The following is a 56,881-nucleotide window of genomic DNA, read 5'->3' as shown; positions in this document are numbered from 1 at the left end:
GAGGCCGACATATCCCGGTAAGGACCCGGAGTCAGTCAGGCGTCGGGTCAGACCCCGCCGGGAGGTGCTCCCCAACATCATCTCTGTCAGGCGTCCATGGCGTCGGCCAGGGACTTGGGGCGCATGTCGGTCCAGTTCGCTTCCACGTGGTCCAGGCAGGCCTGACGCGAGTCCGGGCCGAAGGTGACCGTCCAGCCGGGCGGGACGTCGGCGAACTCCGGCCACAGGCTGTGCTGGTTCTCGGTGTTGACCAGGACGAGGTACGTGCCGTCGGGGTCTTCGAACGGGTTGGTCATCGCGGGCCTCCTCAGGCGGTGATGTCCGTGCGGGCACCCTTCACCAGCGCGGTCAGCTGCTGGATGACCGGCGTGGCGAGCAGGTGGTTGAAGCGCGGCTCGGCCGACCAGTCGCCGAGCTGGCCCGCCTTGACCGCGGGCAGCTGGTTCCAGGTCGGGAACTGCGTCATCTGGGCACGCGGCAGCGCGTACGTCCGCGTGTCGGTGAGGATCAGGTCGGCCGGGTACTTGGCCGCCTGCTCCCAGCTCAGCTGCTCCCAGTAGTCCTCGCTGCCGCCGCCGGAGACGATGTCGAGCCCGAGCTCGCGGTAGTAGGCCAGGTCGGCGAAGAACTCCGGCTTCGCGATGTACAGGCCGTCCTTGTCGCCGTAGAGCACGAGGACTTTCAGCCCGGCCTTCTCCTTCGCCGCCGCGCGCAGGTCCTCGGACGCCTGGTCGAAGTCGGCCTTGGCCTTCTTCATGCTGTCGGAGTTCGCGTCGCCGCCGAGCGCGACGGCCAGCTGCGCGTACCGCTCGATCACCTTGGGGAGCGTGACCTTGTACTCCGACAACGCGACGACCGGGGCGACCTGCTGCACCTTCGGGCCGAGGTCGTCGGTCAGCACCCACATGTCCGTCGGCTTGGTGCCGGTCAGGCCGGTGATGACCAGGTCGGGCTTCAGCGCGGCGAACTTCTCCATGCTGAAGTCGTCCCAGGCGTTGCCGATCGACGTGACGGCGCCGAGGTCGATGTTGCCGGCCTGGAGCTCCTTGCCGCCGGACGCGGTCTTCTGCGGGCCGAAGACGCCGGCCGGGCGGACGCCGTAGTCCCACAGCGCCGCGGCCGAGCTGACGTAGGCCACCACGCGGGCCGGACGCTGGTCGCGGGCCGCCTTCTGGCCGCGGTCGTCGGTGAACTCCCACGGGCCGGAGGCGCCCGCCGCCGGCTTGTCGCCGCTGCCGCACGCGGTGAGGGCCGCGGCGGCGGCGACGCCACCCGCCCCGATCAGGAAGCCACGCCGGCTGAGCCCGGCAGCGCCTTGGAACACGGACATGAGCACCTTTCGAGAGCTTTCGGGGTTCCGGGCGGCCGAAGACCCGGATGTCACTGCAACTTTAGGATAGGCACACCTTATTTAGGGCCGCCTGCCGAAAGCAACCGCCGGGACTGCGCTGTGTCAACGCCCACCTCGGCCGGACAGCTGCGCCGGCGCGCCGGGCACCGGCTCGGCCGGGTCGTGTCCCAGGTGGACCTGCCGGTTGTCCCCGTCCACGTGCACCACCCGCGGCCGGTGCGCGGCGCGCTCGGACTCGTGGACCTGGGCGTAGGTGATGATGATGACGAGGTCGCCGGGGTGCACCAGGTGCGCGGCCGCGCCGTTCACGCCGATCACGCCGGAACCCGGCTCGCCGGTGATGGCGTAGGTCTCCAGCCGGGCGCCGTTGGTGATGTCGACGACCTGGACCCGTTCGCCCTCGACGATGTCCGCGGCGGCCATCAGGTCCGCGTCGATGGTCAGCGAGCCGACGTAGTGCAGGTCGGCCTGCGTCACGGTGGCGCGGTGGATCTTGGCGTTCATCAGGGTGCGGTGCACGGCTACCTCGTGTCTCGGGTCAACAGCGCGGCGAGTCCGGCCGCGGTGGGGGTACGGAAGAACTCGGCGATGGCCAGCTCGGTCCCGAGCCGTTCGGTGATCCGGTTGCGCAGGACCACGAGCAGCATCGAATGGCCGCCGAGGGTGAACAGGTCGTCGTCGGCGCCGACGGCGGCGACGTCCAAAACCTCCGCGAAGATCTCGCAAAGGGCCTTCTCCACCGGAGTTTCCGGCGCCCGGCCGCGCGCCTCGAACCCGGGCACCGGCAGGGCCGCCTTGTCGAGCTTCCCGTTGGGGGTCACGGGGAAGGCGTCCAGGGGAACGATCGCCGCGGGCACCATGTACTCCGGCAGCGACCGCGCCAGGAACTCCCGCAGCCGCACGGGGTCCGCGGTCGCCGGGGTCGTGTACGCGACCAGCCGCTTGTCCCGGTCTTCGCGGACGACCACCAGGGCCTGGGTGACGTCGTCGTGCCGGGCCAAAGCCGTCTCGATCTCGCCCGGTTCGATCCGGAAGCCGCGGATCTTGACCTGGTCGTCGGTGCGGCCGAGGTACTCCAGCTGCCCGTCGGGCCGCCACCGCACCAGGTCACCGGTGCGGTACATCCGCTCCCCCGCCAGCCCGAACGGGTCGGCGACGAACCGGTCGGCGGTGAGCGCGGGACGCTCGTGGTAGCCGCGGGCCAGGCCGGCGCCGGCCAGGTACAGCTCGCCCGGCACCCCGGCCGGCACCGGCGAAAGGCCACCGTCGAGGACGTACGCGCGCGTGTTGTGCACCGGGCGGCCGACCACCGGCCGGTCGGCGTCGCCGAAGCGGCCGACCAGAGCGTCCACGGTGGCCTCGGTCGGACCGTAGAGGTTGTACGCCGCCGTTTCCGGCATCGAACCCAGCGTCTCCCACAGCGTCTGGGACACGGCTTCACCACCGACGCCCACGACGCTCAGCACGCACTTCCCGTCCGAAATCACCCCGGCCGCGGCCAGCTGGGCGAAGTGCGACGGCGTGAGTTCGAGGAAGTCGAGCCCGCGTTCGCGCACGACCGCCGCCAGCCGGTCCGGGTCGCGGCGGGTGTCGTCGTCGACGACGTGCACCTCGTGCCCGTCGAGCAGCCACAGCTGCGGCTGCCACGACGCGTCGAAGAAGAACGCCCACGCGTGCCCGACCCGCAGCCGCCGCCCGCCCGCCGCGGCCACCGCCGGGCGGTAGAGCGTCTCCCGGTGGCTGTGGAACAGGTTCACCAGCCCGGAATGCGGAATGACGACGCCCTTGGGCTTGCCGGTGGAGCCGGACGTGTAGAGCACGTACGCCGGGTTGGCGGGTGACGGCGGAGTCAGCGCGGCGCCGGTGTCGACGACGTCTTCGACGAAGAGCGCCCCGGGGACCGGCGAAGCCAGCGAACGGCTGGTGAGCACGAGCGCGGCACCGGAGTCGGCGAGGATCGCCGCGATCCGGTCCACCGGCTGGTCCGGATCCACCGGCAGGTACGCCGCTCCCGTCTTGAACACGCCGAAGATCGCCTCGACGACCGCCGCCGACCGCGGCAGGACCAGCGCCACGACCTTTTCCGGGCCCGCACCCCGGGCCGCGAGCCACCGGGCGAGGCGGTCGGTGCGCGCGGCGAACTCCGCGAACGTGACGCTCGAAGCCGCGTCGCTGAGCGCGGTCGCGGCCGGGGTCGCCGCCACCTGCGCGGCCAGCCGGTCGACCACCGTCGGCGCCGCGGTCGTCAGCGGCGCGCCGGCGCCCCATTCGCGCAGGATCCGGTGCCGCTCGGCCGCGTCGAGGACGTCGATCCGGCTCAGTGGCCGGTCCGGGTCCGCGACGACGGCCGCCATCAGCCGGACCAGGCGCTCGGTGAGCGTGCGGGCGGTCGGCTCGTCGAAGAGGTCGAGGCTGTATTCGAGGTCGCCGTCGATGCCCTCGGTCGTTTCGACCAGGTCGAACGACAGGTCGAACTTCGCCTGCCGCAGCCCGGTGTCCCGGTAGGACGCATCCAGCCCGAGCAGCCGTTCCGGTTCCGCGCCCGAGTGGTAGACCGCGAGCATGACCTGGAACAGCGGGTGGCGGGCCAGGGACCGGGCCGGGTTCAGCACTTCGACGAGGTGCTCGAACGGCAGGTCCTGGTGGGCGTACGCCGCCAGGTCGGCCTCGCGGACGCGGTCGAGGAGCTCCCGGAACGTCGGGTCGCCGCCGGTGTCGGTGCGCAACACGAGGGTGTTGACGAAGAACCCGGCGAGGTCCTCCAGTGCGTGGTCGGTGCGGCCGGCCACCGGTGTGCCCAGTGGGATGTCGGTGCCCGCGCCGAGCCGGGTCAGCAGGGCGGCCAGCGCCGCCTGCAGCACCATGAACGTACTGGTGTCGCTGCGGTGGGCCAGCGCGCGCAGGCCGCGGTGCACGGCGGCGGGCACGGTGAACGGCACGGCGGCGCCGCGGTTGGTCGACCGCGCCGGGCGCGGCCGGTCGGCCGGGAGCGCCAGCTCGTCGGGCATCCCGGCCAGGGTCTCCCGCCAGAACGCGGCCTGACGGCCGAGGACGCTGTCCGGATCGTCGGTGCGGCCGAACATCTCCCGCTGCCACAGCGTGTAGTCCGCGTACTGCACCGGCAATGGCGTCCATTGTGGACGCTCGCCGCGGAGCCGCGCGGCGTAGGCGGTGTCGAGGTCCCGTTTCAGCGGCGGGAGCGACCAGCCGTCGCCCGCGACGTGGTGCACCAGCAGCACGAACACGTGCCGTTCGGGTCCGGCGGACACGAGGGTGGCCCGCACCGGGATCTCGGCGTCGAGGGTGAAGCGGTACGACGCCGCGGCGGTGACGCGCTCGTCGAGGTCCGCGGCGGGCACGGACTCGGTGACCAGCACCGGGCGAGCCCCGTCGAGCACGACCTGGCGGGGCGTGCCGTGGTCCTCGGCCAGCAGCGTCCGGAGGATCTCGTGGCGGGCCACGACGTCGCCCAGCGCGGCCCGCAGCGCGTCGACGTCGACCGGTCCGGTCAGTTCCCACGCCCACGGGATGTTGTAGGTCGCGCTCGGCCCGTCGAGGCGGTCGAGGAACCACAGCCGCTGCTGCGCGAACGACAGCGGCAGGACGTCCGGCCGCTCGGCCGGGGCCAGCGCCGGCCGGCTCCGGCGAGCGGGGTCGAGGAGTTCGGCGAGGCGGGCCGGCGTCGGCGCGTCGAACACCGCCCGGATCGGCACTTCGACGCCGAGCAGCGCCCGGATCCGGCTGACCAGCCGCGTCGCCAGGAGCGAATGCCCGCCGAGGGCGAAGAACCCGTCGTCCGGGCCCACCGCCGCGACGCCGAGGACGTCGGCGAACAGCTCGCACAACGCCTGCGCGGCGGGGGTCAGGGCACCACGGCCGGAGGTCCGCACCTCCGGCGCGGGCAGAGCGGCGCGGTCGAGCTTGCCGTTGGCGTTCACCGGCAGGTCCGGCAGCACGACGACGGCCGAGGGCACCAGGTACTCCGGCAGCCGCGCCGCCAGCAGGGCCCGCAGCGCCGCCGGGTCCGCGGTCTCCCCCGCCGGCACGACGTAGGCGATGAGCCGGTGCTCGCGGGCGATGACGACCGCCCGCGCCACCGAGGCGTCCGTGGTCAGCACGGCTTCGACTTCGCCGGGCTCGACGCGGAACCCGCGGATCTTGATTTGCTGGTCGGCGCGGCCGAGGAACTCGAGGGCACCGTCGGCGCGGCGGCGAACCACGTCACCGGTGCGGTACATCCGCTCCCCCGGCGCCCCGGACGGGTCGGCCACGAACCGTTCCGCGCTCGACGCCGGACGCCCGAGGTAACCCCGGGCGAGCCCGGCGCCGGCCAGGTAGAGCTCGCCGCGCACGCCCGGCGGCACCGGCCGGAGAGCGGCGTCGAGGACGTACGCGCGGGTGTTCGCGATCGGCCGCCCGATGGCCACGGCGCCGTCGCAGACGTGGGCCAGGCTGTCGCCCGCGACCTCCGAACAGCCGTACAGGTTGACCAGCTTCGCCGACGGCCACCGCGCCGCGACCTTCCCGGCGAGGGCGTCGGAAAGCGGTTCGCCACTGGTGATCCACGTGGTCACAGCGGCGAACGCGTCGGCGGAGGCGTCCTCGGCGAAGGTGTCCTCGGCGAAGGTGTCGAGAAGGCTCGGCACGACGGTCAGCACCTGCGCGCCCGAGTTCCGCACGAGCTCGGCGAGGGCGAGCGGATCGGTGGCCGTCGCGTCGTCGGCGAGGACCACCGGATCGCCCGCGACGAGCCCGCCGAGCAGTTCGGTCGAGCCGTCGATGAACGTCAGCGCGCTCTTCGCCACGCGCACGCCCTGCGCCAGGTCACTTCCCCAGTGCAGCCGGTTGGCCAGCGCGCGCTGGGTTCCGGCGACCGCCTTCGGCCGGCCGGTGGAGCCGGACGTGAAGATCACGTACGCCGGGTTGTCCGCGCGGATCGACGGCCAGGCAGCCGGTTCCGGCCCGGTCTCGCCCGGCCGGACCAGCCGGTCGCCGAAGCCGTCCTCGGCGATGACCAGGTGCGGGTCGGCGTCGGTGAGCATCAGGTCGACGCGGTCCGCCGGGTGGTTGAGGTCCAACGGCAGGTAGGCGGCACCGGTCTTGAGCACCGCCAGGAGCGCGACCACCAGGCCGGCCGACCGCGGCAACGCGACGGCCACCACCCGTTCGGGGCCCGCGCCCCGCGCGAGCAGCGCCCGGGCGAGGGTCGTCGCTCGCTCGTCCAGCTCGGCATAGGTGAGCCGCTCGGCGCCGAACACCAAGGCCAGAGCGTCCGGAGTCCGCGTGACCCGGGCCGAGAACAGCCCGGCGGCCGTCTCGGCGGGTACCGGTGTCGCGGGGCCGGCGGCGAGCAGGTCGCGCTCGGCGCCGGTGAGCAGGTCGACGGCGCCGATCCGGGTGTCCGGGTCGGCGACCACGGCCTGCAGCAGCCTCCGCAGCCGGTCCAGGATCGTCTCGACGCTCGCGCGGTCGAAGACGTCGCTGTTGTACTCCGCGGTGCCGCGGATCCCCGCCTGGGGGCCGGGCCGCTCGCCGACGAAGAACGTCAGGTCGGCCCGGGCGGTGCCGGTGCGGACCGGCTCCTCCACCACGGTGAGGCCGGGCAGGGCGACGTCGGCGACGGCGTTGTTCTGCCAGGCGAGCATCGTCTGGAACAGCGGGTGGTGCGCGAGCGACCGGGCCGGGTTGAGGGCTTCCACGAGCCGTTCGAACGGCACGTCCTGGTGGGCGTAGGCGTCGAGGCTGCGGTTCCGCACCCGGGCGACGAGGTCGCGGAACGACGGGTCGCCGCCCGCGTCCACGCGCAGGACCAGCGTGTTGACGAAGAACCCGACGAGGTCGTCGAGTGCGGAGTCGGTGCGGCCGGCGATGGACGTGCCGAGCGGGATGTCGGTGCCCGCGCCGAGCCGGGTGAGCACCGCGGTGAGCCCGGCGTGCACGACCATGAACACGCTGGCGCCGCACGCACGGGCCAGCTCGACGAGGCCGCGGTGGAGCTCCGCGTCCCAGCCGAAGGCGAACTGCTCGCCGCGGTAGGACGCTTCCGCCGGGTGCGGCCGGTCGAGCGGCAGCTCGATCCGCTCCGGCAGGCCCGCCAGTGCGTCACGCCAGTAGGCCAGCTGCGGTTCGATCACCGGTTCGCCGAGGACGTCCCGCTGCCACAGCGTGTAGTCCGCGTACTGCACCGGCAACGGCGTCCACTGTGGAGCTTCCCCCGCCCGGCGGGCGGTGTAGGCCGCCGCCAGATCCCGCCACAGCGGCGCGGTCGACCAGCCGTCCGACGCGATGTGGTGGAACACCAGCACCAGGACGTGCTCCCGGGCACCCAGGCGGAGCAGCTCCGCCCGCACCGGGATCTCCGACTCCAGCTCGAACACCGTGCCCGCCGCTGCGGACACGGCATCGGCGAGCGTGGCCTCGGTGACCGTGCGCGTGGGCAGCGGGATCGTGACGTCGTCGAGGACGAGCTGCCGGGCTTCACCGTCGATCTCGGGGAAGACCGTGCGCAGCGCTTCGTGCCGCTCGACCACGTCCGTCAGCGCCGTGCGCAGCGCGTCGACGTCGAGGTCGCCGGTCAACCGGACGGCCGTCGGCATGTTGTACGTCGCCGACGGGCCCTCCAGCCGGTGCAGGAACCACAACCGCTGCTGGGCGAACGACAGCGGCAGCACCGCCGGTCGCGGCTCGGCGCGCACCAACGCGGGCCGGGCGGGCGAAGAGTCCGACGTGGCCAGCAGCGCGGCCAGGCCGGCCACCGTCGGGGTCTCGAACACCGACCGCACCTGCAGTTCGACGCCGAAGACCGCGCGCAGCCGCGCGACCAGCCGCGTCGCCATCAGCGAATGCCCGCCGAGGGCGAAGAAGTCGTCGTCGACGCCGATCGACGCGGTGTCGAGGACCTCGGCGAAGAGCCCGCAGAGGACTTCCTCGACCGGTGTGCGCGGGGCCCGGCCGGCCGGGCCGGCCTGCTGGTCCGGGCTCGGCAAGGCGCGCCGGTCCAGCTTGCCGGAGGCCAGCAGCGGGAGCCGGTCGAGGACCACGAACGCCGACGGCACCATGTACTGCGGCAGCCGGTCGCGGACGTGCGCTCGCAGAGCCGTCACCAGTGCGTTCGTGTCCCGCTGCCCGGCCGGGTGGTTGCCCAGCGCGGCCAGTGCGGCCCGGACCGGACGGCCGCGGTGGATCCGCGTGGGCTCGCCCGTGGTGAACACCGCTTCCAGCAGACCTTCCTGCGCGGTGAGCGTCGCGTACACGCGGTAGCCGTGGCGCTCACCGAGTTCGTGCAGGGTCTCGGGGTCCACTCCGGACGGTGCCGCGTCCAAAGCGGACAGCGCCGCGTCGGCGTCTCCCTCGGCCAGCGCGGTGACGGCGGCGAGTTCGCCGGACAACCGCGCGTCCGGCACACCGGTGACGCGCAGCCGGGCCGGGCCGGTCGCCAAGACCCGCTCCAGCTCGGCCGTCGAGGCGAACGCGACGACGTCTTCGGCCACCGGCGCCGGCCTCGGCGCCTTCCGCAGCACGACGTCGTAGCGGTGCCGGGTCAGCTCGTTGTGCGCCCGGCCGCGTTTGACCCACAGGTCGACGTCGTCGAAGCCATCGAGTTCCCGGGCCAGCGCCGGGAAGAAGTCCGGGTCGAGGACCAGCTCGCCTTCCCGCGCGATCGCCTGGTCCACGGCCGCCGCGTCCCGGCGCCCGTGCCGCAGTTCGGTCGCGGTCCGGAACGCCCGCAGCGACCGCAGGTTCCGGAGGTCGCCGAGGAAGAGCACGCCGCCGGGGCGGACCCGCGCCGCGGCCGTGCGGAGGACTTCGGCGAGGTAGCCGACGCTCGGGAAGTACTGGGCGACGGAGTTGACGATCACCGTGTCGAACTCCGGCAGCTCGCCCAAGTCGTGCGCCGGCCGGGCGGCCAGGTGCACCTTGTTCGCGAACGGCGTCGCGGCGAGTTCCCGCCGGAGGTTGGCGATGGCCTTCTCGGACAGGTCGACGCCCCAGTACTCCTCGGCGTCCGGCGCGATCCGCGAAAGGATCAGGCCGCTGCCGACGCCGATCTCCAGCACCCGCTTCGGCTTCAGCGCGCGGATCCGGTCGATCGTCGCCGCATGCCACTCCCGCATCTCCTCCAGCGGGATCTGGGTGCCGTCGTAGCTGGAGTTCCAGCCGGTGAAGTTCTCCTCCAGCCCGCCGGACGCCGCTTCGGTGAAGACGTTCTCGTGCAGCTCACGCCACTCGCCGACGTGCTCCAGTTCGGCTTCTTCGTCCCGGCCGGCCGCCGGCACGGCGTAGGCGACGAGCCGCCCGTCCTGGGCGAGCACGACGGACTGGCCGACGGCCGGGTGTTCGGCGAGCACGGACTCGATCTCGCCGAGCTCGATCCGGTAGCCGCGGATCTTGACCTGGTCGTCGGCCCGGCCCAGGAACACCAGCCGCCCGTCCGGCAGCCACTTCACCAAATCGCCGGTGCGGTAGAGCCGGCCACCCGAACCGAACGGATCCGCCACGAACCGCTCCGCCGTCAACCCCGGCCGCCCGAGATAACCGCGCGCCAAGCCGGATCCGGCGAGGTACAGCTCCCCCACCACGCCGGGCGGGACCGGCCGCAGCCCGGCGTCGAGCACGTACGCCCGGGTGCCGGGGTCCGGCACGCCGATCGGGACGACCGTGGCGTCCGCCAGCTCGGCCGGGTCGCTTTCCCCGAGCGTCGAGTTGGTGGTCGCCTCGGTGGGCCCGTAGGCGTTGAACATCCGCCGCTCCGGCGCCCACCGACGCACCAGCTCCGGCGACACCCGCTCGGTCCCCGCCAGCAGCACGCTGTCCCGCGGGAGATCGCAGTCCGCCGGCAGGGCGTCGAGCAGGGCCGGCGGCAGGATCATGAAGTCGACGCCGTGCCGGTGCGCGTACTCGGTCAGCGCCGGGCCCGCGACCCGCCGCTCGGCCGGGACCACGACCAGGCGGCCGCCCGAGAGCAGACCGAGGCACAGGTCCCAGAAAGCGACGTCGAAACTCGGCGACGCGAACTGCAGCACCCGGCTGTGCGGGCCGATGCCGAAGCGTTCGACCTGGGTGGCGACCAGTTTGGCGACGCCCGAGTGCTGGAGGACGACTCCCTTCGGCCGCCCGGACGAGCCGGACGTGTAGATCACGTACGCCGCGTTCTCGGGCGTGATCGCGACCGGCGGGTCCTCTGTGGACATCCCGGCGAGAGCCGCGTCGTCCAGGACCACCCGGGGCAGGGCCGCGGGCAGCTTCGCCTCGACGTCCCGGGTGGTCACCACGCAGACCGGGGCCGCGTCCTCGGTCATGTAGGCGATGCGGTCGCCCGGGTAGTCGACGTCGATCGGGAGGTAGGCGGCACCGGCCTTCAGGACGGCCAGCTCCGCGATGATCATGTCCACCGACCGCGGCACGGCCAGGGCGACGACGCGCTCCGGCCCGGCGCCGCGGCCGAGCAGCAGGTGCGCGAGCCGGTTGGCGCGGGCGTTCACCTCGGCGTAGGTGAGTTCGACGTCCTCGAACACGAGCGCCACCGCGTCGGGGGCCTCCGCGACGCGGCGGGCGAACATCCCGGGGAACGTCTCGGTGCCCGCCGGTTCGAGGGAGCCGGCCCACCGGGTGAGCACGCGTTCGCGCTCGTCCCCGGCCAGGAGGTCCAGGGACCCGACCGGGCGGTCGGGTTCGGCCAGCGCCGCGCGCAGCAGCACTTCGAGGCGGCGCAGGATCGCGTTCGCGCTCGCGTGGTCGAAGACGTCGGCGTTGAACTCCAGCACGCCGGCGATCCCGGCGTCGCGCTCGGTCAGCGAGATCGACAGGTCGAACTTCGACGTCCCGGTGGTCACCGGGATCTCGGTCACGGCCAGGCCGGGCAGGGTCACCTCGGCGCGGGCGTTGTTCTGCCCGGCGATCATGACCTGGAACAGCGGGTGGTAGGACAGCGACCGCGCCGGGTTGAGCACCTCCACCAGCCGCTCGAACGGCACGTCCTGGTGGGCGTACGCGTCGAGGTTGCGCTCGCGGACCCGGCCGAGGAGCTCGCGGAACGACGGTTCGCCGCCGGTGTCGACGCGCAGCACGAGGGTGTTGACGAAGAACCCGACGAGGTCGTCCAGGCCTGCGTCGGTGCGGCCGGCGATGGGCGAGCCGATCGGGACGTCGGTGCCCGCCCCCAGCCGCGTGAGCAGGGCGGCCAGCGCCGCGTGCACGACCATGAACACGCTGGCGCCGCATTCGCGGGCCAGCTCGGCCAGCCGGGCGTGGAGCCCGGCGTCCCAGGTGAAGGTGTGCAGTTCGCCGCGGAACGTCGCGGTCGCCGGGTGCGGCCGGTCGAGGGGCAGCTCGATCCGGTCCGGCAGGCCGTCCAGTGCCGCCCGCCAGTAGTCCAGCTGGGCGCTCAGCACGCTGTCCGGGTCGTCTTCGCCGCCGAGCAGTTCCTGCTGCCACAGCGTGTAGTCCGCGTACTGCACCGGCAGCGGCATCCACTGTGGAGTTTCCCCGGCGCGCCGGGCCGCATAGGCCGTGGCGATGTCGCGCCACAGCGGGGCCATCGACCAGCCGTCGGACGCGATGTGGTGGAACACCAGGGCCAGGACGTGCTCACCCGCGCCCGGCCGCAGCAACTCCACGCGCATCGGAGCTTCGTTCTCGAGGTCGAACGACGCGCGGACGAGGCCGGTCAGCGCCTCGTCGAGATCGGTGACCTCCCGCACGCGCAGGACGACCTCTTCCGCGGGGAGAACGTCCTGGTAGGGCACGCCGTCCCGTTGCGGGAACCGGGTGCGCAGCGCCTCGTGGCGGGCGACCACGTCCGACAGCGCCGTGCGCAGCGCCTCGACGTCGAGGTCGCCTTCGAGGCGCATGACCAGCGGGACGTTGTACGTGGCCGACGGTCCTTCGAGGTGGTGCAGGAACCACAGGCGCTGCTGGGCGCCGGACAGCGGCACCGGCTCCGGACGGCGCATCCGGGCCAGCGGCGGCCGCGCGGTCCCGCGAGCGGTGGCGAGCACCCCGGCCAGGCCCGCGGGCGTCGGCGTCTCGAAGACGGCCCGCACCTCGAGCTCGGCGTGCAGCGCGGTCCGGACGCGGGCGATCAGCCGGGTGGCCAGCAGCGAGTGGCCGCCGAGGGCGAAGAAGCTGTCGTCCGGGCCGACCCGCGGGAGGCCGAGGACGTCGGCGAACAGCTCGCACAGCTGCCGTTCGACCGGCGTGCGCGGCTCGCGGTCCGAGACCGGCGCGCTCCTGTCCGGCGCCGGCAGCGCACGGCGGTCGAGCTTGCCGTTCGCCGTCACCGGGAGCGCGTCGAGCACGACGATCGCCGACGGCACCATGTGCTCCGGCAGCCGTTCGGCGGCGAAGGCCCGCAGCTCCGCCGGCAGGGCGGTGCTGCGGCGCGACCGCCGGGGATTGCCGGTGTAGGACAGGATCGGGTCCGGGCCGGGCCGGAACGCACCGGCCGGGTCGCCGGTCGTGAACAGGACGTCGACCGAGCCGTCGCCGGCGGCGGACCAGGTGACGACCGTGCGGTGACCGCGGGTCTCGCCCAGTTCGTACCAGTCTTCGGGATTCACGCCGTCCGTGGTGCGTCCGTTCGGGACGCCTTCGATGCGCAGGCCGTCGTCCAGCCGCGCGGCCACCTCGTCCACAGTGGACACATCGGTGCCCCAGATCAGCGTCGTGACCGCCGGCGGCTCGGTGGCACCCGGCCGCAGGACCACGTCGTAGCGGTACCGCGTGAGCTCGTTGACCGCCCGGCCGCGCTTGACCCGGATGTCCGCGGTGACCCCGTCGAGACCCGCGAAGAACTCCGGCGCGACGAGCAGCTCCTTCTCCCGCAGAAGACGCTGCTCGACGTCGCCGCCGCGCGCCCGCGCCACGCCCGCGTGGAACGCCCGGACCTGACGCAGGTCCCGGACGTCGCCGACGAAGAGCGATCCGCCCGGCGCCAGCAGGGCCAGGGCCTGCCGCACGACGTCGAGGAGGTACGTCCCGCTCGGGAAGTACTGGACGACCGAGTTGAGCACGATGGTGTCGAAGAACCCCGCCGGCAGGCCGGTGAGGTCGGCGGCGTCGCCGGTGCGCAGTTCGACCCGCTCGGCGAGGGCCGGGTCGGCCGCGACCCGCTCGCCCAGCGAAGCGATGACCTCGGCGGAGAAGTCCGTGCCCCAGTACGCGGCGCAATGCGGGGCCAGCTCGGTCAGCAGCAGCCCGCTGCCGACGCCGATCTCGAGCACGCGCCGCGGCTCCAGCTCGCGGATCCGCGTGACGATGGCGGCACGCCACTCGCGCATCTCGGCCCGCGGGATCGGCTCGCCGGTGTAACTGGAGTTCCAGCCCGCGAACTCGTCCTCGGCGTCGGAGTACATCGAGTCGTACAGGGCCCGCCACTCGCCGACCTGCTCGGTCTCCTCCTCGGCGGAACCGGAGTGGTCGGCGGGGACGACGTACCCGGCCAAGCGGACGTCGCCGGGGCGGTCCTCGCGGGCGACGACGACGGCGTGGGCGACGTCGTCGTGGGCGGACAGGGTCGCGGCGATCTCACCGGGTTCGACGCGGAAGCCGCGGATCTTGAGCTGCTCGTCGCCGCGGCCGAGGAACTCGAGGACACCGTCGGCGCGGAAGCGGGCGAGGTCGCCGGTGCGGTACATCCGGGAGCCGGGCGCGCCGAACGGATCGGCGACGAACCGCTCGGCGGTCAGCCCGGCCCGGCCGAGGTAGCCGCGGGCGAGCTGGACGCCGGCCAGGTACAGCTCGCCGGGGGTGCCCGGCGGCACCGGGCGCAGGGCGGCGTCGAGGACGTAGGTGCGGGTGTTCCACACCGGACGGCCGATCGGGACCGAACTGTCCTCCGTGGACGTACGCCACGAGGTGACGTCGACCGACGCTTCCGTGGGCCCGTAGAGGTTGTGCAGTTCGGCGTCGAGCACCCGGCCGAACTGCGTGACCGCGTCCGGTGGCAGGGCTTCGCCACTGCACAGGACCCGGCGGAGGCTCGTGGCGTCCCCCGCCGCCGGTTCCTGCAGGAAGACCTGGAGCATCGAGGGGACGAAGTGGACGGTCGTGATCGCGCGGTCGCGGATCAGCCGGGCGAGGTAGGCGGGGTCCTTGTGCCCGTCCGGCCGGGCCAGTACCTCGGTGGCGCCGGTGATCAGCGGCCAGAGGAACTCCCACACCGAGACGTCGAAGCTGGACGGCGTCTTCTGCAGGACCCGGTCTTCGGCGGTGAGGCCGTACTCGGCCTGCATCCAGAGCAGCCGGTTGACGATCCCCGCGTGCGGGACGACGACGCCCTTCGGACGGCCCGTCGAACCGGACGTGTAGATGACGTACGCCGGGTTCTCCGGCCGGAGCACGACCTCGAGCGGCGCCTCCGGCACACCGGTCAGGGTGTCCGGGTCGTCCAGGAGCACCGCACCCGGGACGGCGGTGTCCTTGACGGCCAGCACCAGCGCCGGACCCGCGTCTTCGAGCATGAACGCGATGCGGTCGGCCGGGTAGCCGGGGTCGAGCGGCAGGTAGGCCGCGCCCGTCTTGAGCACGGCGACGATCGCCGTGACCAGGTGCGTCGAGCGCGGCAGCGCCAAGGCGACCACGCGCTCGGGCCCGGCGCCCCGCGCGGCGAGCACGCGGGCCAGGCGGTCGGAGACGGCGTCCAGCTCGGCGTAGGTGAGTTCTTCGTCCTCGAAGACCAGGGCCGGGTGATCGGGGGTCCGCGCGACCTGGGCGGCGAACAGCTCGGGCACGGTGACCGCGGGGACGTCCTCGACCGCGCCGGACCAGGTTTCTTCGAGCCGGTCGCGTTCGGCAGGCGTGAGCACGTCCAGGGAGCCCAGCCGCCGGTCCGGGGCCTGGACGACCTGCCGGAGCAGGGTTTCCAGGCGGTCGAGGATCCCGGTCACGGTGGCCCGGTCGAACACCTCGGCGTTGAACTCGGCCTGGCCGTGCAGCCCGTCGGCCCGCTCGGTGAAGGAGAACCAGAGGTCGAACTTGGCCGTGCCGGTGCCCACGGGCTGCTCGGTCACGGTCAGCCCGGGCAGCTCGACACCGGAGCCGGGGGTGTTCTGCCAGGCGAGCATCGTCTGGAACAGCGGGTGGTGGGCAAGCGACCGGGCCGGGTTCAGCGCCTCCACCAGCCGTTCGAACGGCACGTCCTGGTGGGCGTAGGCGTCGAGGCTGCGCTCCCGCACCCGCGCGACGAGGTCGCGGAACGACGGGTCACCCCCGGTGTCCACGCGCAGGACCAGCGTGTTGACGAAGAACCCGACGAGGTCGTCCAGCGCGGGATCGGTGCGGCCGGCGATCGGGGTGCCGATCGGGATGTCGGTGCCCGCGCCGAGGCGGGACAGCAACGCCGTCAGGCCCGCGTGCACGACCATGAACGGGCTGGCCCCGCAGGCGCGGGCGAGGTCGGTGAGCCCGGCTTGGAGCCCCGCGTCCCAGGTGAAGGTGAAGAAGCCGCCGCGGTAGGCGGAGACCGGCGGGTGCGGCCGGTCGAGCGGGAGCGGGATCCGCTCGGGCAGGCCGTCGAGCGCTTCGCGCCAGTAGCTGAGCTGGGCCGATTCCTCGGTCGCCAGGAGATCGCGTTGCCACAGCGTGTAGTCGGCGTACTGCACCGGCAGCGGCGTCCACTGTGGAGCTTCGCCGCGCAGGCGGGCGCGGTAGGCCGTGGCGATGTCCCACCACAGCGGGGACAGCGACCAGCCGTCGGCGGCGATGTGGTGCACGACCAGGACCAGCACGTGGCGCCGCGGGTCGACGGTCAGCAGTTCGGCGCGCACCGGCACCCCGGCAGCCAGGTCGAAGACGCCACGCACGAGCGCGTCCACTGCGGAGTCCACCTCGGTCACTTCGCGGACGGTCAGCTCCACCGTCCCCTCGGGCAGCACCTCCTGGTACGGCACGCCGTCGGCGACCGGGAAGACCGTGCGCAGTGCCTCGTGCCGGGCGAGCACGTCGGTCAGCGCCTCGCGCAGCGCGTCGACGTCCAGCTCACCGGCCAGCCGCATGACGAGCGGGACGTTGTAGGTCGCCGAGCCGCCTTCGAGCCCGTGCAGGAACCACAGCCGCTGCTGCGCGAACGACAGCGGCAGCCGCCCGGGCCGCTCGGTGACGCGGACGAGCGGGCGCCGCTCGGTGCCGTCGGCCGTCCCGGACACCAGGTCCGCGAGCGCGGCCGGCGTCGGCGCGTCGAACACCGCCCGCACCGGCACCTCGGCGCCGACGGCCGCGCGGATCCGCTGGATCAGCCGGGTCGCCAGCAGCGAGTGGCCGCCGAGCGCGAAGAAGTCGTCGTCGGGGCCGGCCTGCGGCACCCCCAGTACGTCGGCGAACATCTCGCACAGCAGCTGCTCGACCGGGGTGCGCGGCGCGCGGCCCGGTCCGGCGGTGAACCGCTCCGGGCTCGGCAGGGCCTTGCGGTCCAGCTTGCCCGAAGCGAGCACCGGCAGCTTGTCGAGCACGACGAACGCCGAGGGCACCATGTACTGCGGCAGCCGGTCCCGCACGTGCGCGCGCAGGGAGGCGACGAACGCACCGGTTTCGCGCCGGGCCGCCGGGTTGTTGGCGTACGACCCGGGCGTGCCCGTCCGGCGCACCGGGCGGTAGGCGGGGCCGTCCTCGCCCCTCGTGAAGACGGCTTCCAGCTCGCCGCCTGCGGCCGCCAACGTGACCGCCACGCGGTAGCCGGCGCGCTCACCCAGCCGGTACCAGGCTTCCGGGTCGACGCCGTCGCGGCGGTCGAGGGCGGCCAGTGCCGCCTCGGCGTCGCCGGTGTCCAGGGCCCGGACCGCGGCCAGCTCGCCGGCCAGCCGCGCGTCCGGGATCGCGGTGACCCGCAGCCGCTCCGGCGTTTCGGTGGACAGGAACCGTTCCACCGCACCGAGTTCACCGAAGGCGACGACCTGCTCCTCGGCCGCGTCCGGCCGGGGCGCCTTCCGCAGGACGACGTCGTAGCGGTGCCGGGTCAGCTCGTTGTGCGCCCGGCCGCGTTTGACCCACAGATCGACGTCGTCGAAGCCGTCGAGTTCCCGGGCCAGCGCCGGGAAGAAGTCCGGGTCGAGGACCAGCTCGCCCTCGCGCGCGATCGCCTGGTCCACCGCGGCGACGTCGGCCCGGCCGCGGTGCAGCTCGACGGCGGTCCGGAACGCCCGCAGCGAGCGGAGGTTGCGGAGGTCGCCGAGGAAGATCGTCCCGCCCGGGGCCAGGAGACCGGCGGCGGTTTTCACGACTTCGGCGAGGTAGTCCGCGCTCGGGAAGTACTGGGCGACGGAGTTGACGATCACGGTGTCGAACGGCTCGTCCGGCAACTCGCCCAGGTCGTGGGCCGGCCGCGCGGCCAGGTGCACCTTGCCCGCGAGCTCCGGCATCGCCGCGACCTCGCGCCGGACGTTCTCGATCGCGCTCTCGGAAAGGTCGACGCCCCAATAGGTTTCGGCGTCCGGGGCGATCCGCGAGAGGATCAGGCCGCTGCCGACCCCGATCTCCAGCACCCGCTTCGGCTCCAGGGCCCGGATCCGGTCGATCGTCGCCGCGTGCCACTCCCGCATCTCTTCCAACGGGAGCTCGGTGCCGTCGTAGCTGGAGTTCCAGCCCGCGAAGTTCTCCTCGATGCCGTGGGAACCGGCGAGCATTTCCTCGTGGACGTCGTGCCACTCGTCGACGTGGCCCTGCTCGGCCGCCTGGTCGCGGTCGGGCACCGGCACGGCGTAGGCGACCAGCCGCCCGTCCTGGGCGACGACGACCGACTGGCCGACGCGCGGGTGTTCGGCGAGGACGGACTCGAGCTCGCCGAGCTCGATCCGGTAGCCGCGGATCTTGACCTGGTCGTCGGCCCGGCCCAGGAACACCAGCCGCCCGTCCGGCAGCCACTTCACCAGGTCGCCGGTGCGGTAGAGCCGGCCACCCGATCCGAACGGATCCGCCACGAACCGCTCCGCCGTCAACCCCGGCCGCCCCAGGTACCCGCGCGCCAAGCCGCTTCCGGCGAGGTACAGTTCCCCGGCGACCCCGACCGGGACCGGCGCGAGGGAGGCGTCGAGCACGTACGCCCGGGTGCCGGGGTCCGGCACGCCGATCGGCACGGCCGAGCCGGGGGCGATGTCCGGGTCGCAGAGCCCGAGCGTCGAGTTGGTCGTGGCCTCGGTCGGGCCGTAGGCGTTGAACATCCGCCGTCCGGGCGCCCAGCGCCGCACCAGCTCCGGGGACACCCGCTCGGTCCCCGCCAGCAGCACGCTGTCCCGCGGCAGGTCGCAGTCCTCCGGGAACTCGGCGAGCAGAGCGGGCGGCAGGATCATGAAGTCCACGCCGTGCCGGTGCGCGTACTCGGCCAGTTCCGGCCCGGGCACCCGGCGTTCGGCCGGGACGATCACCAGGCGGCCGCCCGAGAGCAGGCCGAGGCACAGGTCCCAGAAAGCGACGTCGAAACTCGGCGACGCGAAATGCAGCACCCGGCTGTGCGGGCCCACGCCGAACCGCTCGGCCTGCGTCGCGACCAGCTTCGCGACGCCCGCGTGGGAGACCACGACCCCCTTGGGCCGGCCGGTGGAGCCGGACGTGTAGATCACGTACGCCGCGTTGGCCGGGACGATCGCGGCGGCCGGGTCCGTCGCCGGGACGTCGCCGTCGATCGGCTCGTCGAGGAGCAGGACGTCGCCGTCGAAGCGGCCCGCGAGGTCGCGAGTGGTCACCACGCACACCGGGCGCGCGTCGGCGACCATGAACGCGAGGCGTTCGGCCGGGTAGTCCGGGTCCAGCGGCAGGTACGCAGCGCCGGCCTTGAGCACGGCCAGTTCGGCGACGATCATTTCGAGCGAACGGGGCACGGCGAGCGCGACCACCCGCTCGGGACCGGCCCCGCGTCCGATGAGGACGTGGGCGAGGCGGTTCGCGCGGGCGTCGAGTTCGGCGTAGGTGAGTTCCTCGTCCTCGAAGACGAGGGCCACGGCGTCCGGCGCCTGCCGGACGCGGGCGGCGAACAGCTCCGGCAGCGTCGACAGCGACGCCGCGAGCTCCGTGTCGTTCCACTCCTCGAGAATGCGGTGGAGTTCCGGCGCGGTCATCAGGTCCAGCCGGGTCACCGGCCACTGTGGACGTTCCCGGGCCGCGGCGAGGAGGTGCTCGAGGTGGTCCAGCATGCGGTCCACAGTGGATTCGTCGAGGACGTCGGCGCGGTAGTGGACGCCGTCCGCGGTCAGGTTCAGGTCGAGCGGGAGGTCGGTTTCGGCGCCGAAGCCGACGTTGACGAGCACCGATCCCCCGCGACCGGGCTCGGGCTTCACCTCGGCGACCAAGTCGGCAAAGGGAACTTCGTGCGCCAGCGCGTCTTCCCGCGCCTCGCGCACGCGGGCGACGACGTCGGCGAAGCCAGGTGCGCCACCGAGATCCACCCGCAGCGGCACCAGCGACCCGATGCCGAGCACGACGTCCGCGGTGCCCGCATAGCGGGACAGCAGCACGGTGAAGGCCGCCAGGAGCGTCAGGTCGTCGACCGCAGGCAGGGGCCGGACCAGCTTCGCCCGCGCGCCGGGCTCCGCCGGGTACGGCCGATCGACCGGCAGCGGCAGCTCCTTCGGCGCCGAGGCGAGGCGGTCACGCCAGAAACCCAGCCTCGACACCTGCTGCACAGCGTCACCGTTGTTCACCGGTAGACCAGCCTCCCGCTGCTCACGGCGCCCCGATCAGGACGCTGACTTAGGTGACCCTAACAAACGGATGGTGAGGATGCACTCCTGTACCATCGGTTAGCCTTACCTAAATCAGTACCAGTCGGAGGTGCGGTGCGAACAGACCCCGGAGGGATCGCTCTCAAGCGACGCCCGCCACACACGGGCCGCGCGCTCGGTCTGCTGGCCGCTCTCGGTGTCCTGGTTTTCCTGTGCCTGCTGAGTGTCTGGCTGGGCTCGAAGGAGATTTCGTTCGGCGCCGTCTGGCAGGTGCTCTGGCACGACGACGGTTCGGCCGACGCGGTGATCATCCACAGTGTCCGGATGCCGCGGACCCTGCTGGCGGTGCTGGTGGGGGCCGGGCTCGGTCTGGCCGGCACCCTCATGCAGGCGCTGACCCGCAATCCGCTGGCCGACCCCGGACTGCTGGGCGTCAGCGCCGGAGCGGCGTTCGCCATCGTCTTCTCGATCACCGTGCTCGGCGTCGGCTCCCTCTACGGCTACATCTGGTTCGCCTTCGCCGGCGCGCTCGCCGCGACCGCGGTCGTCTACTTCCTGGGCACCCGCGGCCGCAGCGGGTCGAGCCCGGTCAAGCTCGCCCTCGCCGGGGCCGCCGTCACGGCGCTGCTCGGCTCGTTCACCAGCGCGATGGTGCTGTCGGACCCGGTGGCGCTCAACCGCTACCGGTTCTGGTCGGCCGGTTCCCTCGCCGGCGTCGACAGCGGTTCGCTGCTGCAGGTCCTGCCGTTCCTCCTCGCCGGCGTGGTGCTCGCGATCGCGAGCGGCCCGGCGTTGAACAGCCTCGCGCTCGGGGACGACGTCGCGGTCGCACTCGGACGGCGGCTGGGCCCGCTGCGGCTGCGCGGCGCGCTGGCCATCACGCTCCTCACCGGCGCTTCCGTCGCGGTCGCCGGGCCGATCGTGTTCCTCGGCCTGATCGTCCCGCACGCCGTGCGGTTCGTCATCGGGCCCGACCACCGGTGGCTGCTGCCCTACACCGCGGTCCTCGCGCCGTGCCTGCTGCTGGCCGCGGACATCCTCGGCCGGGTGATGGCGCGCCCCGGTGAGGTCCGCGCCGGCGTGATCGTCGCGTTCCTCGGCGCGCCGTTCTTCATCTACCTCGTCCGCCGCCGCAAGCTCGTGGAGTCCTGATGAGCCTGCTGCAGGTGCGGCGCGACCGCGTCACCTTCCGCCTCGCGAAACCCGCGATCTCCGGCCGGATCCGGCCCCGGCTGATCGTCGTCTCGCTCGTGCTCGCCGTGCTCGCGTTCGCGTTGTTCTGCGTGGGCATGACGATCGGGGACGTCCCGCTCAGCGTGTCCGACGTCCTTTCCGCGGTGTTCGGCGGTGGGGACAGCGGCACCGGCTACATCGTGCAGGAGCTGCGGCTGCCCCGGGCGCTGACCGGACTGCTGGCGGGGCTCGCGTTCGGCGCGTCCGGCGCGGTGTTCCAGACCATCACCCGCAACCCGCTGGCCAGCCCGGACATGATCGGCATCAACGCGGGGGCGGCCACCGCCGTCGTCGCCGGGATCTCGTTCGGCTTCGGTGGCGGCCTCGGCACCACCACGCTCGGCCTCCTGGGCGGGCTGCTGACCGCCCTGCTCGTGTACGCGCTCGCGTGGCGGCGCGGCACCACCGGCTACCGGATCATCCTGGTGGGCATCGGGATCTTCGCGGTGTGCACCAGCTTGACGGACTACCTGCTCAGCCGCGCGCAGATCACCGAAGCCCAGGCGTCGATCGGCTGGCTCGTCGGCAACCTGAACAACCGCGGCTGGGAGCACGTCGTCCCGCTGGCCTGCGCACTGGCGGTGCTGCTGCCGCTGGTGCTGGCCCTGTCGCGGTGGATGCGCACGCTGCAGCTCGGCGACGACGTGGCGGCCGGGCTCGGCACGCCGGTGCAGCCGGTGCGGCTCGGCCTCCTGCTGGCCGGCGCCGGGCTGGTCGCCTTCGCGACGGCGTCCGCGGGCCCGGTCTCGTTCGTCGCGCTGACCGCGCCGCAGATCGCGCAACGCCTCGCGCGCCAGGCGTCACCCCCGCTCACCGCGTCCGCGCTCACCGGCGCGGTCGTGGTGCTGGGGAGCGACATCCTGGCCCGGTTCCTCACGGCGTCCCCGTTGCCGGTCGGCATCGTGACCGGCGCGCTCGGCGCCCCCCTGCTGCTCTGGCTGCTGGCCAGGGCCAACCGATCCGGTTCCGGAGGCTGAACAGATGACACCGTCCCTGCGCGTGCAGGACCTGCGCGTCGCCTACGACGACCGGGTCGTCATCGACGGCCTCGACCTGGACATCCCGCCCGGGAAGATCACCGCGATCGTCGGCGCGAACGCGTGCGGGAAGTCGACGCTGCTGCGCACGCTGGCCCGGCTGCTCACGCCGAAGTCGGGCGGGGTGTACCTCGACGGCCGTTCGATCCACGACCTGCCGACCCGCCAGGTCGCCCAGCGGCTCGGGATCCTGCCGCAGTCCCCGGTGGCGCCCGAGGGCATGACGGTGGCCGACCTCGTCGGCCGCGGTCGCGCCCCGCACCAGAGCTGGTGGCGCCAATGGTCCACATCGGACGAGACCGCGGTCCGCGACGCCTTGGCCGCCACCGAGATGACCGACCTGGCCGATCGGCCGGTGGACGAGCTCTCCGGCGGCCAGCGCCAGCGCGCGTGGATCGCGATGGCGGTCGCGCAGGACACCCCGGTGCTGCTGCTCGACGAGCCGACGACCTACCTCGACCTGGCCCACCAGATCGACGTGCTCGACCTGGTCGTCGACCTCAACCGCGGCGAGGGCCGGACGGTGGTGATGGTGCTGCACGACCTCCCGCAGGCGTGCCGCTACGCCGACCACGTGATCGCGATGAAGGCGGGCCGCGTGGTGGCTTCCGGCGAGCCGGCTTCGGTGATCACCGAGAAGCTCGTCGAGGAGGTCTTCGACGTCCGCTGCCAGGTGACCTCGGACCCGGTGAGCGGGACCCCGATGGTGATCCCGATCAGCCGCCACCACCCCGCGCCGGTGCACCAGGCCTGAAAGCCTTCGCCGAGCGCTATGCTGACGGCCGTGTACGCGCTGCCCGAAAAGACCGTCGGCCCCGAGCGTGAGCTGCTCGAGGCCATGCTGGACCGCAACCGCCTCGCCCTCGTCGAGAACGCGCGAGGACTGTCGGAAGCCGACGCCCGGCGACGCTTGGTCTCGTCGCTGACCACGCCGATCAGCCTGGTCAAGCACGCCGCCGTCGCCGAGCGCCGCTGGTTCCAGTGGCTGGTGGCCGGCCTCGGCGAGTCCGAGATCGACGGCCCCTCGACCCCCGGGGACGCCAGCTTCGCCGTCTCCGACGACGAGACGGTGGCCGACGTGATCGCCGAGTACGAGCGCGCCAGCGCCCGCTCCCGGGAGATCGCGGCGGGCTTCTCCCTCGACGACCGGTGGACGCACCCGGTCGTCGGCGAGGTCAGCCTCCGGTTCATCTACCTGTTCCTGATCGAGGAGTTCGCCCGCCACACCGGCCACGGCGACATCCTCCGGGAACAGCTCACCGCGCGCTGACGGCGTACTCCTCCGCCGGCTCCGCGGCCACTCGCCGGTCCACAATGGACTGCAGGATCTCCCCGACCCGCACCGCGGTGTTCGACAGCAGCGACGACGTGATGCCGTGCGTGTGCTCGGTGCCGCCCTGCAGGTAGATCCCGCCGCGCAGCGGGAAGTCCGTGGTGATCCGGTAGTCGCGTTCGACGCGCAGGCGGCCGGACTCGTCGCGCAGGCACCGCGGACCCAGCTCGCCGAGCAGCGGCGTCGGGTCCGCGGGCCGGTAGCCGGTGGCGTAGACGACCGCGTCGGCCTCCAGGACCGTGCGCTCGCCCGTCGTCAGGGACTCGACCGTCACGGTTCCCGCGTCGGTCACCTCGGCCGGGCGCGAGACGTTGAACAGCCGCAGCCGTTCCACGCCCAGCACCTTCTCGCGGTAGACCCGCCGGTAGAGCTCGTCGATCAGGTCGATGTCGACGGCCGAGTAGTTCGTCGCGCCGTGGTAGCGCATCAGGCGGTCCTTCACCGGCTCGCCCGCGCGGTAGAACTGGTCGACGGCGTCGGGGTCGAAGATCCGGTTCGCGAACGAGCTGTCGTCGGCCGGGCTGTAGCCGTAGCGGGCGAACACCGCGCACACCTCGGTGCGCGGGAACTCGTCGTGCAGCAACGCGGCGACCTCGGCCGCGCTCTGGCCGGCGCCGACCACGACGAACCGCTTCGGGTCGGACCCGCGCAGGGCGTCCACGCGGAACAGCAGTTCGCTGTTGTGCCAGATCCGGGTGCCGGCGGTGACGCCCGGGGGCAGCTGGGGCCGCAGGCCCGTGCCCACCACCAGGTTCCGGGCGCGCAGCGACGAGCCGTCCGACGCTTCGACGTCGAAATAGGCGACTTCCGGGCCGTCGTACACCGGCTTCACCGAGACGACCTCGGTGCCGTACGAGACGACGTCGTCGACCTTCGCGGCCGCCCACTCGAAGTAGTCGTGGAACTCGACCCGCAGCGGGAAGAGGTTCTTGTGGTTGATGAAGTCGACCAGCCGCCCGGCGGCGTGCAGGTAGTTGAGGAAGCTGAACTCGCTGGTCGGGTTCCGCATGGTGACCAGGTCCTTCAGGAACGACACCTGCATCGTGGCGGTGTCGATCAGCATCCCGCGGTGCCAGCCGAACCGCGGCTGGCGCTCGAGGAAGTGCGCGGTCACCGGCTCCCCGTGGCCCGTGTTGTTGTGTTCGGCCAGGGCGATCGCGAGCGCCAGGTTCGACGGCCCGAAGCCCACGCCGACGATGTCGTAGATCGGGACCTCTGCAGTCATGTTGCTCCCTAGCGCGCTCCGGTACGGTTCAGGGAACCCTAACCTAACTTAGGCGAGCCTCGCCTAGTACGTTCGTGGTGATGTTCGTCCCCGATCACGAAAGGGCACTCTCGAATGCGCGTGGCGATGTTCGGTTACCAGACCTGGGGGCACCGGACCCTCCAGGCGCTCATCGACGCGGGCCACGAGGTCGCCCTCGTGGTCACGCACCCGAAGAGCGACCACGCCTACGAGCGGATCTGGGCCGACTCGGTCGCGGACCTCGCCGAGGCGAACGACATCCGCGTCCTGCTGCGCACCCGCCCGGACGACGCCGAACTGCTCGCCGAGCTCACGGCCGCCGATCTCGATCTGATCGTGGCGAACAACTGGCGCACCTGGCTGCCGCCGGAGATCTTCGAGCTCCCCCGGCACGGCACCCTGAACATCCACGACTCACTGCTGCCGGCCTACGCGGGCTTCTCGCCGCTCATCTGGGCGATGATCAACGGCGAGCCCGAGGTCGGCGTCACCGCCCACATGATGGACGGCGAACTCGACGCCGGTGACATCGTGCTGCAGCGCGCGATCCCGGTCGGTCCGGCGGACACCACGACCGACCTCTTCCACCGCACGGTCGACCTCATCGCGCCGATCACCGCCGAAGCCATCCAGCTCATCGAGACCGGCTACACCCCCGTGCCGCAGGACCGGTCGAAAGCCAGCTTCTTCCACAAGCGGGCCAAGCGGGACAGCCTGATCGACTGGACCGCGCCGCCCGCCGACCTCGAGCGGTTCGTGCGCGCGCTGCCGGACCCGTACCCGAACGCGTTCACCTACCACCGCGGCGAAGAGCTGCGCATCACCAAGGCGTCGGTGTCGCGGGGCCACTACGGCGGCACGCCGGGCCGGATCTTCATCAGGGAGGGCGACGGCGTCGTGATCGTCGCCGGCCCGGACGCCCGGAGCGGCCGGTCCCCCGGGCTGCTGGTCGAGCGCGTCCGCACCGCCGACGGGACCGACGTGTCCGCGCACGAGTACTTCAAGACGATGGGCGGGTACCTCACCGATCGCCCCTGACCGGTGAGCGGGACACCCCTTGGCGGCGGCCACGCCGATGAGCAGGATGTCCCGCATGGCCGGGATCAGCTTCCTCGAAGAACACCGCACCTGGGTGCTCACCGGGGAGTCGAGCACGTACGCCCTGCGGCTCGACGAGGACGACGTCCCGGCCCACGTCCACTGGGGTCCCGCGCTGTCCGCGGCCGAAGTCGCCGAGCTCACCGGGAAAACGCTTCCCTGGTGGGACGGGTTCAACGACCCGAACGAAGGGCTCGGCGAACTCGCCGCCGACGGCGGGACCCGGTTCTGGCCGCCCGCGCTGCAGGTCCGGTTCGCCGACGGGACGCGAGCCCTCGAATGGCGCTACGAGGACCACGAAATCACCGCCGGGCACCTGCGCCTGCGCTTCGCGGACCGGCACTACCCTCTGCGGATCACCCTGCACTACCGGCTGCGCGGTGACGTAATCGAACGCTGGACCGAGCTGACCGCCGGCACCGACGTCGAGGTGTTCCGGGCCGACTCGGCCACCTGGGCGTTGCCCGTCTCCGAGGACTACCGGCTCAGCCACGTCACCGGGCGCTGGGCGGCGGAGACGCAGTTGCACCGGGAATCCGTGCCGCACGGCGAAACCGTCTTCGCCAGCCGTCGCGGGATCACCAGCCACCACGCCAACCCGTGGGTGATGATCGACGACGGCACCGCGACCGAGCGGCACGGCGAGGTCTACGGTGCCGCGCTGGCCTGGAGCGGTTCGTGGCGCCTGACCACCACTCGTTCGTCCACCGGCCGCCTGACGGTGAGTGGCGGCTTCGGCCAGGACGGCGTCGTCCACCGCGTCGGGCCCGGACGTCCGCTGATCACCCCGGTTTTCGCCGGGCTCTACACCGACGGCGGCTTCGGCGCCGCGAGCCGCGCGTGGCACGCCTACATTCGCGCGCACGTCCTGCCGCACCCCGAAGAACTGCGCCCGGTGCTCTACAACTCGTGGGAGGCCACGGGATTCGACGTCACCGAGGCCGGGCAACGCGCCCTCGCCGAGCGCGCGGCGGCGCTCGGGGTCGAGCTGTTCGTGGTGGACGACGGCTGGTTCGGCGCCCGCACCGGCGACCACGCCGGGCTCGGCGACTGGCACGTCAACCGCGAGCGCTTCCCCGACGGGCTCAAACCCCTGGTCGACGCGGTGCACGGGCTCGGCATGCGGTTCGGCATCTGGGTCGAACCCGAGATGGTCAACCCCGACAGCGACCTCTACCGCGCCCACCCGGACTGGGTGCTGCACCACCCGCACCGGCGCCGGTCGGAGCTGCGGCGGCAGCTCGTCCTCAACTTCGCGCGCCCCGAGGTGAGCGAGTGGGCGCTCGGCTGGCTCGACCGGCTCGTCGGCGAGCACGGCGTCGACTTCCTCAAGTGGGACATGAACCGCCCGTTCACCGAAGCGGGCTGGCCCGGCGAAAGCGACCAGGACCGGCTGTGGGTCGAGCACACCCGCGCGGTGTACGCGCTGCTCGACCGGCTGCGCGCGGACCACCCCGGGCTGCGGATCGAGTCGTGCGCCGGCGGCGGCGGGCGGATCGACCTCGGCGTGCTCGCCCGCACCGACCAGGTCTGGACCTCCGACAACACCGACGCCCTCGACCGGCTGCGGATCCAGCACGGCTACGGCCAGCTCTACCCGGCCCGCGCGATGTCGGCCTGGGTCACCGACAACCCCAACTTCGTGACGGCCCGCTCGGTGCCGCTCGAGTTCCGGTTCCACGTCGCCATGGCCGGCGTGCTCGGCCTCGGCGGCGACATCGTGCACTGGACCGACGAAGACCTCGCGCTCGCCCGGGACCTGATCGCGCTCTACCAGGACATCCGGCCGGTGGTTCAGCACGGCGCGCTGTACCGCCTGCGGCCACCGGTCGACGACGGCGTGACCGCCCTCCAGTACGTCCACGGCGACCGCGTGGTGGTCTTCGCCTACCGGCAGGCCGCCCACTTCAACGCGCCGGAGCGGCCGTTGCGGCTCGACGGTCTCGATCCCGCTCACCGGTACCTCGATCCGGATTCGGGGCGCACGCACAGCGGTGCGGTCCTGCTCGCCCACGGGCTGCCGCTCGGGCTGCCGACCGGCGACTTTTCCAGCACCGTCGTCCGATTGCAGCGAAAGATCTGATCTCTGTCCGCGTTTTCGCCGGATTCGACCGCGTTCGACGCTTGACAGCGCCATAGACGTCCGATCAAATGCGTCGTACATCACATATGGCCGGGCGTACTGGAGGCACGATGAGAAGGTCACTGGCGCTGGGAGCAGCGGCGCTCCTGGCGGTGAGCGCGTGCTCGGTCGGTTCGAACACCGGCGGCAGCGGCGGCGACGCGGAGATCACCTTCCTGACGTTCGAAACCCCGAACCTCAGCCCGGCCTACTGGGACGCCGCCATCCAGCGCGTCACCGGCAAGAACCCGGGGATCAAGGTCAAGAAGCTCGTCGCCCCGACCGCCGACGGGCGGACCTCGTACGCGAAGCAGCTGCTGCAGTCCGGCCAGTTCCCGGACGTGATGATCGCCGTCGACTCGGCCGGCTTCGCCGAAGCGGGCAACCTCTACGCCTGGACGCCCGAGGAGCTGAAGGACTTCCGGTTCCCGCAGGCCAACCCGGTCAACGGCAAGTACTACCAGCTGCCGGCGAACACCCAGACCATCCCGCCGGTCTACTACAACAAGAAGATGTTCGCCGACGCGGGCATCGCGGCCCCGCCGAAGACCTGGGACGAACTCGTCGCCGACGCCGGCAAGCTCAAGGACAAGGGCTACGCGCCGTTCACCATCGGCGGCGGCAAGGACGGCTTCCCGTCGTCGATGATCCTCTCGGGCCTGGTGAGCACCGAGGTCTACAACACCATGCCGGACTGGCTGGCCCAGCGGCGTCAGGACAAGGTGAAGTTCGCCGATCCGGCGTTCCAGCACGCCTTCGCGAAGCTCGCCGACCTCGCGGCGAAGGGGTACGTGGACAAGACCAGCGTGTCCCGCGACTACGCGGCGACCGAGCAGGCGTTCCTCGACGGCCAGGGCGCGATGTACCCGATGGGCAACTGGTTCTCCGCGAACGCCGACGCCAAGAAGCACGACTTCGAGGTGGGCGTCTTCAACTTCCCCACCGAGGACGGCAAGCTCGTCGTCCCGGCCTACACCGGCGGCGGCATGATCGTGAACGCCAAGGCCGAGAACCTCGACGCCGCCCGGAAGTTCGCCCTCGGCTTCCAGCTCGACAAGGACCAGCTCGACGCCTCGGTGAAGGCCGACGGCCTGTTCCCGGCGATCAAGGGCTACACCCCGCCGCCCGGCGTCGGCCCGGTCTTCAAGGCCGGCTACGACCTCTACACCCAAGCCGTCCAGGAAAACGCCGTGGTGCACGCCTTCCGGTGGGAGACCGCCGACGACGGGTTGCTGCCCGGAATGAAGGACAAGGTCGACCAGGCCGCCCAGGACGTCATCACCGGCCGCAAGTCGGTGGCCGATGCCTGCGCGTTCCTGGACACCGAATGGGCGAAGGCGGGCTGACGCAGTTGGCCGCCGTCGTCTCCCCACCCGCCCCGCCGAGCGCGCGCCGCTCCCCCGCCCGCGGCAGGCGGCGCAAGCCGGTCCTGCCGCGGGTGACGCACTTCGCGTCGTTCGGCGCGCCGGGGGTGCTCGTCTACCTGTGCTTCGTGATGGCGCCGATCCTGATCAGCTTCGGCTACAGCCTGACCAACTACAACCCGTTCAACCCGCCGGTGAAGTTCGTCGGGTTCGGCAACTACCGGCTGCTCTTCACCGACGAGCAGTTCCTCACCGCGCTGAAGGTGACCACGATCCTGACGGTGATCGTGGTGCTCGTGCCCAACGTCCTGGGCCTGGGCGTGGCTCTGCTGCTCGACCGGAAAGGCTGGCTGTACAACGCTTTGCGGAGCGTGTTCTTCACGCCGGTGATCCTCAGCTCGGTCGTCGTCTCGATCGTCTGGTCCCGGCTGCTCGACGACCGGGGCCCGCTGAACAACCTGCTGCGGGCGATCGGGATCGAGCACCCGCCGGGCTGGCTGTCCGACCCGGACGTCGCGCTGTACTCGCTGGCTTCGATCGTGTGCTGGCAGATGCTCGGCTTCTGCGTCGTCGTCTACCTCGCCGGGCTGCAAGGCGTGCCTACGGAGTTGCTGGAGGCCGCGGAGATCGACGGCGCGGGGCCGCTCCGCCGGTTCCGCGCGGTCACCTGGCCGCTGCTCGCGCCGTCGCTGACGATCAACACCGTCGTGCTGCTCATCTCGGCGTTCAAGACCTACGACTACGTCAAGGTGATCACCAACGGCGGCCCGGGATCCGGAGCCACCGCGACGATCGCGTTCGACGTCCTGCAGACCGGGTTCGACGCCAACCACGTCGGCTACGCGTCCGCGATGGCCGTGCTGATGCTGGTGATCGTCGCAGTCGTGACGACCGTCGTGCTCGGGTTCTTGCGCCGCCGGGAGGTGGACCTGTGACCCGCTCCTGGGCCCGGCGCGCGGTCGCGTTGCTCGTCGGCGCGGTGTTCTTCGTCCCGCTGTACCTGGTCCTGGCCAACGTGGTCAAGCGCGGCGAGCTGATCGCGAAGGAACCGGCGTCGCTGCCGATCCCGCCGACGCCGGCGAACATCCAGGCGGTGCTGACCCGGCCGGACGGCCTGTTCTGGGTCAGCCTGACCAACAGCATCGTCGTGACCGTGCTGTCGATCCTGGTGCTGACCGTGCTGTCGGCGATGCTGGGCCACTACCTGGCGCGCTCGGGCAAGCGGTGGACGAAGGTGTTGACGCTGGTGCTGCTGGCCGGGCTGATGATCCCGCCGCAGGTCATCCTCATCCCGATCACCGACGTGCTGCGCGTGACGCACCTGATGGCGACGCTGCAGGGGCTGATCCTGTTCAACGTCGGGTACTACGTGCCGTTCGGCGTGTTCGTGTTCACGGGGTTCATCCGCGGCGTGCCGGTGGAACTGGAGGAAGCGGCCCTGCTGGACGGCGCGAGCCGGATGCAGGTGTTCTGGCGCGTGGTGTTCCCCCTCCTGCGCCCGGCGACGGCATCGGTGTTGATTTTCCTCGGCGTGTGGATCTGGAACGACTTCATCGACCCGCTGATCATCCTCGGCCCGAGCCAGGGAACGACGATCACGACGGGGATCTACCGGTCGATCGGCCAGTACCAGGCGGATCTCGGGAGCGTGTTCGCGCTGATGTTCCTGGCGACGCTGCCGGTGTTGATCTTCTACCTGGCGTTGCAGAAGCAGTTCGTCAAGGGCCTGACCGGTGGGGCCACGAAGGGGTGAGCAGCGCTTTCCTGGGAGAGCGGTGATCACTCGCTTGGCGCGGGACTGCTCTCATTCGAGAGCACTGCTCACGAGGGCTTCTGGAGCGGGGATCCGCGACGAGAGCACCGCTCACCCACTCCGCGGTCGGGCGCTCCCAATCGAGAGCACCGCTCACGTCCACCGCCCGACAGCGCTCCGATTCGAGAGCACCGCTCGCATACCTCCGCGAGCACCGTCCGAAGCCGAGAGCACCGCTCACGAACATCCCAGCGCAGCGCTCCCAACCGAGAACACCGCTCTCCAGCGCCCCGGCCGAAGTCACCGGCGCTCAAAGCTCCCTGACTTTGCCCCCGTCGACCTCGAAGCGCCGTGTCACGTGCACGGCGTCGAGCATCCGGCGGTCGTGCGTCACCAGCAGCAGCGTGCCCGGGTACCTGTCCAGCGCCGCCTCGAGCTGCTCGATCGCCGGCAGGTCGAGGTGGTTGGTCGGCTCGTCCAGCACCAGCAGGTTCACCCCGCGGGCCTGCAGCAGCGCCAGCGCCGCGCGGGTGCGCTCCCCCGGCGAGAGCGTCACCGAGGACCGCAGCACGTGCGCGGCCTTCAGCCCGAACTTCGCCAGCAGCGTCCGGACGTCGGCGTCGGCGAGCTCCGGGACCTCGCGCGCGAACGCGTCGGCCAGCGGGACGTCGCCGAGGAACAGCCGGCGCGCCTGGTCGACCTCGCCGATCACGACGCCCGGACCGAGCGCCGCGTTGCCCTCGTCCAGCGGCAGGCGGCCCAGGAGCGCCGCCAGGAGCGTCGACTTGCCGGAGCCGTTCGCGCCGGTGATGGCGACCTTGTCCGCCCAGTCGATCTGCAGGTCGACCGGCCCGAGCGTGAATCCGCCGCGGCGGACGACCGCGCCGCGCAGGGTCGCGACCACCGCGCCCGCGCGCGGGGCCGCGGCGATCTCCATCCGCAGCTCCCACTCCTTGCGCGGCTCCTCGACGACGTCCAGGCGCTCGATCATCCGGTCGGTCTGCCGCGCCTTCGAGGCCTGCTTCTCGGTGGCTTCGGTGCGGAACTTGCGGGCGGACTTGTCGTTGTCGGGCTGTTTCCGGCGGGCGTTCTTGACGCCCTTCTCCATCCACGACCGCTGCATCCGCCCGCGTGCCTCCAGCGACGCCTTCGTGTCGGCGAACTCCTCGTAATCCTCGCGCGCGTGCCGCCGGGCGACCTCGCGTTCCTCGAGGTAGGCCTCGTACCCACCGCCGTAGACGTTCACCTGCTGCTGCACCAGGTCCAGTTCGACGACGCGGTCGACGGTCCGGGCCAGGAACTCGCGGTCGTGGCTGACCAGCACGGTCGCCGCGCGCAGGCCGGACACGAACCGCTCGAGCCGGGCCAGGCCGTCCAGGTCGAGGTCGTTGGTCGGCTCGTCGAGCAGGAAGACGTCGTAGCGGCTGAGCAGCAGCGAGGCGAGCCCCGCCCGCGCGGCCTGGCCGCCCGACAGCGACGTCATCAGCTGGTCCAGGTCCACGGCCAAGCCGAGGTCGGCGGCCACTTCGGCGGCCCGGTCGTCGAGGTCGGCGCCGCCGAGGGCGAGCCACCGGTCGAGGGCCGCGGAGTACCGGTCGTCCGAGCCGGCCTCGCCCGCGGTGAGCGCTTCGGTCGCCTCGTCGAGGTCGGCCTGCGCCGCGGAGACGCCGGTGCGCCGCGCCAGGAAAGCGCGCACCGACTCGCCTTCCCGCCGCTCCGGCTCCTGCGGCAGGTGCCCGACGGTCGCGGCCGGCGGGTTGAGCCGGATCTCACCGCTGTCCGGTTTCGCGAGCCCGGCGAGGGTCCGCAGGAGCGTCGACTTGCCGGCGCCGTTGACGCCGACCAGGCCGACGACGTCGCCGGGTGCGACCACCAGATCGAGGCCGGAGAAGAGGATGCGGTCACCGTGGCCCGCGGCCAGGTCCTTCGCGACGAGAGTTGCGCTCATGAGGTCACCGAGTCTACGACCTCGTGGTGAAGTGTCAGATCAAGGTCAAAACCACCGGCCGTGTGTGTCCCGTGGCGCTTTGATCACTCAGTGTGGGTACCCTGTTCGGTTGTCAGTCCCGCAGCGCAGTGAGGTCGGTGAACAGCAATGGGCGAGCCCGCTCCCCCGGTCACCCTCGGCCGCAGGCCGAAGCCGAGGGAAGGCCGGCCATCCGCGCCACGGCCGACGGTGAGCCGGCGCCGCGAGGTCAGTCACGCCAGTGCGCGGTCGCTGCTGATGACCGTGCTCGGCGAGTACGCACTGCCCCGCGACAAGCCGGTCTGGACGTCGATGCTCGTCGAGGTGCTGAGCATCCTCGACATCGAGGAGAAGTCGGCGCGGCAGGCGCTGGCGCGCTCGGCCGCCGAGGGCTGGGTCGTCTCCGAGCGCGTCGGGCGCCGGGTGCGCTGGTCGCTGACCCCGCCCGGGCGCCGCCTGCTGACCGAGGGCGCCGACCGGATCTACGCGTTCGGCCGCGAGGAACGCCGCTGGAACGGGCAGTGGCTGATGCTGATCGTGTCCGTGCCGGAGGCCAAGCGCGACCTGCGGCACCGGCTGCGCACGCGGCTGACCTGGGCGGGCTTCGGCTCGCCGGTGGCCGGCGTGTGGGTCAGCCCGGACCTATCCCGGCAGCGCGAGGCCCAGCAGATCGTCAGTGACCTCGGCCTCGACGCTCAGGCGATGTCGTTCACCGCCGCGTACGGCGAGGTCGGCGAACAGGAGTCCATGGTCGCCCGGTCCTGGGACCTGACCGAGCTGAAGGACCGCTACGAGGACTTCATCGACCGCTTCACCGGCCTGCACCCCACCGGCGGCCGCGCGGTCCTGCGGGCGCAGACCCAGCTGGTCCACGAGTGGCGGCGGTTCCCGTTCCTCGACCCGCAGCTGCCCGCCGAACTGCTGCCGGCGAAGTGGAGCGGGACGAAGGCGGCGGAACTGTTCCATCACAAACACGTCGACTGGCGCCCCGAGGCCCAGCAGTATTGGGACGACCTCGTCGAAGCCGAAGAAGCAGGGTGAACATGACTCAGCAGGTCCGCCTCGATCGTGACGGCGGGCTCGCCGTCCTGACCGTCGACGCCCCGCCGTTGAACCTCTACACGGCTTCGCTGCAGTCTTCGCTCGCTTCGGCGATCGACGCGCTGGAGGCCGAACCCGCGCGGGCGCTGCTGATCCGCGCCGAGGGCAAGATCGTCAGCGGCGGCGTGGACGTCTCGCTGTTCGACGCCCAGGGCTCGCCCGCCGAGGCCAAGGTGCTGTTCGACGAGATGCTGGCGGTGCCGGACCGGATCGCGGCGTTGCCGTTCCCGACCGTCTTCGCGGCGCACGGCCTGTGCCTGACCTGGGCGTTCGAGGTCGCCGTGGCCTGCGACATCATTCTCGCCGCCTCGCGCGCGAAGTTCGGCCTGGTCGAGAAGGTCGTCGGCCTGACGCCGACCATGGGCGGCACCCAGCGGCTCGCCGCGCGGGCCGGCATCGGGCGCGCCAAGGAGTTCGTGATGACCGGCGACACCTACGACGCCGCGACGCTGGAGCGCTGGAACGTCGTCAACCGCGTGCTGCCGGACGAGGGCTTCGACGCCGCCGCACGTTCCTTCGCCCAGCGGCTGGCCGACGGACCGACCCGCGCCCACGCCGCGACCAAGCGCGTCCTCGACCACTACGCCGCCGGCGGTGTCCCGGAGGCGAACGCGCACATCACGGCGATCGCGGCAGCGCTGTTCGAGACCGAGGATCTCCGCCACGCCGTGAAGTCGTTCCTGGCCGACGGGCCGGGGAAGGCGACCTTCTCGGGACGTTAACCGTCCGTTCGGCCACCGGTTGCCACCGTTCGGGCGTGCGCGGTTGTCCCGGCACGGGGTTACATTCGATGTGGTCTAGACCACATCGCTTCCCCGCCTCGTGCCGCTTGGAGAACCGCCATGAGACGCACTCCCGCACGACTACGTTCCGCACTCGCTGCCGTGCTGATCGCCATCGGCGGCGTCGCGGCGCTCGCACCACCCGCCGCCGCAGCCGGTTCGCTGACCGCCACCCCGGCGCTGAGCGGGACCACCGGCACGTACACCGTCGCCAACACCGGGACCACGGCGGTGAGCAACTGGGCGATCACCTTCACGCTGCCCCCCGGGGTCACCGCCAGTACCGGCGAGCACGGCACGGTGACCCAGAACGGCACCCAGGTCACGCTGACCCCCGCCTACTACATCGCAACGCTGGCACCGGGCCGGAACACCTACCCGTACAGCCCGACGTTCCGGCTCAGCACCGCGGCGACGCCGGCGCAGTGCCGTGTCGACAACGCCAACTGCGACGGTTCACCGGACACGCCGCCGGGCGCGCCGGCGAACCTGCGCCTGGTCGCGAAGACGACCAAGACGGTCGCACTGGCCTGGAGCGCGTCGGCGGCCGGCTCGCTGCCGGTGACCGGGTACGACGTCTACCAGGGGACTTCCTTGGCCGCGTCGGTGACCGGGACGAGCGCCACCGTCGCCGGGCTTACGCCGGGTACGGCCTACTCGTTCACGGTGAAAGCCAAGGACGCCAAGGGGAACGTCTCCCCGGCGAGCGCCGCTCTGGCCGTTACGACGAACAGCCCCGCCGACGACACGCAGCCGCCGTCCCCGCCGGGTGGGTTGCGATCGACGGCTGCGGACTCGAGCACCATTTCGCTCGCGTGGACGGCGTCGACGGACAACACCGGCGTGATCGGTTATGACGTCTACCGCGGGCCGGACTTGGCCACGACGGTGACCACGACGTCGGCGGTGGTGACCGGGCTGGCTCCGTCCACTTCGTACACCTTCACGATCCGGGCCCGCGACGGCTACGACAACGTGTCGGCGCCGAGTACCGCCGTCACCGCGAAGACCGGCGACCTCGTTTCCGGCTACGCGAAGGTCGGCTACTTCGTGCAATGGGGCATCTACGGGCGCCAGTACTTCGTGAAGAACCTGGAGACGTCGGGCGCGGCGGCGAAGCTGACGCACTTGCTGTACGCGTTCGAGAACATCGATCCGGTCAACCTGACCTGCTTGTCCGGTGTCACGAAGGGCACCACGGCCAACCCCCAGGACCCCGGCCAGGGCGACGGCGCCGGTGATGCCGAGGCCGACTATTCGCGGCCGTTCGCGGCGGCGCAGTCCGTCGACGGCGTGGCCGACACCGGCTGGGAATCGCTGCGCGGCAACTTCAACCAGCTGAAGAAGCTCAAGGCGAAGCACCCGAACCTCAAGATCCTGGTCTCCCTGGGCGGCTGGACGTACTCGAAGTACTTCTCCGACGTTGCGGCCACCGACGCCTCGCGCAAGAAGTTCGTCTCGTCCTGTGTGGACACCTGGATCAAGGGCAACCTGGCGACCTACGGCGGCGCGGGCGGCCCGGGCACCGCGGCCGGGATCTTCGACGGCATCGACATCGACTGGGAGTGGCCCGGCAGCGCCGACGGCCACCCCGGCAACCACTGGAGCCCCGCCGACAAGACCAACCTCACGGCGCTGATGGCCGAGTTCCGCACGCAGCTGGACGCGTACGGCGCGACCACCGGCAAGCGGTACCAGCTGCAGGCCTTCACCCCGGCGGACCCGGCCAAGGTGACTGCGGGCTGGGACCTGTCGAAGATCTTCACCTACCTGGACGTCGCGAACGTGCAGGGGTACGACTTCCACGGCTCGGGCAGCGACAACTCGTGGGAGCCGAACCGCACCGGCCACCAGGGCAACCTGTACGCCGACGCGGACGACCCGTACAACTTCCACTTCAGCGCCGAAGCGGCGATCAACGCGTACACGAACGCGGGCGTCGATCCCCGGCGGCTGACGCTCGGGCTGGCGTTCTACGGCCGCGGCTGGCAGGGCGTGGCCGACGGCGGGAAGAGCGGCGAATGGCAGCCGGCGACCGGCGCGGCGCCGGGCCAGTTCGCCGAGGAAGCCGGCACGCGCGGGTACGCGAACCTCGTGGCGGGCGTACCGGGGTGCACGGTCCGCCACGACACGGCCGCCGTCGCGACGTCGTGCTACACGGGCAACGGCGGTCAGTGGTGGACGTTCGACGACGCCTGGTCGATCGGGGTGAAGACCGCCTGGCTGAAGTCGCGCGGGCTGCTCGGCGTGATGGCGTGGGAGATGTCGGGCGACACCGGCGTGTTGATGAACGCGGTGAGCGCCGGGCTCGGGTGGTGGGCGTTCGGCCCGCTGAACCGTGTGGTTCAGCGGGCTGAACGACGACTGGGTTTCCAGTCGAAGTACCAGCTGGGCTCGAACAACCTGTTCGTCGCATGGCAGACCCTGACCCACGCCGGCAACCCGGCATGATCTTGACCTAGCCAATTTCTGCAGGTCAGGCGGACCGGGGACCCTGGTTGCGGGGCGGTTTGGCGGGCACGCTAAAGTACTTTCACGCACTCAGGAGTGCGGGTCCGGGCTGTGGCGCAGTTTGGTAGCGCACTTGACTGGGGGTCAAGGGGTCGCAGGTTCGAATCCTGTCAGCCCGACCGGATAGGCCACGTTCACGCAGGTGGACGTGGCTTTTTTCATACCCGAGGTAGCCCTGGACGCGGCTCAGCCCCGGGGCTGCCCACATTTTGCCCACATGCCCCGGGGCTGATCATCACGCCGCCATGCTCGCCAGCACCTGAGTACGCCGGGCGTCGAGCACGTCCGCGACCTCATCGAGGCGGTCCGGGAACAGGTGCCCGTACACGTTGAGGGTCATGGCCGCGTCGGCGTGCCCGAGCATCTGCTGAACGACCTTCACGTCCGCGCCGGCCGCGATGGCGAGCGAGGCCGCCGTGTGCCGCAGCTTGTGGGGAGTGAGTCCGGCGACACCGAGGTCAGCAGCCTTGAGCGCCGCGTTGAACTCCCGCACGCGCCAGTTGTTCGCCCTCAACGACTGGCCCCGGCCGGTGGTGAACAGCAGATCGCCAGCCTGCCGGCCAGTCACCAGCGGACGCAGCACCGGCACGAGCGACGCCGGGAACGAGACGGTCCGCTTCTTCCCCGTCTTCGGCGGCCCCTCGTGTTGCACTCCCCCGACCTCGAAGAACGTCACGGCGACCCGGATGCGCCGTTTGACGAGGTCGACGCGCCCGACCCGCAGAGCAGCGGCCTCACCCCATCGAAGGCCGGTGTAGGCCAGCAGCAGGATGAGCGCGCGGTTGATTTCCGCTCCGGCGGTCGGCCGGTCGTACTTGGTCCGGAGGCCGGCAGCGGCGTCGGCGAGCGTCTCCACCTGTTCGTAGGTGAGGTACACGTGCTCGGTATCGGGACGCACCGGCAGCTTGACCCCGCGCGCCGGGTTGGCCGGGATACGGCGCGGCACGCACCAGTCGAGCACCATCGAGAACACCCGGTAGGCGTGCCGTGCCTGCGACGGGCCGAGTCCGCTCCCGCCCTTGTCCTTCGACTTCAGGAGGTCCGCCACCCAACCCGATACGTCTTCCCGGTGAATCGCGTTCAGCGGCAGACTCCCCCACTTCACGTTGACGTGGTTGTCGAGAAGCCCTCGGTACTTCCACCACGTCGACTGACGCAGGTCATGGCGGCTCTCCAGCCACTTCTCCGCCATCTCGGCGAAGGTCACCTTCGACGACTTCGGATCCACATAGGAGCCGCCGCGAAGGCTGTCTTCAAGCTCTGTCCGGCGCGCTTCTGCCTTGTCCTTGTTCGGAGCCGTCTCCGATCGGAGCTTGCCGGTCACGTCGTAGTAGCGAACCTCCCAGCGGGCCGGTGGCCGCCGTCCTGCCGCCTTCGCCTTGGCGACCGCCTCGCGGTGAGCAGCCTTCTTCAGCCGGTCGTAGACCCACGCACGAGCCATCAGCAGGCCGCCTGTCCGTCGATCCAGGCGTCGACGTCGGTCGGCCGGTAGCGGACGTACTTGCCGACGCGGAACCCGGCAGGGCCTTTGCCCGTCTTGCGCCACTGGTACAGCGTGTTGACGGGGACCTGGAGGTAGGCGGACAGGTCTTCGATGCTGAGCAGCCGGTCATTCATGGCGGTTTTCCTTGCTGTACTTGTGTTTGCGGTCGTCTCGGATGCGTTCGGCGATGCCGGCGGCTAGTTCGCGTTCGGCGTCGTCGCGGTAGCCGGCGCCGTCGAAGCGCCAGTCGTTGACCACGGCGATGGAGTCGGCCCGGTCGTCGAGGCCGAGGCGTTCGAGCGTCTCGGCGAGCCGGAAGGCGCGGCGGTCCCCGCGGATGGCCTTGAACGTCGTGGAGTACGCGAGCGACTTGGTGAGGAAATGGCCGCGGAAAGCGAGCATGTGCGCCCACCGTCGGAGCTTCAGGTCCTCATAGACCGGGAGGTCTCCGAGGTCCCAGGCGGTCTGGATGATGCGGCGGTGGTGCGCAGTCACCTTCAGGTGGTCGATGTCGAGTTGGGACCGGATCGGCCGGTCGGCGGCTTCGCTCTTGCCGGTGCCCTTCGTGGCGTACTTGGCGATGTAGGCGGCGAGCCGGGCTTCGGAGATCTGGCCGTTTTCGTCTTCCAGCTCGGCCGACCCGGCGGGCTCGATGCGGCGAACGTCGACCTGCGTGCCCCAGGTGAGCGGCAGCTCGGTGCCGTCGGGGTAGACGGTGCGCACGAGCACGGCCCCAGCGGCGGCGTAGACGGCGTCCTCGAGCAAGTCCGGGTGCGCCCACCCGGGAGCCGGTGAGACCGCGCCGTCGGGGCCGTCGAGGCGCACCACGGCGTGGAAGTGCACGAGCCCGCGCCGCTGGTACTCGGCGACCTTGCCGTAGGACAGGCGGGCCTGTTCGGCGAACTCGCGGGCCTTGAGTCCAGCACGACGGGCGATCTCTCGGCGCAGCCGCATCGTGAACCGCTGCCACAGCACGCCGGCGTGGGCCTGCCAGAGCACCGACCCGACGTAGTCGTAGGTCTCTGGGTCGAGCGGGGCACCGATGCGGGTGTCGTCGTCGTGGTGGTACTCCCCGCAGCCACACGGCCGACGCTTCCCGTTCCGGGTGATGTGGGCGGTGTGGACGGGCCCGAAGGACGGCGCGGTGAGGGTGACGAAGGCGCGGGGCCGGTCGCCGACCGAGGCGGGGATGCCCTTGTGGCCGCCGACGAGGCCCGCGCGGATGAGGTGGAAGGCGTCGGCGGCGTAGCGGTCGGAGCAGGCCGGGCAGACCCCGGATCGGCGGTTGCCGCAGGGGGCGAAGATGTCCCCGCCGTGGTGGTGCAGCACGTGGCCGGTGGTGGCGTCCTGGAGCTGGTGGGCGCCGGAGAGCCGGATCGGGCGGGCGCAGCCGTTGACGGCGCGGACCTTGTTGCGCCAGTCCTGGTAATCGCGGGCCTGGACGCGGGCGGCGAGGCGGTCGTCCAACGTCAGCATGTCGGAGCCTTTCAGTCGGGCGGGCATGAAAATGGCGCGGGAGCCGGGCCGGGATGGGGCCGGGCTCCCGCGCCGTGGCGGGAGGTGTCGCGCTGAGTCAGCCGGTGGTCAGCTCGTGCAGGATCTGCGCGGCCATCGGTTCGGGGACGCGGACAACGCGCCGGATCTCCTCGATGGTCAGCTCGCGCCCTTCGCTGCGGGCGGTTTCGGCAACGTTGTGGATTCGGTTGGTCAGCTCGGCTGGCAGCTTGAGCCGGGGCCGGGCCGGGGCCATGACGGCAGCAGGCTGCGCTGCCGGGTCAGGCTCGTTGTCGGTTCGAGCGGCGGTGACCGTGACTGGCTCGGGATCCGTAGCGGACTCCGCGGTCGGGGCGCGGCGCATGAGCAGCTTCACCACGACGAGGAACCCGAGTGCCGGCATTGCGGCAACCAGCCATCCGGCCGGGGTGGGTTCGGCGAGGGCGACTTGCGCGGCCATCTGCACTCCGAAACCGGCCACGAGCACGGCCACCGGGAAGGTGAGCTTGCGAGTACCCCCGGCGCGGTGGTCGCCTTGGATCTCGAACCCGGCGACGATGACGATGCCCTCGATCACCACGGCGTCGGCCCAGGCGATCCAGCCGAGCTGTCCGTGATGGACGGCCCAGTCATGGGTGTGGGTGAACCCGGCAGCCCCGCCGATCACCGCAAGGACCACAGCGACCAGAGTGCGAATGGTGTCCACCAGCCGACGAGTCCGGTTTGCACTGTCCTCAGTGGACATGTCAGCCTCCTTTCGATCTAGAACGGGGTGAGGTTGGACCAGCGTTGAAGCATGTCCCGGCCGCGTCGGGTGAGTCGCAACGGGAGGACGGGTTTGCGGACGACGCCGTGCAGGCACGAGACCGTCTCGCGGGCCGGGCTGCGTTCGACGTAGCCGATGGACATCAGGTGCACGACGATGTCCTCTTCCTGGGCGGCCCGGCAGTGTCCGTCCCCGTCGAGGACCATCACGCGGTCGGTGTCGTCCAGGAGCCCGAACTTGCCGTCTCGGACGTCGGCGAGCACGTCTTTGGCCACCAGCGGGTTGCCGGGCGAGCCGGGAGCCTTGCGACGTCCTCGGGCGGGTGGGCAGGCGCGGCCGGCAGGCGGTGCGGAGGTAGGCGCGGGCATGTCGAAGAGACCAGACTGTCCGGGGTCGATGCGGCGGGTCATCGGATGCGCCCCCGTCCGAGGTCACCGAGCTCACGGTTACGGAACTCCGAGACCGTGAGCGCCATCCCGAGTCCGACGCAGCCGATCACCGCGGCCACAATCCAGAACAGCACCGACCAGCCCTGAGCGAGGTAGATCACCCAGAGCACGAGACCGGCCGGGACGCCGTACTTCGTGAACAGCCAGGCCCGCCACACCACGAAACCGAGAATCCACATGACTATTCCTCTCTGGAAGGTTGGTGGTTCGGGCAAAACACGAGCTGTTCGGAGGTGCACCCCCAGCCGGGTTCGCTGTGCAGGTAGTCCCGCAGTTCCTCCCAACCCCGGTACAGCCCGGGCGGCGGCAAGTCCGGCTTGTCGCCGCACACCACGCAGTGCGCCGACCACAGGACATCGATCCGGACGATTTCGGCGTCGGCGTGAGCGTTGCGAGCCAGCCAGGCGCGGGCCTGGTCCTCGGTCGGGTAGACGGCTTCGATGGTGTCGATCTCGATGCCGATCAGGTCCTCGCCGTAGGAGACGACGAACCACGACGGGCCAGGTCGCGTCAGCGGATAGGCGACGGTCGTCACTGCTCCACCTCCGCCGGCCGGTGGTTCGGGCAGAACACGAGCTGTTCGCAGGTGCAGCACCAGCCGGGTTCGTGCGTGAGGTACAGCACCAGGTCCGGCCAGTCGACGAACCGCATTCGGTCCTCGTTGGAGAACTCGCCGCACACGACACACCGGGCGTAGTAGGCGACCTGGTACTCCCCGATGAGCACCAGGTCGCCCGGCTCCCGCAGCGCGCTTGCCCAGATGCCGGCGTCCTCGTGGGAGGAGTACAGGCGCTGGCTCAGCCGTTCCAGGCCTCGGTTGGTGACCTTGTCGATGGCGAAGTGCGGGGCGTGCACCACGGCGGGGTAGTTGACGTCTGCCATCACGCCACCACCGACAACCCGGACATCGGCCGGCCGGAGCGGATGAACGCGATCAGTTCGTCGATCTCGCGGTCGTCGACGTAGGCGGCCCGCACGCGCTGTGGGACGCGGGTGCGCTGCCGGATGACGTAGCCGATGCCGGCGGTGTCCGGGACGTTCGGGATCTCGTCCGCGAGAGCGCCTCGAAGCCGGGCGCCGTCTCCGAGGACCATGTCCACGTGCGACTGAGCGGTGACCCGCAAGCACACCCGGGTCGGGAACAGCTCCCGGACCGGGACGACGTCCTTGCTGGGTTCCTGCACCAGCGCGGTCATGAAGTGTCCGGTCGCGCGCCCCTGGGAACCGACGATGGCGAGCAGCTTGCGCAGGTTGCGGGCGATGGTGCCGTCGCCGTAGGCCAGCAACGCGCCGATCTCGTCGATGATCAGCAGGTTCAGCGGCGTCTCGCGGGAGACCTCGATCTTGCGGCGGCCGGTGAGCGCGAAAGACTGCTGCACGGCGCGCAGGTCCTCGATGTACTCGTCGACCAGCTCCGCGCACGCCTGTTCGGTGTCGGCGTAGCGGTAGGTGACGTCGGCGTCCCCGAGCTTGCGGAACTCCAGTTGTTTCGGGTCGCAGATCCACAGCCGGACCAGCCCGTCCCGGATCAGCGGTGCCAGGGCACGCAGCTCGGAGAAGACGATCGAATTCTTGCCGGCGCCGGTCGCTCCCGCGATGAACAGGTGCGACCGCAGCCCCAGCCGCCAGTCGGTGCCGTACTCGGTCTCACCGACGTAGATGTCGTCGATGTCGACCGCGCCTGCCTCTTCGGGCATCTCCGGGGCCGGGATGGTCTCGGTGAACGGCTCGGAGCGCTCGATGATCAGGGCGACGTAGCCGGGCTTCGGGTGCTCGAACGCGATCCGCTGCACCCGCAACGTGTCGGCCAGCCGTTCGAGGTTGTCTTCGATCGAGCGGCGTCCCTGCCCGCGCGGCAGCGCCATGGTGACCACGTCCACCGACGGCGAGTAGGAGCGCAGGCGGGTGATGCGTGGGAAGAGGTCTTCGCCGGTCTTGCGGTCGGTGACGTACATGTCGCACGCCCGCAGCGCCCGGGTGAAGCGCGGCCCGAGGTACACCGACCAGCGTCGGCGCCAGGCCCGAAGCCGCGGGGCCGCGTAGTGGTCGAAGGTGTCCGGGTGGGCTCGGTACCAGCACGTCAACGCGCCGATCGTGCCGCCGGCGATTCCGCCCGTGGCGCTCCAGCCCAGTTCGACACCGGAGCCGAGGACGGCGGCCGGGCCCAGGGTGGCGCCGGGGTGGCGGGCGAGCCACTTCAGCGCCTTGACTTCGGTCCCGATCTTGCGGGACGACTTGGGGGTGTTCATGGTCTTGGTGGTCCTCTCGAACAGCACAAGACCGGCCCCGCCTCCCGTGATGGGAGGTAGCGGGGCCGGTCGCGTGCGAAACGGATCATGTGCGGTTGGGTCAGGGCTTGATGGCGGTCCGGGCGTCGGTCAACTCGGTGGTGAGCGTGCCCATCGCGCGGGCCATGCGGTCGTGCGCGGCCTTGAACCCGTTCTTGTGCAACGGCATCCCGCGCATCGACTCCTTGAGCTGAGTCAGCGCGCTGCCGAGGTCATCGACGACCCGGTCAACCTGGTGTGCCATCTCAGAACCTCCAGTCCCGCGAGACCAGCTCGGCCTCGTGCTTCTTGCCGAGGATGCGCAGCCGGTCCAGTTCGTCGAACGCCTTGGTTCGCAGCGCCTTCAGCTCGTCCTTGGTGGCGATGGTCCACGAACCGGCCATCGCGTCCTCGTCGTAGCGGTCGATCAGCTTGTCGACCTCGACGAGAACCTCGGCGACCATGTCCATGTTGTTCACGAACGTGGCGTAACGCTCCTGCGCTCGCCGGTTGAGCGTCGCGATCTGCATTGCTTACCCTTCGCGTGTCGTGGCGACCAGTTCAGCCGCCGACGTGAGGTCTGCCGCCAGGAAGCGCACTGCGTTCCCGACCACGACCTTGATCTCCCGATCCGGACCGGTGGCCACGAACGCGCGGTACGCCTCGTTCGCCGCCGTGATGATCGCCAGGATCTCCGACATCACTCAGCCTCCGTTCCGGATCACGTGCTGCGCGTGCTTCAGGCCCTCGCAGAACCCGGCCTGCCAGCCCAGGTCCTCGGTCGTCTCCGCCAGCGCAGCAGCCCGTTCCCGCTCCAGTCGGGCCGCGAGCATCCGGATCACCACACCAACCCTCACCGGGCGGCTCACCGGCCAGCCCGCCACGCCAGCCACACTCCCGAGACCAGCGCGAGAACCCCGAACACCGGGGAAGCCACGATCAGCAGCCCCACCAGCACGAGCCACACCAGGTACGTAAACACCGCTTCTCCTCCTCACATCGACCACTGGGCGCCGCACACGGTGCACGTGGCAATCCGTGTCGGCGACAACCAGAAACTCGCGGAACACACATGGCTCGCCATCACTAGCCCCGCTTCGGACCGTGCGGGTCATACGACGACAACCCACCCCGAATCGCGTTCATCCCACCCATTCGCCTCTCCTCTCCACTCGCAAACTCCGTGGTAGAACCCCAGGACTCCCGGACGGTGTGTCCGGCCGGGAATCGAGGCGCGCCACCACAAACAGCGCGGATTTAGGCATGTATCGGCCCACTCTGAATTTGTCAAAGAACGGAAAGCGCCCTCGCCCGACTCGAAAACGGGCAGCCAACCTATTTGGGAAGGGCTCCAGGGTGGTGATGACGCAACGGCCGGGGAGGTAGCCGCGCGAACCGGTCACCCACCGGTCATGAAGCCGAGATCAGGCGGCGCGCTGCGCAGCACCCGACACGGCGGGCTTGAGACCCAGCGCCTTGAACCACAGACCCGAGCCGGTGATCCGGCCGTCCTCACCCGTCGTCTGCCACGTGTTCAACACCGGGTCGATCAACTCCACGTAGGTGCCCTCATCGAACCCCTCCCCCGGGTCCGCCGCGAGCGTCACCTTGATCTCCTCGCCCTTGCCCGGCCGGCGCCCCTCCACCTGACGCGGCTTCGCGAACAGCATCACCACGAACGCCGGATTGCCCTCGCGGTCCGTCGCCGGGAGCAGCTCGCCCTTCACCTCGCGCATCTTCATCGTCGGCGCCTCCGTGACCATGAACCGGTAACCCGAGCTGACGAACGGGATGTCCTGCATGCCGCCTCCTAGGTCGTCGTTAGAACTATCTCTATTACACATGGGTCGACACTAGCTGTCAATAGAAGTATCTCTATCAGTCTGCTGCGGCGGTAGACTGCACGTAGAGATAGGGTTATCGCCCACCGAGAGGAGGCGGCTTGACGATCGGCTACCGCGACCTGGCCTCACTGCTCAGGGACGCGATCACGGGAGGCGACTACCCGCCGGGCAGCACACTTCCGAAGCAGGATGACCTCGCGGACCAGTACGACATCAACGTCAACACGGTGCGCAAGGCCATCAGCGTTCTTGAGTCCGAGGGCCTCGTGACGTCCGTCCGCCGGCGCGGCACTGTTGTTCGAGCGCGACCGCCGATGAAGCGTCTTGGCGTCGAGCGCTACGCCAAGAGCAAGTGGAAGTTCGGACTCGTGGCGTTCGCCGCCGACCGCGAGGCCTCGGGCCAGACCTGGAACCGGAACGACCAGACCAACCAGGTCCGCAAGGTCGAGGCCGATGCCGACGTCGCCGCAGCCTTGGGCGTCGACCCTGGGAGTCCTGTGTACGAGCGGGCGCGACTGGTCAAGCAGGACGGACACCCGACTCACACGCTCACCAGCTACTACCGCCCCGAGCACGTAGAGGGCACTCCGATCGTCGACCCGAAACCCGGAACCGCGACCCCGGGTGGCGGCTTCGCCGTGCTCACGCTGCAGGGGCTAGAGCCCGACACCATGACCGAGACGTTCCACTCCCGAATGCCGACGCCTGAGGAAATCGACGAGCTGGAGCTTCCCGCCGGCGAGCCTGTGATGATCTTGGAGCGGACGACCCGGACGGCGGACGGCACACCGGTCGAGTTCGCACGAGGCGTGCACGCAGCTTCCCGGTTCGCCTGGTCCTACACGTTCGAGATCCCCGAGTAGTTCCGCGAGGAGACACCTGTGGCGACGCCGACGACGGAAATCCCCCACGAGCTTCGGGAAGACGTCGAGACACTCTGGAACTTCCACCGCATCGACGACCCGCTACGCCCGGTCGATGTCGCGATCGGGCTCGGCAGCCATGACCCGAGCGTCGCCGTCTACGCGGCCGAACTGTACGCCCGGCACCTCTTCCCGCTGGTCGCATTCACCGGCGCCAACGCCCCGACTACAGTCGACCGGTTTCCCCGCGGCGAGGCCGTCCACTACCGCGAGATTGCGATGGAGAGGGGTGTCCCCGATTCCGCCATCCTCGTCGAGCCGAAGGCCACGAACACCGCGGAGAACTTCGAGCTCACCCGTGACCTACTCCGCCAGCGTGGCATCAAGGTCACCACTGCCCTGATCCTCAGTCGGCCATACCAGCAGCGCCGGGCCTACACGACGGCCAAGAAGCTGTGGCCCGACGTCGACTTCCTCTCGTCGGCGATCCAGCAGCCGTTAGCCGACTACGTCAAGAGCATCGGCGACGCCAAGCGGGTGATCGACATGCTCGTCGGCGACACCCAGCGGCTGACCGTCTACGCCCAGGCCGGGTACGCCATCCCGACGGAGATTCCTGCCGATGTCGAAGCCGCCTACAACCGCCTGATCGCCGCAGGCTACGACAGTCGCCTCATCCCGACGACGTAGCTTCCTGCCTCCGCCGGGCACAGTGTGTTCAGAGTTTCTTTTCTTGTTCAAGGCGGCCCCTCCGGGGCCGCGCCGCTATCGGCCGGCACGCGCGGGGCCCGCCTCCGGCACCCACGCGACCGGCCGGCGGCTGCACCGAGGGCCGCAGCTCAAGAAGAAGAGAATGTCCTCGCCGGACGGGCAGGTCTCCGAGATGGCCGAGTCGAGCGCGGCGGTTACGTCCGTGTGCGGCCAAACGGCATCTCGCCGACCTCCCGGAGGGCTATCACGCCGCGTCAAGGGGGCGGCCGAGCAGGCGCGCGGCGGCAGAGCGGGAAGCGCCCCCTTGACACAGCGTGATCGGGCTGCGCCAGGTCGACGAGATACCGAAAGGCCACCCACTTCATTCGTCAAGGAGAAGTTACAGACCTCAACGTCGGCTATCGTCAAGAAGAGCGCGCACCCTGCCAATTTCGTCAGTCTCTACACCTTTTTGCATATTGAAGTCATCTAGCAATTTTCGGCGCTCGCCGGGAGCTCTGTCAGACAGCAAAAGGAACGTCAAGTATAGGTACCCAATCCCCCTGGGCACATGAAAATTATCTGGCTTCTCATCTTCAGTGAGATCACTAGCATAAATACGCGCAAACTCGACTATCTCCTCGAAGCGCTTCGCTGTAGTCTGGCTCAATTCCTCCACCGAGCGCACGCCAAGACGCTGCAGACGTCCACCCTGCCGGGCGATGTATGTGCGCCGTAAAGATTGCTCCAAGGTGGCATGCATCGCGTCAGCAACGGAGATGTCCAGACGCAAAGAGATTTCGCTTCCGCGCACATGCCCTATCACGGTCTCTTGATCCAAAGCGAGCCCAGTTTGAGACTTCTCAATTTTGACCTCGACTTCCTGCGCGTAAGCCCTCGATGCCTCCCTGAGGGCCTTGAACTCCGAGTCCGCAACTTCAAGCAAGCCGGCTAGCCGCGAGAAGCGACGCCTAAGGTTGCGCGGAAGTGTTTCATTTACTTTATAGCCGATATCGTGCTCTATCTCAGCCCATGCGTGTTGCAGAATCGATCTAATCTGAATTTCGAACTTAATGCCAGCAAACTTGGAGTATTCTATAAGACTACTTCGACCCTTGCTTACTTCGACAATGTAATGAACCGAGAGGTAACCGAAGCGGTCCGAGTCGATAATTTGTCTTTTGTCAACAGAATTATCTCGATCGACCTGAAATTCTTTTTCAATCAACGCAGATACTGAGTCGACTTCGTCCTCAAAGAATGTGATTATGCGCAGGCCGAGCAAATCAGTAAGCGACGCGAAGTCTGTGTAACGCTCAGACTTCTTTTGAACCTTTTCTAATGCGCTCGACTTTTCCTTTACTCGATGCACGACACTGTGCACCGACATTCCATTCGCCGCCAACAGAGCGTTGATCAGGTTCTTGACAAGGGCGCCTAAAGCCTCAAGTCCGGCCACCGTCCGCTCGTAGGAGGTCTCGCCCTGATCATCTACACCGTCGGCCATGATGCATGATAGCTGACAGCGACTACCTGTCACGCTATGCCACCTAGCAATCACCATCGCGCACGCAGATCAACTGCGCCGTCGCGGTTCAGCTGGCAGCCCGGAGGGGGCCGCTCCCAGTCAGCTCGCGGAACCCACTCGTCGTGGGAAGCGGGCACGCGGCCCACATTCTGACCACACCGCACCAGCGAACGACCACCAGCGATCATGACTGAAGACCTACAACTCCCCTGCGCAGCAGTCGTAACCGGACTAACGCGCAGGCTCTCGATCCGACGAGTAAGTGCAAGGGGTCGCAGGTTCGAATCCTGTCAGCCCGACCGGATAGGCCACGTTCACGCAGGTGGACGTGGCTTTTTTCATACCCGAGGCAGCTCCGGACGGCGCGAACCCCCGGGCATGTCACACCGCCCAGGGGTCGCGCATCAGGCAGCCATCCGTGACAGTTCGGCGGTACGCCAGGCGTCGGCGACCTCATCGAGGCGGTCCGGGAACAGGCGCCCCGTAGATGTTGAGGGACGCTACCCCGCGCTGAGGCTGAACGCGGTGGTCCGGTCGGCGAGCCAATCATGAACGACAAACCGACGCTGCCCGAAGTCATGCGCGACCATGGCGAGGGCCGGCAACCCCTCCTCGGCGGCGAAAGTCAGCACGCCCGGTTCGTGGTAAAGCTGGACGTCGCCACCGGGCATCGGGCGCGCGGAGATCAGCTCGGCCGGCATGCCGGTCCACACGCTGCAGCCGCGTGCGAGCCGGCGCTTGAATTCCGCCAACGTGTGGACCCGGGCGCCCGGGTCGTAGCCCTCTCGAAGTCCCAACGCGACCAAAACCGCCGACCGGATCACCTGGCCGTCGCTTCGCCAGTCGCCACCGGCCGCCAGCTCTGCGGCGGCGCGCTCGCAGTCGTGCCTCTTCGGCACGCCGTGGGTCACGCTCGGGTCGCGGACCAGCAGCAAGGACGAAACGAAGCCCCCTCTGGTTCGCGCGTAGCCGGTCAACGGCACACCCGTTCGGACAGACAGCGCGGCGATACCATTCACCACCTCGGCGACCGGGACACCGGGCACCACCGCCGGGGCGAGCTGGTGGGCCCACACACCGGCCGTTGTGGCGGCCCGGTGGTAGGAGCCGACTGTGTTCACGTCACGAGTCCTTCCGCCGAACGAGGGAAGCGGGGCCAGGTCATGCACGCGCAAACCGGCCGGTTGGTTGAGCATCCGCTGCCAAGCGAGCAGCGCCGAGACTCCTGACGAACCTCCGCCGGGGCCGCTAAGGTGAGCGAGCCGACTCGAGGGGGATGACGTGACCGATCAGGAAGGCGCCGACTGGATTCCGCCCGGCGCGGATCTTTCCCGGCCCAGTGCCGCCCGCATCTACGACTACCTGCTCGGCGGCGCCCACAACCTCGCCCCCGATCGGGCCGTCGCCCGGAAACTCGAGGCCATCCAGCCCCAAGTCGCCACCGTGGCCCGGCGGAACCGGGCCTTCCTCGGCCGCGTCGTGCGGTTTCTGCTCGAGCGGGGCGTTCGGCAGTTCCTCGACCTCGGCTCCGGCATCCCCACCGTCGGCAACGTCCACGAAGTCGCCCAAGAGGTCGATCCCGGCGCCAAAGTCGTCTACGTCGACTACGAACCCGTTGCCGTCGCGCACAGCCTCATGCTGCTCAAGGACAACCCGAACGCCCAGGCCCTCGAAGCCGATGCCACGAACACCGAAGCCGTGCTGAATTCCGCACCGGTGAAACAACTGCTCGACCTGAACGAACCCGTCGGGCTGCTCGCCATCACCCTCGGGCACTACCTGCCGGAAGTGCGCGGGGTGTTCGCCGCCTACCGGGATGCGCTCGCGCCCGGGAGCTACCTCGCGCTGACCCACCTGACCAATGACTTCGCCGTGTTGAACGATCCGCGTGTTGCCGAAACCATGCGCAAGACCCAGGATCACATCTACCCGCGCTCGAAGGACGAAGTGCTCGCGCTCTTCGACGGCTTCGAACTCGTCGAGCCCGGCCTGACCACCTCCGCCAACTGGCGGCCCGACCGGCTCGCCGCGGTCGTCGACCCCGAAGAAGACGGCCTCTACGCCGGCGTGGGCGTCAAACCGTAGGCGAACCGAACCGCTCCCACGCCGACTGGCGGGTCATGCCCAGCGCCTCGCCGATCTGCGACCACGTGCCGCCCAGCGCACGCGCCTTGCCGACCCACGCCGCCAGGTTCTGCTGCACCTGGGCCGTCGCCGCCGAGACCGGGGCCAGGTTCTGCAGCACCTGCTCCAACGGCAGGTCGTGCTCCCACGGCGCGATGAGCGGCGCGTCCGCCGGCTTGCCTTCGATCACCGATACGCACAGCTGCACGCAACCGTCGCAGATGAAGACCCCCGGACCGCCGACGAGCGTGTCCACCTCCGTGTTCGGCTTCGCGCAGAACGAACAACGGGCGATCACCGTCGTACTCATGGACGACCTCCTTGTCAGGCTCGACCTTACAGACGTAAGGGAGATCCTGACAAGAGGAAGGCTGCCGTCCAGTCGGCGAGTTCCGTCAGCCGGGTGGTCAGCTCTTCGATCTCGGCCCAGCGGCGGTGTTCCCGTTCCAGGTCCGGCACCAGGAAGTCCTCCACCAGCAGCAGGAGCGTGGCGATCTCGGAGGCGACGTCGGCGAGCTGCAGGAACGGCCGGTATTCGGCTTCGGTGCCCGTCCCGTGCCGCGCGGCCCACTCGCGGGCGCCGTGGCCGGCGGTCCGGCACACGGCCACCACGGTGCGGCGCAGCTCGCCGCGACGGGAACCGGGCTGCCCTTCGGCCAGCGGGGCGACGTTCCAGGCCACCGACAGCAGGCAGCACCCGGCGTCGTCCATCGACTCGTTCATCACCCGACGTACTCTGCGGACCCGCCCGCACAGATCCGCCGTTCCGACGCGCCGGGTCACCCCATCGTGTGGAGCACCGGCCCGGATCGAGTGAGCATCGGCAGCGAAACGAAGTCCGCGAGCGCCTGCTGGCCGGCGGCGTTCGCGTGGATGCCGTCGCCGTTGTCGTAGGCGGGGAGGATGCCGTTGGGCTTGAGCGGGTCCTTGAGCACCTCGTCGAAGTCCACGACGCCGGAACACGCGCCCCCGCAGGTGTTCCACCGCTGGACGAACAGCGCGATCCCGTGCCGGGCCAGGTTGGCCTGGTCGCCGTACCCCGGCCGGGGCGTGCTCGGCGTGACGTACACCGCGATCCCGGCCGCCCGCAACCGCCGGAACACCGACCGGTAGCTGTCGAGGATCGTCGCCGCGTCGCAGCCGTACGCGAGGTCGTTGGTGCCGTAGTAGTAGACGACGGCCGTGACGCCGTGCAGCGCCAGGACGTCCCGGTCGAGCCGGCTCGAAGCGTCCAGGCCGGCGACCGACGGCGGCATCCCCGGGCACGACCGGGCGCTCGTGGTGCCCGAGACGCCGGCGTTGGCCACGGCCAGCTGCGCCGACGGCGGCGACTCCGCGACGATCCGCCGCGCCAGGTCGTCGGTCCACCGCCGGTTCGCGCCGAGCTGGGTGCAACCGGGGCCGCAGTTGGTGCTGCCGATGCCGTCGACGACCGAGCTGCCGAACGGGACGACCGTGCCCTTGAGCGCGGTGTTGTGCACATCGACGGCGCTGACGACGTAGGTGGACCCGACCGTCGACGTGAAAGCGCCGCCCGAACCGTCGGCGGTGTGGTCGCCCGAGCCCGGTGCCGTGAGGTAGTTGTCGCGCAACGCCGCGCCGTGGCGGCCGGGCACGGCGGTGCCCTCGACCGACATGCTCACCGCGAGGTCGGAGTCCGGGCGGGTCGCGATCCTGGCCTCGTCGCTCCAGACCTCGCCGCCGGCCGGAATCGTGACGGCGGAACGGCCGGCGAAGGTCAGGTCGCGCACCCCGGAGACGGCGGCGCCCCCCGCGCTCGGCCCGGCGGTGGCGTGCCCGATGGTCAGCGGCCCGGTGCCGAAGGTGTTCTGGAACCGGACGCGGACCGCGTCGCCGCCCTGGCTGAGGTGGGTGATCATCCGCAGCGACCGGCCGGTGACCGGCTCGTCGGCCCGGCCGTCCTGCGACTGCGCCCACGAGGTGAACCAGGCGTGCCCGGCCCCGGCAGCGCCCGGAGCGGAGGCGATGACCGCCGCGGCCACGGAAACCGCAGTGAGAAGGGCGATCCTGTGCACGGCGCCTCCGATGTCCACAAAGGACCGTCAGCGGCGACGGCCTCCCGGCTGATCGTAAGCAGCCGATCACGGGGCGACAAGGTTTTGTCCGATCTTGTCAGCGGCCGCGGATTCCCGTTCGATGGCGGCATGACCCCAGCAGGCAGGTGGGAACCCGCCGTCGACGCCACGCGGATCGCGCTGCTGGCTGTGGGAATCGGGCTGGTTTCGGCGACCCTCGGCGGGCTCGCCGTACTGCGCCGGCCGCCGTGGCCGGACCTGCGCCGCCGGCGCTAGCTCGCGCCCTTCGCCAGCGCCTGCACGCGGCCGATCGGGCCGTTGTAGTAGTTCTGGTCCCCCGGCAGGCGGCCGCCCCGCGCGAACTGCCAGATGCTGTGCTTCGCCCAGCCCGCCGGCAGCTCGCCGACGTCCGGGCCGTACCGCGCCAGCCACAGCGGATCGGTGTCCCCGAACCGGCCGGTGTTGCCGGTGCAGCGCTTCCACCACGCCGTGCTCGTGTAGATCAGCGCACTGCGCTTGGCCTTCGCCAGGTACGTCCGCGTGAAGTCCGCGATCCACGCCGTCAGGTCGGCCGGGTTCTTGCCGTAGCAGACTTCGCCGTACGGGTTGTACTCGATGTCCAGCGCGCCCGGCAGGGTGGTGCCGTCCGGGCGCCAGCCACCGCCGTGGGCGATGAAGTACTCCGCCTGCTCGGCGCCGCCCGAGACGTCCGGGCGGGCGAAGTGGTACGCGCCGCGGATGAGGCCCGCCGCGTGCGCGCCGTCGTACTGCTGCCCGAACTGCGGGTTGACGAACCCGGTGCCCTCGGTCGCCTTGACGTAGGTGAACTTCGCCCCGGCGACGACCGCGGCGACCCAGTCGACCGGGCCCTGGTGCCCGCTGACGTCGTGCCCGAGCGTCTGTTCGGCGGCATCGACGCGAGGACTCCCCTGGACGCCTTCGTGCCGGGCGATCTGCGTGCCCGCGTAGTTCGTGTCCGCGAGGGAGTAGTCGGGCGCAGCGGAAGCGGGCGTGGCGGCGACCGCCGAAGCGAGCGCGGCCACGGCGCCGGCTCCGGCGAGCCGGACCCGCCACCGCCTCTGTTCGTCGTGTCCGGCAACGGTTCGGCTCATCCGGGCTCCGATCTCGGTACGGGCACGTCCGAAACCCATGGTGCCCGCCCGCGTCGCTCCCCGCGAGGCTTCTGTCACCCGATGTAGTGATCAGAGCTCGGTGGTGATGATCGCCTCCACCAGTGTCTCCCCCGACGGCGTCAGTTCGACCACGCCGTCTTCGGGACGCAGCTCGACGAGCCCGCGCGAAGCCAGCGAACGGAACTTGCCCAGCCACGGCTCGGCGAACAGTGACCGCCCCGGGAACCGCGCGGCGTGCAGGGAATCCCGCAGCGGCTGCAACGTCGTCAGCGCCATCTTCACGGCCCGCGCCTCCTGCGCTTCGGGCGTGAACCGCGTCGCCGAGCCGAGCGGGATCCGGCCCGCCTCGACGGTTTCGGTGTAGCGGCGGGAGTTCACGTCGGTGATCGCCTCGGACGCGCGGCAGCTCGAACTGCCGCCCAGCCCGATCGCGACCTCGGCCTCCTGCTTGTCCTGGTCGACCATGATGGACTTCCACTTCTCGGGCCCGAGGCCGGCCCGCGCGAAGTACATCGTCGGGTGTTCGGTGTACCCCGCCGCGCGCAGGCCCTCGGTGAGCAGCTCCCGCATCTGGTACTGCTCGCCGAGCGTGGGCCAGCGGTGGCCGTCGCGCACCAGCTTGTCGCGGTAGGACGGCAGCTGCCACGCCGCCGGCTTCTCGCCGGTGACGCCGGTGCGCGTGTCGCTGTAGGACGCCAGGTGCAGCTTCGTGCAGACCACCGCCGTCACCTCGTTCTCCAGCACGACGTCGAGGTCCCGGCGGACGCTGTCCAGGGTCTGGTCGAGCAGGCCGTACATCAGGTCGATGCTGACCCACTCGAACCCCGCCGCGGTCGCGTTGCGGACGAAGTCGACGCACATCTGCGAGCTGTGTTCCCGTCCGCAGAGCGCCAGCACGTGGTCGTCGAACGACTGGACGCCGCTGGACAGCTTGGTGCAGCCCAGGTCCCGCAGCAGCTCGAGCTTGGCCGGGGTGAACGTGCTGGGGTCACCCTCGAACCGGATCGTCGTGTCCGCAGTGAACCCGAAGTTCTCCCGGTAGAACTCCAGCAGCCGGCGGATCTCGGGTTCCGGCAGCAGCGACGGCGTGCCGCCGAAGACGTTGAACTCCCCCACCTCGGCGCCACGCAGCCGCGGCACGGCCTCGAGCCACAGCCGTGCTTCGCGGATGTTCAGATCGACCCAGTGCTTCGCTTTTTCGTACGTCACTTCGGGTTTGCCCTTGACCAGCACCACCGGGTACTGGCAGAACCGGCAGCGGTAAGCGCACGTCGGGATGTAGGACCACAGGTGGATCGGGCCGCTCGAAGCCAGCTGCGCGTCCAGGTCCCGCAGGAAGTCCTCGGGCGAGCCGGGGACGTTGCCCGGGAACACGTGCGCGCCGAACGGGTCCTCCTGCACGAAGTCGAGGAGGTGCCGGTTCTCGGGCGCCTCGAGGACGTCGAGCACGGCGGGACGCGGCCGCGCGAGGTCGATCGTGTGCAGCGACCCGATCGCCTCTTCATAGCCCAGGTTCATCAGAACACCCCTCCGTTGCCGAAGTAGTTGTGGGCCTCGCCCGACTCGCGGTCTTCGCAGTAGTAGCGGACGAACTCCGCGAACCGCCCGGCCGGGATCTCGGCCAGGCACGGCGGCAGCGGCGGCGGGTGCCCGATGTCCTCGCCGACGTGCCGCCGCAGGCACGCGAACAGCTCGTCGGCGAACTCGAAGTACAGCCGGTACGACGGCGTCTTGTAGGCGTGGATCGGGGTGAAGTCGACGACGCGCATCTCGTGCCGGATCTCGGTGATCCGCCCGGCCAGCCGCGCGGCGAGATCGGCGCCGAAGAACGCGATGACGGCGTCGTCCGCCAGCAGCGCGGGCGTCAGCAGCACCGGCAGGATGGCGTTCTTCGGGGTGAAGTCCTTGATCGAGAACTCCCACGCCTGCCGGGCCTCGGCTTCGGTGAGGTCGGCCGGCACCGCCGGCGCCGACGGCCGGATGTCACGCATGACGATGATGCCGTCCGAGCCGTAGGCCCGGCCGGCGATGACCTCGTCGATGGCGTGGTCGACGCGCCGCGGGTTGATCTCGACCCGGGCGCGCGGGGCATAGGTGATCGCGTCACCGCCGCTGGCGACCTTGATCCCGAAGTCCCAGTCGTCGGAGAGGTGGTTGACGAACTTCCCGTCCTGCAGCTGGTAGAAGATCTCGATGCCGCCGGCGCGCTCGTAGGCGTCGCGCTCGACGGCGAAGCCCTTGCCGTCGGGGAAGCCGCCGAAGAGCGAGAAGGTGACGGCGCGGCACCGCAGCGTCCGCTGGATCGCGTCCCACAACCGTGGCCGGCCGGTGAAGTGCTCGGCGTTGTAGTAGTAGTCGCAGACGCCGATCGCGGCCTTGCTCGACTCCATCGCGGCGAACAGTTCGCTCAGCCAGTGCGCGTCGACCCGGCAATCCGCATCGGCGGAGACCAGGTAGAACCGCTCCCCCGGATCGCTGTCGGGCCGGTTCCGGCTGCGGGCCGCGGCGAAGTCCATGCCCGCCCGCCGCGCGCACGAAACGCCCTGCTCCGGCTCGTGGATCACGTGCAGCACAAGATCCGGGTGCGAAGCCGCGAAGGCGTGCGCGACGGCCACGGTGTCGTCCGTCGAGTTGTTGTCGACGAGCACGACCTCGTACCG

At 70.6% G+C, this 56,881-nt stretch carries 44 protein-coding genes and 1 tRNA gene (1 of these 45 cut by a window edge); 17 read left to right on the top strand and 28 right to left on the bottom strand.

All coding sequences use genetic code 11. The features are described from left to right. Positions 1–86: 86 nt before the first annotated feature. The 4 genes from AB0M80_RS32585 to AB0M80_RS32570 all read right to left on the bottom strand — a co-directional run bounded on the left by AB0M80_RS32585 (position 87) and on the right by AB0M80_RS32570 (position 19,959). Complete coding sequence (locus tag AB0M80_RS32585) at positions 87–296, bottom strand: MbtH family protein (RefSeq protein ID WP_364572608.1); 210 nt, start codon at positions 294–296, stop codon at positions 87–89. 11 nt (positions 297–307) lie between these two features. After that, entirely contained in the window at positions 308–1,330 is a 1,023-nt protein-coding gene (locus AB0M80_RS32580) for an ABC transporter substrate-binding protein (RefSeq protein WP_364572606.1), read from the bottom strand. Positions 1,331–1,453: 123 nt separating this feature from the next. Continuing rightward, complete coding sequence (gene panD / locus AB0M80_RS32575) at positions 1,454–1,870, bottom strand: aspartate 1-decarboxylase (RefSeq protein WP_364572604.1); 417 nt, start codon at positions 1,868–1,870, stop codon at positions 1,454–1,456. Positions 1,871–1,872: 2 nt separating this feature from the next. Beyond that, positions 1,873–19,959 (bottom strand): amino acid adenylation domain-containing protein, encoded by an 18,087-nt coding sequence (locus AB0M80_RS32570; RefSeq protein WP_364572602.1) that lies wholly within the window; start codon positions 19,957–19,959, stop codon positions 1,873–1,875. Between the two features lie 153 nt (positions 19,960–20,112). On the opposite strand from AB0M80_RS32570, the gene AB0M80_RS32565 reads away from it, so the two are divergent. From AB0M80_RS32565 to AB0M80_RS32550, 4 genes are read left to right on the top strand one after another with little or no spacing between them, the layout of a single operon-like run. Beyond that, positions 20,113–21,150, top strand: coding sequence for an iron chelate uptake ABC transporter family permease subunit (locus AB0M80_RS32565; protein WP_364572600.1), 1,038 nt, complete (start codon positions 20,113–20,115; stop codon positions 21,148–21,150). Beyond that, positions 21,150–22,208, top strand: coding sequence for an iron chelate uptake ABC transporter family permease subunit (locus AB0M80_RS32560; protein WP_364572598.1), 1,059 nt, complete (start codon positions 21,150–21,152; stop codon positions 22,206–22,208). The genes AB0M80_RS32565 and AB0M80_RS32560 overlap by 1 nt, the downstream gene beginning before the upstream one ends. A 4-nt stretch (positions 22,209–22,212) precedes the next feature. Continuing rightward, on the top strand, positions 22,213–23,022 hold the full coding sequence (locus AB0M80_RS32555; RefSeq protein WP_364572596.1) for an ABC transporter ATP-binding protein: 810 nt from the start codon (positions 22,213–22,215) through the stop codon (positions 23,020–23,022). Between the two features lie 30 nt (positions 23,023–23,052). Continuing rightward, positions 23,053–23,538 carry a DinB family protein gene (locus AB0M80_RS32550; RefSeq protein WP_364572594.1) on the top strand — a complete coding sequence of 162 codons (486 nt, stop codon included), beginning with the start codon at positions 23,053–23,055 and terminating at the stop codon, positions 23,536–23,538. Here the strand turns inward: AB0M80_RS32550 and AB0M80_RS32545 are convergent. After that, a complete protein-coding gene (locus AB0M80_RS32545) occupies positions 23,525–24,826 on the bottom strand; it encodes a lysine N(6)-hydroxylase/L-ornithine N(5)-oxygenase family protein (protein WP_364572592.1) in 1,302 nt (433 codons plus the stop codon). The two genes, AB0M80_RS32550 and AB0M80_RS32545, sit on opposite strands and share 14 nt — an antisense overlap. 114 nt (positions 24,827–24,940) lie before the next feature. On the opposite strand from AB0M80_RS32545, the gene AB0M80_RS32540 reads away from it, so the two are divergent. The 5 genes from AB0M80_RS32540 (at position 24,941) to AB0M80_RS32520 (ending at position 31,184) form a co-directional block, all read left to right on the top strand. Beyond that, complete coding sequence (locus AB0M80_RS32540; protein WP_364572590.1) at positions 24,941–25,885, top strand: methionyl-tRNA formyltransferase; 945 nt, start codon at positions 24,941–24,943, stop codon at positions 25,883–25,885. A 55-nt stretch (positions 25,886–25,940) separates the two neighbouring features. Then, the gene (locus AB0M80_RS32535) at positions 25,941–28,028 is read left to right on the top strand and encodes an alpha-galactosidase (protein ID WP_364572588.1); all 2,088 of its coding nucleotides are present in this window, start codon (positions 25,941–25,943) and stop codon (positions 28,026–28,028) included. 110 nt (positions 28,029–28,138) lie between these two features. Beyond that, positions 28,139–29,413, top strand: a complete 1,275-nt coding sequence (locus AB0M80_RS32530) for an extracellular solute-binding protein (protein WP_364572586.1) — start codon at positions 28,139–28,141, stop codon at positions 29,411–29,413. After that, on the top strand, positions 29,395–30,366 hold the full coding sequence (locus tag AB0M80_RS32525) for a sugar ABC transporter permease (RefSeq protein ID WP_364572584.1): 972 nt from the start codon (positions 29,395–29,397) through the stop codon (positions 30,364–30,366). The genes AB0M80_RS32530 and AB0M80_RS32525 overlap by 19 nt, the downstream gene beginning before the upstream one ends. Beyond that, on the top strand, positions 30,363–31,184 hold the full coding sequence (locus AB0M80_RS32520; RefSeq protein WP_364572582.1) for a carbohydrate ABC transporter permease: 822 nt from the start codon (positions 30,363–30,365) through the stop codon (positions 31,182–31,184). The genes AB0M80_RS32525 and AB0M80_RS32520 overlap by 4 nt, the downstream gene beginning before the upstream one ends. Before the next feature lie 310 nt (positions 31,185–31,494). On the opposite strand, the gene AB0M80_RS32515 is transcribed toward AB0M80_RS32520, so the two are convergent. After that, positions 31,495–33,132: an ABC-F family ATP-binding cassette domain-containing protein gene (locus AB0M80_RS32515; protein WP_364572580.1), complete on the bottom strand. Its 1,638-nt coding sequence runs from the start codon at positions 33,130–33,132 to the stop codon at positions 31,495–31,497. A 147-nt stretch (positions 33,133–33,279) separates the two neighbouring features. Between AB0M80_RS32515 and AB0M80_RS32510 the strand changes: the two genes are divergently transcribed. From AB0M80_RS32510 to AB0M80_RS32495, 4 genes are all read left to right on the top strand, one after another. Beyond that, positions 33,280–34,191: a PaaX family transcriptional regulator C-terminal domain-containing protein gene (locus AB0M80_RS32510; RefSeq protein ID WP_364572578.1), complete on the top strand. Its 912-nt coding sequence runs from the start codon at positions 33,280–33,282 to the stop codon at positions 34,189–34,191. A gap of 2 nt (positions 34,192–34,193) precedes the next feature. Beyond that, on the top strand, positions 34,194–34,973 hold the full coding sequence (locus AB0M80_RS32505) for an enoyl-CoA hydratase/isomerase family protein (RefSeq protein ID WP_364572576.1): 780 nt from the start codon (positions 34,194–34,196) through the stop codon (positions 34,971–34,973). Positions 34,974–35,093: 120 nt separating this feature from the next. After that, positions 35,094–37,484: a glycosyl hydrolase family 18 protein gene (locus AB0M80_RS32500; protein ID WP_364572574.1), complete on the top strand. Its 2,391-nt coding sequence runs from the start codon at positions 35,094–35,096 to the stop codon at positions 37,482–37,484. 105 nt (positions 37,485–37,589) lie between these two features. Beyond that, a tRNA-Pro gene (locus tag AB0M80_RS32495) sits at positions 37,590–37,663 on the top strand. 116 nt (positions 37,664–37,779) lie between these two features. Here the strand turns inward: AB0M80_RS32495 and AB0M80_RS32490 are convergent. The 14 genes from AB0M80_RS32490 to AB0M80_RS32425 all read right to left on the bottom strand — a co-directional run bounded on the left by AB0M80_RS32490 (position 37,780) and on the right by AB0M80_RS32425 (position 45,805). Beyond that, positions 37,780–38,868 carry a tyrosine-type recombinase/integrase gene (locus AB0M80_RS32490; RefSeq protein ID WP_364572572.1) on the bottom strand — a complete coding sequence of 363 codons (1,089 nt, stop codon included), beginning with the start codon at positions 38,866–38,868 and terminating at the stop codon, positions 37,780–37,782. Positions 38,869–38,984: 116 nt separating this feature from the next. Next, positions 38,985–39,161 carry a helix-turn-helix domain-containing protein gene (locus AB0M80_RS32485; RefSeq protein WP_354846524.1) on the bottom strand — a complete coding sequence of 59 codons (177 nt, stop codon included), beginning with the start codon at positions 39,159–39,161 and terminating at the stop codon, positions 38,985–38,987. Further along, on the bottom strand, positions 39,154–40,503 hold the full coding sequence (locus AB0M80_RS32480) for a replication initiator (RefSeq protein ID WP_364572570.1): 1,350 nt from the start codon (positions 40,501–40,503) through the stop codon (positions 39,154–39,156). The genes AB0M80_RS32485 and AB0M80_RS32480 overlap by 8 nt, the downstream gene beginning before the upstream one ends. Positions 40,504–40,600: 97 nt before the next feature. Further along, positions 40,601–41,266, bottom strand: a complete 666-nt coding sequence (locus AB0M80_RS32475; RefSeq protein WP_364572568.1) for a DUF2637 domain-containing protein — start codon at positions 41,264–41,266, stop codon at positions 40,601–40,603. A 17-nt stretch (positions 41,267–41,283) separates the two neighbouring features. After that, entirely contained in the window at positions 41,284–41,655 is a 372-nt protein-coding gene (locus tag AB0M80_RS32470) for a hypothetical protein (protein WP_364572566.1), read from the bottom strand. Between the two features lie 38 nt (positions 41,656–41,693). Beyond that, on the bottom strand, positions 41,694–41,915 hold the full coding sequence (locus tag AB0M80_RS32465) for a hypothetical protein (protein WP_364572564.1): 222 nt from the start codon (positions 41,913–41,915) through the stop codon (positions 41,694–41,696). 2 nt (positions 41,916–41,917) lie between these two features. Then, positions 41,918–42,271 carry a hypothetical protein gene (locus tag AB0M80_RS32460; protein WP_364572562.1) on the bottom strand — a complete coding sequence of 118 codons (354 nt, stop codon included), beginning with the start codon at positions 42,269–42,271 and terminating at the stop codon, positions 41,918–41,920. After that, entirely contained in the window at positions 42,268–42,618 is a 351-nt protein-coding gene (locus AB0M80_RS32455) for a hypothetical protein (protein WP_364572560.1), read from the bottom strand. Before AB0M80_RS32455 ends, AB0M80_RS32460 begins: the two co-directional genes overlap by 4 nt. Next, positions 42,618–43,985 carry an FtsK/SpoIIIE domain-containing protein gene (locus AB0M80_RS32450; RefSeq protein WP_364572558.1) on the bottom strand — a complete coding sequence of 456 codons (1,368 nt, stop codon included), beginning with the start codon at positions 43,983–43,985 and terminating at the stop codon, positions 42,618–42,620. Before AB0M80_RS32450 ends, AB0M80_RS32455 begins: the two co-directional genes overlap by 1 nt. A gap of 100 nt (positions 43,986–44,085) precedes the next feature. After that, a complete protein-coding gene (locus tag AB0M80_RS32445; RefSeq protein WP_364572556.1) occupies positions 44,086–44,268 on the bottom strand; it encodes a hypothetical protein in 183 nt (60 codons plus the stop codon). A gap of 1 nt (position 44,269) precedes the next feature. Further along, on the bottom strand, positions 44,270–44,533 hold the full coding sequence (locus tag AB0M80_RS32440; RefSeq protein WP_364572552.1) for a hypothetical protein: 264 nt from the start codon (positions 44,531–44,533) through the stop codon (positions 44,270–44,272). Between the two features lie 3 nt (positions 44,534–44,536). Then, positions 44,537–44,704: a hypothetical protein gene (locus AB0M80_RS32435; protein WP_364572550.1), complete on the bottom strand. Its 168-nt coding sequence runs from the start codon at positions 44,702–44,704 to the stop codon at positions 44,537–44,539. A gap of 3 nt (positions 44,705–44,707) precedes the next feature. Next, positions 44,708–44,836, bottom strand: coding sequence for a hypothetical protein (locus tag AB0M80_RS32430; protein WP_364572548.1), 129 nt, complete (start codon positions 44,834–44,836; stop codon positions 44,708–44,710). A 591-nt stretch (positions 44,837–45,427) separates the two neighbouring features. Continuing rightward, on the bottom strand, positions 45,428–45,805 hold the full coding sequence (locus AB0M80_RS32425; protein ID WP_364572546.1) for a hypothetical protein: 378 nt from the start codon (positions 45,803–45,805) through the stop codon (positions 45,428–45,430). Between the two features lie 140 nt (positions 45,806–45,945). On the opposite strand from AB0M80_RS32425, the gene AB0M80_RS32420 reads away from it, so the two are divergent. Both AB0M80_RS32420 and AB0M80_RS32415 read left to right on the top strand, forming a co-directional pair. Beyond that, positions 45,946–46,710 carry a GntR family transcriptional regulator gene (locus AB0M80_RS32420; protein ID WP_364572544.1) on the top strand — a complete coding sequence of 255 codons (765 nt, stop codon included), beginning with the start codon at positions 45,946–45,948 and terminating at the stop codon, positions 46,708–46,710. 18 nt (positions 46,711–46,728) lie between these two features. Further along, positions 46,729–47,400, top strand: a complete 672-nt coding sequence (locus AB0M80_RS32415) for a YdcF family protein (RefSeq protein WP_364572542.1) — start codon at positions 46,729–46,731, stop codon at positions 47,398–47,400. 409 nt (positions 47,401–47,809) lie between these two features. Here AB0M80_RS32415 and AB0M80_RS32410 read toward each other — a convergent pair whose 3' ends face one another. Beyond that, positions 47,810–48,907: a hypothetical protein gene (locus tag AB0M80_RS32410; protein WP_364572541.1), complete on the bottom strand. Its 1,098-nt coding sequence runs from the start codon at positions 48,905–48,907 to the stop codon at positions 47,810–47,812. Between the two features lie 521 nt (positions 48,908–49,428). Further along, the gene (locus AB0M80_RS32405; protein WP_364572539.1) at positions 49,429–50,124 is read right to left on the bottom strand and encodes a hypothetical protein; all 696 of its coding nucleotides are present in this window, start codon (positions 50,122–50,124) and stop codon (positions 49,429–49,431) included. A gap of 85 nt (positions 50,125–50,209) precedes the next feature. Between AB0M80_RS32405 and AB0M80_RS32400 the strand changes: the two genes are divergently transcribed. Then, positions 50,210–51,013, top strand: a complete 804-nt coding sequence (locus tag AB0M80_RS32400) for an SAM-dependent methyltransferase (RefSeq protein ID WP_364572537.1) — start codon at positions 50,210–50,212, stop codon at positions 51,011–51,013. Here AB0M80_RS32400 and AB0M80_RS32395 read toward each other — a convergent pair. From AB0M80_RS32395 to AB0M80_RS32385, 3 genes are read right to left on the bottom strand one after another with little or no spacing between them, the layout of a single operon-like run. Further along, on the bottom strand, positions 51,003–51,362 hold the full coding sequence (locus AB0M80_RS32395) for a ClpX C4-type zinc finger protein (RefSeq protein ID WP_364572535.1): 360 nt from the start codon (positions 51,360–51,362) through the stop codon (positions 51,003–51,005). The two genes, AB0M80_RS32400 and AB0M80_RS32395, sit on opposite strands and share 11 nt — an antisense overlap. Positions 51,363–51,388: 26 nt before the next feature. Then, positions 51,389–51,775 carry a hypothetical protein gene (locus tag AB0M80_RS32390; protein WP_364572614.1) on the bottom strand — a complete coding sequence of 129 codons (387 nt, stop codon included), beginning with the start codon at positions 51,773–51,775 and terminating at the stop codon, positions 51,389–51,391. 56 nt (positions 51,776–51,831) lie between these two features. Beyond that, positions 51,832–53,088: a GDSL-type esterase/lipase family protein gene (locus AB0M80_RS32385; protein WP_364572533.1), complete on the bottom strand. Its 1,257-nt coding sequence runs from the start codon at positions 53,086–53,088 to the stop codon at positions 51,832–51,834. Positions 53,089–53,217: 129 nt separating this feature from the next. On the opposite strand from AB0M80_RS32385, the gene AB0M80_RS32380 reads away from it, so the two are divergent. Beyond that, positions 53,218–53,364: a hypothetical protein gene (locus AB0M80_RS32380; RefSeq protein ID WP_364572531.1), complete on the top strand. Its 147-nt coding sequence runs from the start codon at positions 53,218–53,220 to the stop codon at positions 53,362–53,364. Here AB0M80_RS32380 and AB0M80_RS32375 read toward each other — a convergent pair. The 3 genes from AB0M80_RS32375 to AB0M80_RS32365 form a co-directional block, all read right to left on the bottom strand. Further along, entirely contained in the window at positions 53,361–54,200 is an 840-nt protein-coding gene (locus tag AB0M80_RS32375) for a lysozyme (protein WP_364572529.1), read from the bottom strand. The genes AB0M80_RS32380 and AB0M80_RS32375 overlap by 4 nt on opposite strands. 90 nt (positions 54,201–54,290) lie before the next feature. Continuing rightward, positions 54,291–55,739, bottom strand: a complete 1,449-nt coding sequence (locus tag AB0M80_RS32370) for a radical SAM protein (protein ID WP_364572527.1) — start codon at positions 55,737–55,739, stop codon at positions 54,291–54,293. Then, a protein-coding gene (locus AB0M80_RS32365; RefSeq protein ID WP_364572525.1) for a glycosyltransferase crosses the window boundary here: on the bottom strand, positions 55,739–56,881 show its 3' end. It continues 1,443 nt past the right edge of the window; 1,143 of the gene's 2,586 nt are visible here — the last part of the coding sequence; its start codon lies beyond the right edge, outside the window — the gene reads right to left on this strand; the stop codon is at positions 55,739–55,741. Before AB0M80_RS32365 ends, AB0M80_RS32370 begins: the two co-directional genes overlap by 1 nt.

It is taken from the genome of Amycolatopsis sp. NPDC051045, from assembly GCF_040682955.1.
Taxonomy (GTDB): Bacteria; Actinomycetota; Actinomycetes; order Mycobacteriales; family Pseudonocardiaceae; genus Amycolatopsis.
Note: the sequence above shows the minus strand (reverse complement) of the source record. Positions and strands in the feature narration are given on the sequence as shown.

What these genes read in the sequence shown, in the direction of transcription:
- AB0M80_RS32585 (WP_364572608.1), bottom strand. Translation starts at nt 296, where the DNA reads ATGACCAACCCGTTCGAAGACCCCGACGGCACGTACCTCGTCCTGGTC.
- AB0M80_RS32580 (WP_364572606.1), bottom strand. Translation starts at nt 1,330, where the DNA reads ATGTCCGTGTTCCAAGGCGCTGCCGGGCTCAGCCGGCGTGGCTTCCTG.
- AB0M80_RS32560 (WP_364572598.1), top strand. Translation starts at nt 21,150, where the DNA reads ATGAGCCTGCTGCAGGTGCGGCGCGACCGCGTCACCTTCCGCCTCGCG.
- AB0M80_RS32555 (WP_364572596.1), top strand. Translation starts at nt 22,213, where the DNA reads ATGACACCGTCCCTGCGCGTGCAGGACCTGCGCGTCGCCTACGACGAC.
- AB0M80_RS32545 (WP_364572592.1), bottom strand. Translation starts at nt 24,826, where the DNA reads ATGACTGCAGAGGTCCCGATCTACGACATCGTCGGCGTGGGCTTCGGG.
- AB0M80_RS32540 (WP_364572590.1), top strand. Translation starts at nt 24,941, where the DNA reads ATGCGCGTGGCGATGTTCGGTTACCAGACCTGGGGGCACCGGACCCTC.
- AB0M80_RS32535 (WP_364572588.1), top strand. Translation starts at nt 25,941, where the DNA reads ATGGCCGGGATCAGCTTCCTCGAAGAACACCGCACCTGGGTGCTCACC.
- AB0M80_RS32530 (WP_364572586.1), top strand. Translation starts at nt 28,139, where the DNA reads ATGAGAAGGTCACTGGCGCTGGGAGCAGCGGCGCTCCTGGCGGTGAGC.
- AB0M80_RS32525 (WP_364572584.1), top strand. Translation starts at nt 29,395, where the DNA reads ATGGGCGAAGGCGGGCTGACGCAGTTGGCCGCCGTCGTCTCCCCACCC.
- AB0M80_RS32515 (WP_364572580.1), bottom strand. Translation starts at nt 33,132, where the DNA reads ATGAGCGCAACTCTCGTCGCGAAGGACCTGGCCGCGGGCCACGGTGAC.
- AB0M80_RS32510 (WP_364572578.1), top strand. Translation starts at nt 33,280, where the DNA reads ATGGGCGAGCCCGCTCCCCCGGTCACCCTCGGCCGCAGGCCGAAGCCG.
- AB0M80_RS32505 (WP_364572576.1), top strand. Translation starts at nt 34,194, where the DNA reads ATGACTCAGCAGGTCCGCCTCGATCGTGACGGCGGGCTCGCCGTCCTG.
- AB0M80_RS32500 (WP_364572574.1), top strand. Translation starts at nt 35,094, where the DNA reads ATGAGACGCACTCCCGCACGACTACGTTCCGCACTCGCTGCCGTGCTG.
- AB0M80_RS32485 (WP_354846524.1), bottom strand. Translation starts at nt 39,161, where the DNA reads ATGAATGACCGGCTGCTCAGCATCGAAGACCTGTCCGCCTACCTCCAG.
- AB0M80_RS32480 (WP_364572570.1), bottom strand. Translation starts at nt 40,503, where the DNA reads ATGCTGACGTTGGACGACCGCCTCGCCGCCCGCGTCCAGGCCCGCGAT.
- AB0M80_RS32475 (WP_364572568.1), bottom strand. Translation starts at nt 41,266, where the DNA reads ATGTCCACTGAGGACAGTGCAAACCGGACTCGTCGGCTGGTGGACACC.
- AB0M80_RS32470 (WP_364572566.1), bottom strand. Translation starts at nt 41,655, where the DNA reads ATGCCCGCGCCTACCTCCGCACCGCCTGCCGGCCGCGCCTGCCCACCC.
- AB0M80_RS32465 (WP_364572564.1), bottom strand. Translation starts at nt 41,915, where the DNA reads ATGTGGATTCTCGGTTTCGTGGTGTGGCGGGCCTGGCTGTTCACGAAG.
- AB0M80_RS32455 (WP_364572560.1), bottom strand. Translation starts at nt 42,618, where the DNA reads ATGGCAGACGTCAACTACCCCGCCGTGGTGCACGCCCCGCACTTCGCC.
- AB0M80_RS32450 (WP_364572558.1), bottom strand. Translation starts at nt 43,985, where the DNA reads ATGAACACCCCCAAGTCGTCCCGCAAGATCGGGACCGAAGTCAAGGCG.
- AB0M80_RS32445 (WP_364572556.1), bottom strand. Translation starts at nt 44,268, where the DNA reads ATGGCACACCAGGTTGACCGGGTCGTCGATGACCTCGGCAGCGCGCTG.
- AB0M80_RS32440 (WP_364572552.1), bottom strand. Translation starts at nt 44,533, where the DNA reads ATGCAGATCGCGACGCTCAACCGGCGAGCGCAGGAGCGTTACGCCACG.
- AB0M80_RS32435 (WP_364572550.1), bottom strand. Translation starts at nt 44,704, where the DNA reads ATGTCGGAGATCCTGGCGATCATCACGGCGGCGAACGAGGCGTACCGC.
- AB0M80_RS32430 (WP_364572548.1), bottom strand. Translation starts at nt 44,836, where the DNA reads ATGCTCGCGGCCCGACTGGAGCGGGAACGGGCTGCTGCGCTGGCGGAG.
- AB0M80_RS32425 (WP_364572546.1), bottom strand. Translation starts at nt 45,805, where the DNA reads ATGCAGGACATCCCGTTCGTCAGCTCGGGTTACCGGTTCATGGTCACG.
- AB0M80_RS32410 (WP_364572541.1), bottom strand. Translation starts at nt 48,907, where the DNA reads ATGGCCGACGGTGTAGATGATCAGGGCGAGACCTCCTACGAGCGGACG.
- AB0M80_RS32405 (WP_364572539.1), bottom strand. Translation starts at nt 50,124, where the DNA reads ATGCTCAACCAACCGGCCGGTTTGCGCGTGCATGACCTGGCCCCGCTT.
- AB0M80_RS32395 (WP_364572535.1), bottom strand. Translation starts at nt 51,362, where the DNA reads ATGAGTACGACGGTGATCGCCCGTTGTTCGTTCTGCGCGAAGCCGAAC.
- AB0M80_RS32390 (WP_364572614.1), bottom strand. Translation starts at nt 51,775, where the DNA reads ATGAACGAGTCGATGGACGACGCCGGGTGCTGCCTGCTGTCGGTGGCC.
- AB0M80_RS32380 (WP_364572531.1), top strand. Translation starts at nt 53,218, where the DNA reads ATGACCCCAGCAGGCAGGTGGGAACCCGCCGTCGACGCCACGCGGATC.
- AB0M80_RS32375 (WP_364572529.1), bottom strand. Translation starts at nt 54,200, where the DNA reads ATGAGCCGAACCGTTGCCGGACACGACGAACAGAGGCGGTGGCGGGTC.
- AB0M80_RS32370 (WP_364572527.1), bottom strand. Translation starts at nt 55,739, where the DNA reads ATGAACCTGGGCTATGAAGAGGCGATCGGGTCGCTGCACACGATCGAC.